General features: G+C 73.5%; 29 protein-coding genes and 2 pseudogenes. 28 read left to right on the forward strand and 3 right to left on the reverse strand.

Going from position 1 to position 43,426, the window contains the following annotated elements:
- The first annotated feature begins 93 nt into the window (after window positions 1-93).
- The 4 genes from ABT263_RS30575 to ABT263_RS30590 all read left to right on the forward strand — a co-directional run bounded on the left by ABT263_RS30575 (window position 94) and on the right by ABT263_RS30590 (window position 4,169).
- On the forward strand, window positions 94-1,104 hold the full coding sequence (locus tag ABT263_RS30575; protein WP_329489696.1) for an ABC transporter permease: 1,011 nt from the start codon (window positions 94-96) through the stop codon (window positions 1,102-1,104).
- Window positions 1,101-2,168: an ABC transporter ATP-binding protein gene (locus ABT263_RS30580; protein WP_352295271.1), complete on the forward strand. Its 1,068-nt coding sequence runs from the start codon at window positions 1,101-1,103 to the stop codon at window positions 2,166-2,168. The genes ABT263_RS30575 and ABT263_RS30580 overlap by 4 nt, the downstream gene beginning before the upstream one ends.
- Window positions 2,169-2,235: 67 nt before the next feature.
- Entirely contained in the window at window positions 2,236-3,261 is a 1,026-nt protein-coding gene (locus ABT263_RS30585; RefSeq protein WP_352295299.1) for an ABC transporter ATP-binding protein, read from the forward strand.
- Between the two features lie 248 nt (window positions 3,262-3,509).
- Window positions 3,510-4,169, forward strand: a complete 660-nt coding sequence (locus ABT263_RS30590; protein WP_329489698.1) for a trimeric intracellular cation channel family protein — start codon at window positions 3,510-3,512, stop codon at window positions 4,167-4,169.
- Here ABT263_RS30590 and ABT263_RS30595 read toward each other — a convergent pair.
- Window positions 4,105-4,863, reverse strand: coding sequence for an IclR family transcriptional regulator (locus ABT263_RS30595; protein ID WP_352295273.1), 759 nt, complete (start codon window positions 4,861-4,863; stop codon window positions 4,105-4,107). The two genes, ABT263_RS30590 and ABT263_RS30595, sit on opposite strands and share 65 nt — an antisense overlap.
- Window positions 4,864-5,138: 275 nt before the next feature.
- Here ABT263_RS30595 and ABT263_RS30600 point away from each other — a divergent pair, with 275 nt between their 5' ends.
- The 21 genes and pseudogenes from ABT263_RS30600 (at window position 5,139) to ABT263_RS30700 (ending at window position 35,976) form a co-directional block, all read left to right on the forward strand.
- Entirely contained in the window at window positions 5,139-6,326 is a 1,188-nt protein-coding gene (locus ABT263_RS30600; RefSeq protein ID WP_352295275.1) for a cysteine desulfurase family protein, read from the forward strand.
- Between the two features lie 44 nt (window positions 6,327-6,370).
- Window positions 6,371-7,507: a tRNA 2-thiouridine(34) synthase MnmA gene (gene mnmA, locus ABT263_RS30605; protein WP_352295277.1), complete on the forward strand. Its 1,137-nt coding sequence runs from the start codon at window positions 6,371-6,373 to the stop codon at window positions 7,505-7,507.
- Between the two features lie 454 nt (window positions 7,508-7,961).
- The gene (locus ABT263_RS30610) at window positions 7,962-8,519 is read left to right on the forward strand and encodes a Uma2 family endonuclease (protein ID WP_352295279.1); all 558 of its coding nucleotides are present in this window, start codon (window positions 7,962-7,964) and stop codon (window positions 8,517-8,519) included.
- A 39-nt stretch (window positions 8,520-8,558) separates the two neighbouring features.
- On the forward strand, window positions 8,559-9,083 hold the full coding sequence (locus tag ABT263_RS30615) for an LOG family protein (protein ID WP_352295281.1): 525 nt from the start codon (window positions 8,559-8,561) through the stop codon (window positions 9,081-9,083).
- Between the two features lie 13 nt (window positions 9,084-9,096).
- The gene (locus ABT263_RS30620; protein ID WP_329489704.1) at window positions 9,097-9,786 is read left to right on the forward strand and encodes an SDR family oxidoreductase; all 690 of its coding nucleotides are present in this window, start codon (window positions 9,097-9,099) and stop codon (window positions 9,784-9,786) included.
- A 118-nt stretch (window positions 9,787-9,904) separates the two neighbouring features.
- Window positions 9,905-10,933 (forward strand): methionine synthase, encoded by a 1,029-nt coding sequence (locus tag ABT263_RS30625; protein ID WP_352295283.1) that lies wholly within the window; start codon window positions 9,905-9,907, stop codon window positions 10,931-10,933.
- Window positions 10,934-10,955: 22 nt separating this feature from the next.
- A complete protein-coding gene (ligA, locus tag ABT263_RS30630) occupies window positions 10,956-13,241 on the forward strand; it encodes an NAD-dependent DNA ligase LigA (RefSeq protein ID WP_352295301.1) in 2,286 nt (761 codons plus the stop codon).
- A gap of 372 nt (window positions 13,242-13,613) precedes the next feature.
- A pseudogene (locus tag ABT263_RS30635) lies at window positions 13,614-15,167 on the forward strand (putative bifunctional diguanylate cyclase/phosphodiesterase); the annotation flags it as partial.
- 364 nt (window positions 15,168-15,531) lie between these two features.
- Window positions 15,532-15,828 (forward strand): Asp-tRNA(Asn)/Glu-tRNA(Gln) amidotransferase subunit GatC, encoded by a 297-nt coding sequence (gene gatC / locus ABT263_RS30640; RefSeq protein ID WP_280719380.1) that lies wholly within the window; start codon window positions 15,532-15,534, stop codon window positions 15,826-15,828.
- Window positions 15,829-15,831: 3 nt separating this feature from the next.
- Window positions 15,832-17,325 (forward strand): Asp-tRNA(Asn)/Glu-tRNA(Gln) amidotransferase subunit GatA, encoded by a 1,494-nt coding sequence (gene gatA / locus ABT263_RS30645; RefSeq protein ID WP_329489708.1) that lies wholly within the window; start codon window positions 15,832-15,834, stop codon window positions 17,323-17,325.
- Window positions 17,322-17,561 (forward strand): hypothetical protein, encoded by a 240-nt coding sequence (locus ABT263_RS30650; protein ID WP_329489709.1) that lies wholly within the window; start codon window positions 17,322-17,324, stop codon window positions 17,559-17,561. Before gatA ends, ABT263_RS30650 begins: the two co-directional genes overlap by 4 nt.
- Window positions 17,562-17,641: 80 nt before the next feature.
- The gene (gene gatB / locus ABT263_RS30655; RefSeq protein WP_329489710.1) at window positions 17,642-19,153 is read left to right on the forward strand and encodes an Asp-tRNA(Asn)/Glu-tRNA(Gln) amidotransferase subunit GatB; all 1,512 of its coding nucleotides are present in this window, start codon (window positions 17,642-17,644) and stop codon (window positions 19,151-19,153) included.
- Window positions 19,154-19,411: 258 nt separating this feature from the next.
- Complete coding sequence (locus tag ABT263_RS30660; RefSeq protein ID WP_329489711.1) at window positions 19,412-19,570, forward strand: hypothetical protein; 159 nt, start codon at window positions 19,412-19,414, stop codon at window positions 19,568-19,570.
- Between the two features lie 119 nt (window positions 19,571-19,689).
- The gene (locus tag ABT263_RS30665) at window positions 19,690-22,740 is read left to right on the forward strand and encodes a helix-turn-helix transcriptional regulator (protein ID WP_352295287.1); all 3,051 of its coding nucleotides are present in this window, start codon (window positions 19,690-19,692) and stop codon (window positions 22,738-22,740) included.
- 471 nt (window positions 22,741-23,211) lie between these two features.
- Window positions 23,212-26,139, forward strand: a complete 2,928-nt coding sequence (locus ABT263_RS30670) for a putative bifunctional diguanylate cyclase/phosphodiesterase (protein ID WP_352295303.1) — start codon at window positions 23,212-23,214, stop codon at window positions 26,137-26,139.
- A 331-nt stretch (window positions 26,140-26,470) separates the two neighbouring features.
- Window positions 26,471-28,324, forward strand: a complete 1,854-nt coding sequence (locus ABT263_RS30675) for an acetolactate synthase large subunit (protein WP_329489713.1) — start codon at window positions 26,471-26,473, stop codon at window positions 28,322-28,324.
- Between the two features lie 35 nt (window positions 28,325-28,359).
- Entirely contained in the window at window positions 28,360-28,884 is a 525-nt protein-coding gene (gene ilvN, locus ABT263_RS30680; RefSeq protein WP_329489714.1) for an acetolactate synthase small subunit, read from the forward strand.
- Window positions 28,885-28,985: 101 nt separating this feature from the next.
- Window positions 28,986-29,984, forward strand: a complete 999-nt coding sequence (gene ilvC / locus ABT263_RS30685; protein ID WP_329489715.1) for a ketol-acid reductoisomerase — start codon at window positions 28,986-28,988, stop codon at window positions 29,982-29,984.
- A gap of 250 nt (window positions 29,985-30,234) precedes the next feature.
- Window positions 30,235-31,821 (forward strand): phosphoglycerate dehydrogenase, encoded by a 1,587-nt coding sequence (gene serA / locus ABT263_RS30690; RefSeq protein ID WP_352295305.1) that lies wholly within the window; start codon window positions 30,235-30,237, stop codon window positions 31,819-31,821.
- 353 nt (window positions 31,822-32,174) lie between these two features.
- The gene (locus ABT263_RS30695; RefSeq protein WP_329489716.1) at window positions 32,175-32,333 is read left to right on the forward strand and encodes a hypothetical protein; all 159 of its coding nucleotides are present in this window, start codon (window positions 32,175-32,177) and stop codon (window positions 32,331-32,333) included.
- 277 nt (window positions 32,334-32,610) lie between these two features.
- Window positions 32,611-35,976, forward strand: a complete 3,366-nt coding sequence (locus ABT263_RS30700) for a S8 family serine peptidase (protein ID WP_352295289.1) — start codon at window positions 32,611-32,613, stop codon at window positions 35,974-35,976.
- Window positions 35,977-36,040: 64 nt separating this feature from the next.
- Here ABT263_RS30700 and ABT263_RS30705 read toward each other — a convergent pair whose 3' ends face one another.
- A complete protein-coding gene (locus ABT263_RS30705) occupies window positions 36,041-38,533 on the reverse strand; it encodes a YfhO family protein (protein WP_352295291.1) in 2,493 nt (830 codons plus the stop codon).
- Window positions 38,534-38,870: 337 nt separating this feature from the next.
- On the opposite strand from ABT263_RS30705, the gene ABT263_RS30710 reads away from it, so the two are divergent.
- The 3 genes from ABT263_RS30710 to cimA all read left to right on the forward strand — a co-directional run bounded on the left by ABT263_RS30710 (window position 38,871) and on the right by cimA (window position 43,260).
- On the forward strand, window positions 38,871-39,908 hold the full coding sequence (locus tag ABT263_RS30710; RefSeq protein WP_352295293.1) for a 3-isopropylmalate dehydrogenase: 1,038 nt from the start codon (window positions 38,871-38,873) through the stop codon (window positions 39,906-39,908).
- A gap of 247 nt (window positions 39,909-40,155) precedes the next feature.
- Window positions 40,156-41,268: a branched-chain amino acid aminotransferase gene (locus ABT263_RS30715; RefSeq protein WP_352295295.1), complete on the forward strand. Its 1,113-nt coding sequence runs from the start codon at window positions 40,156-40,158 to the stop codon at window positions 41,266-41,268.
- A 366-nt stretch (window positions 41,269-41,634) separates the two neighbouring features.
- Window positions 41,635-43,260 carry a citramalate synthase gene (cimA, locus tag ABT263_RS30720; RefSeq protein ID WP_352295297.1) on the forward strand — a complete coding sequence of 542 codons (1,626 nt, stop codon included), beginning with the start codon at window positions 41,635-41,637 and terminating at the stop codon, window positions 43,258-43,260.
- 67 nt (window positions 43,261-43,327) lie between these two features.
- Here cimA and ABT263_RS30725 read toward each other — a convergent pair.
- Window positions 43,328-43,426, reverse strand: a pseudogene (locus ABT263_RS30725) (ATP-binding protein); the annotation flags it as partial.

Here is a 43,426-nt window from a genome sequence, read left to right on the forward strand (position 1 = left end):
GGCACCCTTACCTGTTGGTGGTGTTCTGGAGGCGCGCCCCCGCCCCTGCCTTTAAGATCCCGGACGGCGGCGGGCCGCCGGAGCCGACCAACTGTGTTTGCCTACATCCTCCGCAGGACGCTCGCGGCCGTGGTGCTGCTGCTGGTGGTCAGCGCGGTCACCTTCGCGATCTTCTTCCTGCTGCCGCGCCTGGCCGGTGAGACGACCGACCAGCTGGCCACGCAGTACATCGGGAAGAACCCGTCCCCCGAGGCGGTCGCGGCGGTCAAGAAGAACCTCGGCTTCGACCAGCCGATCTACGTCCAGTACGGGCGCTTCCTGAAGGCGCTCGTCACCGGGGCCGAGTACAAGTTCGGCCCGGACGCCGCCACCTGCCACGTGCCCTGCTTCGGCTACTCCTTCAAGAACCACCTGGAGGTCTGGCCCGAGCTGACCAAGCGCATCCCGATCACGCTGTCGCTGGCCATCGGCGCCGCCGTGCTCTGGCTGGTCTCCGGCGTCACCACCGGTGTCATCTCCGCGCTCAAGCCGAAGTCGATCTTCGACCGGCTCTCCATGGGCGTCGCGCTGGCCGGTGTCTCGCTGCCGGTCTTCTTCACCGGTGCGCTGCTGCTCACGCTCTTCAGCTACGAGTGGCCGATCCTCGACAACCTCCAGTACGTCAACTTCACCGACGACCCGCTGATGTGGGCCCGCAACCTGATCCTCCCGTGGATCTCGCTGGCCTTCCTCTACTCCGCGCTCTACGCCCGGCTCACCCGCGCCGGCATGCTGGAGACGATGAGCGAGGACTACATCCGCACCGCCCGGGCCAAGGGCCTGGCCGAGCGCAAGGTGGTCGTGAAGCACGGGCTGCGCTCCGCGCTCACCCCGGTCGTCACCATCTTCGGCATGGACCTCGGTCTGCTGCTCGGCGGTGCGCTGATCACCGAACAGGTCTTCTCGCTCCAGGGCGTCGGCGCCTTCGCCGTCTCGGCGATCTCCGACAACGACCTGCCGAAGATCCTCGGCGTCACGCTGCTCGCCGCGTTCTTCATCGTCCTCTGCAACCTCGTGGTTGACCTCCTGTACGCCGCTGTCGACCCCCGGGTGAGGCTGTCGTGACCGAGCTCCAGAAGACCCCGGCGCCGGTGGCCGCCGCGACCGGGGACCCGTTCCTGTCGGTCCGGGACCTGCGGATCCACTTCGACACCGACGACGGCCTGGTCCGCTCGGTGGACGGGGTCAGCTTCGACCTGCACAAGGGGAAGACCCTCGGGATCGTCGGCGAGTCCGGCTCCGGCAAGTCGGTCACCTCGCTCGGCATCATGGGCCTGCACCGCTCCAAGCGGGCCCGGATCAGCGGCGAGATCCACCTGGACGGCGAGGAGCTGGTCGCGGCCGGCCCCGAGCGGGTCCGCCAGCTGCGCGGCCGCGAGATGGCGATGATCTTCCAGGACCCGCTGACCGCGATGCACCCCTACTACACCGTCGGGGCGCAGATCATCGAGGCCTACCGGGTGCACCACCCGCAGGCGACCAAGAAGCAGGCCCGGGCCCGCGCGGTCGAGATGCTCGACCGGGTCGGCATCCCGCAGCCCGACCGCCGGGTGGACGACTACCCGCACCAGTTCTCCGGCGGCATGCGCCAGCGCGCCATGATCGCGATGGCCCTGGTCAACGACCCGTCGCTGCTGATCGCCGACGAGCCCACCACCGCGCTGGACGTCACCGTCCAGGCGCAGATCCTGGACCTCATCCGGGACCTCCAGGAGGAGTTCGGCTCGGCCGTCATCGTCATCACCCACGACCTCGGGGTGGTCGCCGAACTCGCCGACGACATCCTGGTCATGTACGGCGGCAAGTGCGTCGAGCGCGGCCCCGCCGAGACCCTCTTCGACGCGCCCCAGCACCCCTACACCTGGGGCCTGCTGGGCTCGATGCCGCGTCTCGACCGTGAGCTCCAGGAGCGGCTCGTCCCGGTGAAGGGCACCCCGCCCAGCCTGATCAACGTGCCGTCCGGCTGCGCCTTCCACCCGCGCTGCCCGTACGCCGGGCTGACCGGCGGGCGCTCGGCCGACGAGGTCCCCGTCCTGACCGAGGCAGCGCCCGGGCACCACGCGGCCTGCCACCTCGCCGCCGCCGACCGGCGCCGCATCTTCACCGAAGAGATCGCGCCCCGGCTGTGAGCCCGGTTTCGTACCACCATTCTGGAGAGAACCGATGACGGACACTCAGGCGGCGGCCCCCGAGCCCATGAAGAAGGTGCCCGCGCCCGCGCCCGCCCCCGACCGCGAGCCGCTGCTCCGGGTGACCGGCCTGACCCGGCACTTCCCGATCAAGGGCGGCCTGCTGCGCCGCAACGCCGGGGCGGTCCGGGCCGTCGACGGCATCGACTTCACCGTCAACGCGGGGGAGACCCTGGGCGTCGTCGGCGAGTCCGGCTGCGGCAAGTCGACGATGGGCCGGCTGGTCACCCGTCTCGACGAGCCCACCGGCGGGAAGATCGAGTTCGAGGGCACCGACATCACCCACCTGGGCACCGGCGCGATGCGGCCGCTCCGGCGCGACATCCAGATGATCTTCCAGGACCCGTACTCCTCGCTGAACCCCCGGCACACCGTCGGCACCATCGTCGGCGCGCCGTTCCGGCTGCAGAAGGTGCAGACCGAGGGCGGCGTCAAGAAGGCCGTCCAGGAGCTGCTGGAGCTGTGCGGGCTCAGCCCCGAGCACTACAACCGCTACCCGCACGAGTTCTCCGGCGGCCAGCGCCAGCGCATCGGCATCGCCCGGGCGCTCGCCCTGCGGCCCAAGATGGTCATCGCGGACGAGCCCGTCTCCGCCCTCGACGTCTCCATCCAGGCGCAGGTGGTCAACCTGCTGGACGACCTCCAGCGCGAGCTGGGCCTGACCTACCTGATCATCGCGCACGACCTCTCGGTGGTCCGGCACGTCTCCGACCGGGTCGCGGTGATGTACCTCGGCAAGATCGTCGAGATCGCCGACCGGGACTCGCTCTACGCGTCCCCGATGCACCCGTACACCACCGCGCTGATGTCCGCGGTGCCGGTGCCGGACCCGCGCCGCCGGCAGCGCCGGGAGCGGATCCTGCTCAAGGGCGACGTGCCCTCGCCGATCAACCCGCCGTCCGGCTGCCGGTTCCGCACCCGCTGCTGGAAGGCGCAGGAGGTCTGCGCGACCCAGGAGCCGCCGCTGGCCGCGCTGAAGACCGGGCACCAGGTGGCGTGTCACTTCCCCGAGCGGAGCGAGGGGAACGACTAGCGGGGTCCCGAGCGGAGCGAGGGGAACGGTCCCGAGCGGAGCGAGGGGAACGACTAGCGGGGTCCCGAGAACAGTCCTGCCGGTGGCGAGAAGGTGCTCGCCACCGCGTGACGGTCCGGGGCGCGGTCGCCGGTTCGGACAGCGGCCGCGCCCCTCTGCGCGCCATCGGCCGTCACGTGCTGTGACGGCCGGTGGCGCGACCGTGACGGTCGGCCGGGCGCGGCGCCCGGGGGGTCCATAGTTGTCCGGTGACATCGCAGATCTTCCCCTCCGACGTGCAGCAGAGCCTGGACCTGGTCGGCATCTTCGTCTTCGCCCTCTCCGGAGGGCTGCTGGCCGTGCGCAAGAACATGGACATCTTCGGAATCTGTGTGCTGGCGGAGGTGACCGCGCTGGGTGGCGGGGTCATGCGCGACCTCGTCATCGGGGCCACCCCGGTGGCGGCCTTCTCCAACCTCGGCTACTTCAGCACGCCGCTGGCGGCCGGCCTGGTGGTCTTCTTCCTGCACCCGGAGGTCGAGCGGATCAACCGCGCGGTGCAGACCCTGGACGCGCTCGGCCTCGGGCTGTTCTGCGTCACCGGTACGGCCAAGGCGCACGACTACGGCCTCGGCGCGGTGGCCGCGATGGCGCTCGGCATGGTGACGGCCGCCGGCGGCGGCGTGATGCGCGACATGCTCGCCGGGGAGATCCCCTCGCTGCTGCGCTGGGACCGCGAGATCTACGCCGTCCCGGCCCTGGTCGGCTCGGCCCTCGTGGTGATCCTGATCGGCCTCGACCGGCTCACCGCGCTCACCGGGACGGCGGCCGCGCTGACCGCCTTCGGTCTGCGGATGCTCGCCCTCAAGTACGGCTGGCGCGCACCGCGGGCCTGGCACCGCAACGGTTCTCGCACCAGCGAGGAGTAGGCGAGCCCCCGTACGCCAGCGAGATCGCCTCGGCGGTGCAGAGCAGCTCGGGCAGCAGCCGGACCAGTTCGGCCGGCGGGACCCGGTCGGTCGGGGCGCTGACCGCGCAGGCGGCGACCGGCCGCCCGGCGCTGCCGGCCACCGGGGCCGCCACGCAGGCCACCGCCTCCCGGTGCTCGGCCGACTCGGCCGCCCAGCCCTGGCGGCGGACGGCGGCCAGCTCGGGAGGCAGCTCGTCCTCGCCGGCCCCGTCGTCGGGCAGACCGGCCAGCAGGACCCGGCCGATCGCGGTGCCGGCCGCCGGGGCGCGCCGCCCGATCCGGGTCGGCCGGGGGGTGTCGCTCCCCGGCCAGCGGCCGGCCAGCTCGTCCAGGTAGAGGACCTCGCCGTCCTGGAGCACGGCCAGCTGGACGGTCAGTCCGCAGCGCCGGTGGAGGGCGGCCAGGTAGGGCGCGGCGATCTGGCGGACGTCGATCTCCTCCAGCGCCCGGTGGGCGAGCGAGAGGACGCGGCCGCCGAGCCGGTAGCGCCGGTCGGACTGGCGGTGGACGAAGCCGTGCTCCTCCAGCGTGCGCAGCAGCCGCAGGGCCGTGGACTTGTGCACCCCGATGCTGGTGGCGGCCTGGTCGAGGGTGACCGGCCCGTCGCCGAGGGACCCGAGGAGGGTGAGGGCGCGGTCGACCGACTGCGACATGGCGCCCCCCAGTCCTGATCCGGTCCGGCCGATTTGCGGTGCCCGACAGGCTAACCGTTCGGTCCGGCGGGAGACCAACGAGCCCCCGGCCGTCCCGGCTTGGCCGTCGGGGGCCGGGCCGGTGCCCGGCGCCGCGGGTGGCGGGGGAGCGGCGGCCGGATGGCGGGCGGGTGGCGGGCGGTTGGCCGGATCGGGGCGTTTGCGCGCGCTGCGCGGCGGCCGGATCCGCCGGGTGGCCCGAGCGTCGCGCGGTGGCCCTCTACAATCGGATGGTTATGCCATACCTGGACCATGCGGCGACCACGCCGATGCTGCCCGAGGCGATCGCCGCGATGACCGCGCACCTGGGGGTCGTCGGCAACGCCTCCTCCCTGCACGCGTCCGGCCGCCGGGCCCGCCGCGTGGTCGAGGAGTCCCGCGAGTCGCTGGCGGAGTCGCTCGGCGCCCGCCCCAGCGAGATCGTCCTGACCGCCGGTGGCACCGAGTCCGACAACCTGGCCGTCAAGGGCCTGTACTGGGCCCGGCGGGGGGCCGACCCGGCCCGGACCCGGGTGCTGTGCAGCCCGGTCGAGCACCATGCGGTGCTCGACGCGGTGCACTGGCTCTCCGAGCACGAGGGCGCCCGGGTCGACTACCTCCCGGTGGACGGCTACGGCCGGGTCCACCCGGCGGCGTTGCGCGAGGCGATCGAGCGGGATCCGGCCTCCGTCGCGCTGGTCACCGTGATGTGGGCCAACAACGAGGTCGGCACCATCCAACCGGTCACCGAACTCGCCGCGGTGGCGGCCGAGTTCGGTATTCCGATGCACGCCGACGCGGTCCAGGCGCTCGGTCAGGTGCCGGTCTCCTTCGCGGAGTCCGGGCTGACCGCACTCACCGTCACCGGCCACAAGGTCGGCGGTCCGTACGGCGTCGGCGCCCTGCTGCTGTCGCGCGGGGCCACGCCCGTCCCGCTGCTGCACGGCGGCGGCCAGGAGCGGGACGTCCGCTCCGGCACGCTGGACGCGCCGGCCACCGCGGGCTTCGCGGCCGCCGCCGCGCTCGCCGTCCAGCGGCGGGACGAGCACGCGGCGGTGCTCGGCGCGCTGCGCGACGAACTGGTCGCCTCGGTCCTGGCCGGCGTCCCGGACGCGGTCCTCAACGGCGACCCGACGACGCAGGGGCGGCTGCCCGCCAACGCGCACTTCTCCTTCCCCGGCTGCGAGGGCGACGCGCTGCTGATGCTGCTCGACGCCCAGGGCATCGAGTGCTCGACCGGCTCGGCCTGCTCGGCGGGGGTGCCGCAGCCCAGCCACGTCCTGCTGGCGATGGGCGTCGACCCGCTGCTGGCCCGCGCCTCACTGCGGTTCTCGCTCGGCCACACCTCCACCCGGGAGGACGTCACCGCGCTCGCCGGAGCCATCGCCCCGGTCGTGCAGCGGGCCCGCAACGCGGGGCTGGCGGCGGCCGCGCGCGCCCGGTAAACCCGGCCGGGCCTCCGCCGCGACCACGTACTCTTGTGGGCATCATGACTGACTTCCCCGGTGCCCCGACCGCCCCGTCCACTGGCCGCCTGCGTGTGCTCGCGGCGATGTCCGGCGGGGTGGACTCCGCCGTCGCCGCCGCCCGCGCGGCCGAAGCGGGGCACGAGGTGACCGGCGTGCACCTGGCGCTCTCCGCCAACCCGCAGTCCTTCCGCACCGGCGCCCGCGGCTGCTGCACCATCGAGGACTCCCGCGACGCCCGCCGGGCGGCCGACGTGATCGGCATCCCGTTCTACGTCTGGGACCTCGCCGAGCGGTTCCGCGAGGACGTCATCGACGACTTCGTCGCCGAGTACGCGGCCGGCCGCACCCCCAACCCCTGCCTGCGCTGCAACGAGAAGATCAAGTTCGCCGCGCTGCTGGACAAGGCGATCGCGCTCGGCTTCGACGCCGTCTGCACCGGCCACTACGCCCGGATCGTCGACCTCCCGGACGGCCGCCGCGAGCTGCACCGCGCCGTCGACGCCGCGAAGGACCAGTCCTACGTGCTGGGCGTGCTCGACGCCGACCAGCTCGCCCACTCGCTCTTCCCGCTGGGCGACACCACCAAGGACGTCATCCGCGAGGAGGCCGAGCGCCGCGGCCTGGCCGTCGCGAAGAAGCCGGACAGCCACGACATCTGCTTCATCGCGGACGGCGACACCCAGGGCTTCCTGGCCAAGCACCTCGGCCGGGCCCCCGGCGACATCGTCGACGCGGACGGCACCAAGCTCGGCGAGCACGACGGCGCCTACGGCTTCACCATCGGCCAGCGCAAGGGCCTGCGGATCGGCCGCCCGGCCGCCGACGGCAAGCCCCGCTACGTGCTCGACATCTCCCCGGTGAACAACACCGTCACCGTCGGCCCCGTCGAGGGCCTGGACGTGACGGCCCTGACCGCGATCCGCCCGCGCTGGTGCGGGGCCGAGGCCGCGGCCGACGGCCGCTACACCGCCCAGCTCCGCGCCCACGGCGAGGAGGTCCCGGTCACGGCCGCCATGGTCGACGGCGAACTCCACGTCACCCTGGACACCCCCGCCCGCGGCATCGCCCCCGGCCAGGCCGTCGTCCTCTACGACGCCACCCGCGTCGTCGGCTCCGCCACCATCGCCACCACCCACCGCCGCCCGGTCACGGCCTGAAACAGGTCCTCCCGGTCGGAGCGTGCCGGGTGTGCCGCTGTACCAGCGGCACACCCGGAAGACCCGTACGAGCGCGGCTGTGACGAGGTGCACCAGGGCGCTCGCGGACACGGCGTAGGCGGTCCAGCGACGCAGTGACTCCGGCGCGGTGGCCCGGAGGCCGTCGCGGGGCCACGCCCCGGGAGGTGGGCCCACTGCGAGACGTCGGCGTGGACGACCTTGCCCGGGCGCGAGTGCACGACGGTCGGCGGCTGCTCGGCGGGTGAGGCGCTGACCGGAACCGGATACGACCAGCCCGGCGCCTTCCCGTTCCCGGTGGGAGCGTCGGCCGCGGGTCCCCGGGGTGCGTCATAGTGGACGGAGCCGCACGGGCGGTGCGGCCCGTCGGTGATTCGACGACCCGGGCTCCGGGGAGCGGCCGGCGATGCCCGTGGCGCCTTGCGGAGAGGACGGCATGACCTTCTACGAGCAGCACCGCGACTTCGTCGAGGAGCTGGAGCGGATCGCTCCCGAGGGCGTCCGGATCGAATGGTCCGGGGACACGCTGATCATGCAGGCGTCACCCTCGAACATCCACCAGCTCAACGTCGCGCGGGTGCGCAGGCAGTTCGAGCGGCACGCCCCCGACGGCTACCTCCCCAGTGAGCGGAGCGAGATCGTCAGCCCGGACGTCTCCAAGGGGCGCGAGCCGGACCTGACCTACCTGCCCGAGGAGGTTCTCTCCCAGCCGGGGAACAAGGCCCCCGCCGGGGAGGCCCTGATCGCCGTGGAGATCGTCGCGCCCTCCAACCCGGGCAACGACTGGATGGACAAGCTGCACGACTACGCCGTGATGCGCATCCCGCTGTACCTGATCGTGGACCCGCGGCAGCAGACGGTGACGCTGTTCTCCGAGCCGGACCACGACCGGTACCACACGCGCAGTGACCGGAAGTTCGGTGACGAGATCGGCATCCCGGAGCCCTTCGGCTTCACGCTGGGCCTGTCCGAGCTCGTCCCGTACAAGGACTGACCGTGCGCGTCGGCCGGGCGTGATAGACCAGTCAGCATTATGAACATCACTGTCTTCTGCTCCGCGTACTCGCTCGACGAGCGGTACTCCGCGCCTGCCGCCGAATTCGCCCGTCTGCTCGGGGAGGGCGGGCACACCCTGGTGTGGGGCGGCTCCAACGCCGGGCTGATGGGGCTGCTGGCCGACGGGGTGAAGGCGGCCGGCGGCAAGCTGGTCGGGGTGCTGGTCGAACTGCTCCGGCACAAGGGCTACGAGGGCGCCGACGAGCTGGTGATGACGCTGGACCTCGCCGAGCGCAAGGCGCAGCTGCTGATGCGCGCGGACGCCGTCGTCGTGCTGGTCGGCGGCCTCGGCACGCTGGACGAGGTGACCGAGGTGCTGGAGCTCAAGAAGCACGCGCTGCACGACAAGCCGGTGATCGTCCTGGACACCGAGGGCTTCTACGCGGGACTGCGCACCCAGCTGGAGCGGATGGACACGGAGGGCTTCCTGCCGCGGCCGCTCGGCGAGCTGATCACCTTCGCCGACACCCCCGCCCAGGTCTTCGAGCAGCTCAAGGCCTGAGAGGATCGGGACCATGGCTGCACATCTGATCACGGGCGCGGGCTCCGGCATCGGCGCCGTCCTCGCCGAGCGCCTCGCCGAACGCGGGGACGACCTCTGGCTGCTGGCCCGCGACGCCCGCCGGGCCGCGGAGCTGCGCGAGCGCTTCCCCGGGGCGCAGACCCTGGTCGGCGACCTCGGTACGCCGGCCAAGCTCTCCTGGGCCTTCGGCCACCAGGCGCTGCCGGCGGAGCTCGACTCGCTGCTGCACGTGGCGGGCGTCGTCGAGCTGGGCCAGGTCGGTGAACTGCCGGTCAAGGCCTGGCAGGACACCCTGAACGTGAACCTGGTCGCGCCCGCCGAGCTGACCCGCCTGATGCTGCCCTCGCTGCGGCTGGTCAAGGGCCACGTGGTGTTCGTGAACTCCGGCGCGGGGCTCACCGCGCACGCCGACTGGTCGGCGTACGCGGCGAGCAAGCACGGCCTGAAGGCGCTCGCGGACTCGCTGCGCCACGAGGAGCACGCCGCCGGGGTCCGGGTCACCTCGGTCTACCCGGGCCGCACCGCGACCGCGATGCAGGTCAAGGTGCACCAGCAGGAGGGCCGGGAGTACGACGCCGACCGCTTCATCGCGCCCGAGTCGGTGGCGAAGGCGGTCCTGGCCGCGCTCGACGCCTCCCGCGACGCGGAGATCACCGAGATCACCGTCCGCCCCGGGAAGTGAGCCCCGGCAAGTGAGCCCCGGGAAGTGAGCCCCGGGGACGTGGGTTCGCCGGCCCCAGCCCGGCCGTGGGAGGTCGGCCGGTCCGACTTCCCACGCCGGGCGCACTAGGCTCGGGCGGGTGAGCAACGGACACTCTTTCCCCGACCTGCACGGCGCCGCCACCGGCGTCGGATCGCTGCCCGGCACCGACGCGCGGGAGGCCGCCAGGACGGCCACCGGGGCGCTGGAGCAGCTGCCGTTCCTGCCCGAGCTGCCCGCCCGCGGGCCGGGCGCCGACATGATCGGGCGCAGCGCCGGCCTGCTGGTCGAGCTGTTCGCGCAGACCGAGCCCAGCGGCTGGCGCTTCACCGACCGCCCCGGCCGCGACACCCGGCGGGCCCGTGCCTGGCTGGGCGAGGACCTGGACGCCCTGGAGGAGTTCACCCAGGGCTACCAGGGTGCGCTCAAGGTGCAGGCCGTCGGCCCGTGGACGCTGGCCGCCTCGATCGAGCTGAAGCACGGCGAGAAGGCGCTCGCCGACCCCGGTGCCCGCCGGGACATCGCCGGTTCGCTCACCGAGGGGCTGCGCCGCCACCTGGACGAGGTCCGCCGCCGGATCCCCGGCGCGGCGGTGGTGCTCCAGCTCGACGAGCCCTCGCTGCCCGCGGTGCTGACCGGCGGGGTGAGGACCGCCAGCGGCTTCCAGCGGCTGCGCTCGGTGGACCGCCAGGTCGCCGAGGAGGCGCTGCGCGAGGTGATCCGCAGCGTCGACGTACCGGTGGTGGTGCACTGCTGCGCCCCGGACGTCCCGATCCCGCTGCTGCGCCGGGCCGGTGTGGCCGGAGTCTCCCTGGACTTCTCGCTGTTGACGGAACGTGAGGACGAGCAGCTCGGCGAGGCGATCGAGGCGGGCACCGTGATCCTCGCCGGCGTGGTGCCCGCCACCGACGGAGCCCCCGATCAATCAACGGCACTGTCCGACCCGGCCGGTAGTGTCCAGGGTGTCAGGACGTTGTGGCGCAGGCTCGGGTTCGCCCCGGAGCTGCTGGGCCGCCGTGTGCTGGTGACGCCCACCTGCGGGCTGGCCGGGGCCTCTCCGGCCCACGCGCGCAAGGCGCTGTCACTCAGTGTGAGGGCGGCCCAGAGCCTGGTGGACAACCCGGAATGAGAACGTAGGAGGGCTTGCGGTGGTGGCTGTCGAGGGCTGGGAGGAGATCCCGGCGGAGGTCCGCGGGCGGCACGCCGAGCTGGCGGCCGAGATCGAGGACCACCGCGCCCGCTACTACGAGCAGGACGCGCCGGTCGTCACCGATGCCGAGTTCGACGCGCTGATGCGCGAGCTGGAGGCGCTGGAGGCCGGGCACCCGGCCCTGCGCACCCCCGACTCGCCGACCCAGAAGGTCGGCGGCGCCGTCACCGAGCAGTTCGCGGCCGTCGAGCACCGCGAGCGGCTGCTCAGCCTGGACAACGCGATGGACGACGACGAGCTGGCCGCCTGGGCCGAGCGGGTCGCCACCGAGCTGGCCGGCATCGAGTACCACTACCTCTGCGAGCTCAAGGTGGACGGCCTGGCCGTCAACCTCACCTACGAGAACGGCCAGTTGGTGCAGGCCGCGACCCGCGGCGACGGCCGGGTCGGCGAGGACATCACCGCCAACGTCCGCACCATCAAGGAGATCCCGCACCGGCTCAAGGGCGACGACGTCCCCGCGCTGGTGGAGATCCGCGGCGAGGTCTACTTCCCCACCGACGCCTTCGAGGCGCTCAACGCCTCCTTCGCCGAGGAGAACGAGCGCCGCCGGCAGGAGAACGAGGAGCGCGCCAAGGAGGGCAAGCGGCCCCGGGCGATGATCCGGCTGTTCATGAACCCGCGCAACGCGGCCGCCGGTTCGCTGCGCCAGAAGGACCCGCACATCACCGCGTCCCGCCCGCTGCACATGGTGGTGCACGGCATCGGCGCCCGGGTCGGCTTCGACATCGACAACCAGTCGCACGCCTACCGGCTGCTGCACGACTGGGGCCTGCCCACGGCCCGGCACAACAAGGTGGTCGGCACGCTGGCCGAGGTCCGCGCCTTCATCGAGCACTTCGGCGCGCAGCGGCACTCGGTCGAGCACGAGATCGACGGCGTCGTGGTCAAGGTGGACGAGATCGCCCTCCAGGGCCGGCTCGGCGCGACCTCGAAGTCCCCGCGCTGGGCGATCGCCTGGAAGTACCCGCCGGAGGAGGTCACCGGCAAGCTCGCCGCGATCAAGGTCGGCATCGGCCGCACCGGCCGGGCCACCCCGTACGCGGTGCTGGCGGAGCCGGTGAAGGTGGCCGGCTCGATGGTGCAGTACGCGACGCTGCACAACCAGCAGATCGTCAAGGCCAAGGACGTCATGCTGGGCGACACCGTGGTGCTCCGCAAGGCCGGTGACGTCATCCCCGAGATCCTCGGCCCGGTGTACGACCTGCGGGACGGCACCGAGCAGGAGTTCGTGATGCCCTCGCACTGCCACGAGTGCGGCGCCGAGCTGCGCCCGATGGCGGAGGGCGACATCGACCTGCGCTGCCCCAACGCGCGGTTCTGCCCGGCCCAGATCCGCGAGCGGATCGCCTTCCTGGGCGGCCGGTCCGCGCTGGACATCGAGGGGCTGGGCTACGTCGCGGCGACGGCGCTGACCCAGCCGCTGGAGCCGGCCGAGGCGCCGGTCCGGGACGAGGGCGACATCTTCCGCCTCACCGCCGAGCAGCTGCTGCCGATCAAGGTGCTGGTCCGCGACCCGAAGACCGGCCTGCCGAAGCTCGACGACGAGACCGGCGAGGAGAAGGAGGTGTTCTTCTTCGCGACCACCACGGGCGCGGCCAAGAAGAACACCGGCCTGATGCTCGACAACATCGACCTGGCCAGGGAGCGCCCCCTCTGGCGCTTCCTCAACGGCCTGTCGATCCGGCACGTCGGCCCGGTCGCCGCGCAGGCGCTGGCCAGGGAGTTCCGCGACCTCGACCGGATCTTCGCGGCCAGCCAGGAGGAGCTGGCCGCCACCGAGGGGGTCGGTCCCGGTACGGCGCGCTCGATCGCCGAGTGGTACCAGGAGGAGTGGCACCGGGAGATCCTGGAGAAGTGGCGCGGTGCCGGCGTGCGCTTCACCGAGGAGGCCGGCGAGGAGCAGGGCGAGCGTCCGCTGGAGGGGCTGACGGTGGTGGTCACCGGCACGCTGGCGGGGCACACCCGGGACGGCGCCAAGGAGGCGCTGACCTCGCGCGGAGCGAAGGTGACCGGATCGGTGTCGAAGAAGACCGATTTCGTGGTCGCCGGTGACAATCCCGGTTCCAAGTTCGACAAGGCCGTTCAGCTCGGGCTGCCGGTCCTGGACGACGAGGGCTTCACGGTGCTGCTGGAGCAGGGGCCGGACGCGGCTCGCAGGCACCTGGGCCTGCCCGAACCGGAGGCCGTCGCCGGGGCCGCCGAGGAGCCCCCCGCCGAGGGGTGACCCGAACTCGGAGCCACCGAGTCCGTCTTGTTATCGTCCTGATGCGCCGTCACCGGGTGCCGCGCGGTGAAAGCGGGCATTGTGTCACTGTGCGGCACCGGAAAGCGGTGGCGCGCTCCCGGTTGTCCGAAAGTCTGCCCGCCGGGTGGACCCCGGAATACCCTGGAGCGCAACAGAGTGTCAGCAGGGGTGGGGGCACCGGCTGAGCCGGTCTCCGCGGGGTCGCTCATGCCCGGCAGCTGCCGGCACCGGTACGGTGCCTCACCGTAAGGCGGCCTGACGGGGCGGGCCCGACGGAGGACAGGGCTTATGGATCGTACGACCGGCGGTGCGCCCACACGCCCGCCGCAGGGGGTGGCGGGTGCGGTCCTGCTGCTCGGAGTCCTGCTGGCCGGCGCCGCACCGCTCATCCCGCTGGCCGTCCTGGTCTACCGCTACGAGCCCGAGCTGCTGCCGCTGTTCGCGGTGCCGCTGGCCGTGCTGGTCGCGGCCTGGCGGATCGCCCGGGACCGCGCCCGTGACCAGCTCACCGACCCGCTGACGGACCTGCCCAACCGCCAGGCCCTCTTACTGGCCGCCCAGGAGGCCATCGCCGAGCACGAGCAGGGCTACAGCGTCGGGCTGATCCTGCTCGACCTCGACCGGTTCAGGTCGCTCAACGACACGCTCGGCCACACCGCCGGCGACCGGCTGCTGGTGCACATCGCCCGCCGGCTGCACCGCGCCCTGCGCTCCGGCGCGTCCGGCGGAGCGGGACGGGAGACGATCGACGACGTCTTCGCCGGGATGCCCCGGGACTACCGGCGCGGCCGCCCGATGGTGGCCCGGATGGGCGGCGACGAGTTCGCCGTGCTGCTGCCCGGCGTCGGCTGCCCCAACACCCTGGAGCGGGTCGCCACGGCGCTGATCGCCGAGCTGGCCGCACCGATCCGGCTGGACGGGCTGCTGCTCGTCCTGGAGGCCAGCGCCGGCGTCTGCGTCTACCCGCAGCACGCCCAGGACGCCGAGTCGCTGCTGCGCCGCGCCGACGTGGCGATGGGCCACGCCCAGCGCGGCTGCACCTCCGTCGAACAGTACGACGAGGCCCAGGACGCCGACACGCCGTACCGGATCGGGCTGCTCGGTGATCTGCGGCGGGCGCTGGAGACCGGCGAGGTGCAGTTGCACTACCAGCCCAAGGTGGCCTTCGACGGCCGGGTGGTCGGGCTGGAGGCGCTGCTGCGCTGGGACCGGCCTGGCCAGGGCAAGGTCTCGCCGGACGAGTTCGTCGGGCTCGCGGAGTCCAGCGGCCTGATGCCCCGGCTGACCGACTACGTCCTGGAGGCGGCCGTCGGCCAGCTCGCCTCCTGGCGCGAGCAGGGCCTCCAGGTGCAGGTCGCGGTGAACGTCTCGCCGCGCGACGTGCTGAACCCGGGCTTCGCCCAGCGGGTCGCCGGGCACCTCGTCCGCCACCAGGTGCCGGCCCACGCGCTCCAGCTGGAGATCACCGAGCGGCTGCTGCTGGACGACTCCCGGCGGGCCGCCGACACCCTGGCCGAGCTGCGCGGCTACGGCGTCGGGATGTCCCTGGACGACTTCGGGACGGGCCACTCCTCGCTGGTGCGGCTGCGCAGCCTGCCGGTCGGCGAGTTGAAGATCGACCGCTCCTTCGTCTCCCGGATGGTCGCCGACGACCACGACGCGGCCGTGGTCCGCTGCTCGGTGGAGCTGGCCCACTCGCTGGGCCTGACCGTGGTGGCCGAGGGCGTGGAGGACGACGAGACCTGGGAGCGGCTGCACCGGATGGGCGTGGACGCCGTCCAGGGCTGGCTGGTCTCGGCGGCGCTGCCGGCCGAGCAGGCCACCGCCTGGCTCCGGGTGCACCGCACCGGCGCCCCGCCGGTCGAGCGGTTCGGCCCGGCGGGTCAACTGCCGCGGGTGATCCAGCCGGTGGTCAAGCCGGGGATCCAGCCGGTGCTGCCGCCGGTCATCCCGCCGGTGCTGCCGCCGGTGGTCCAGGCGGTGTCGGCGGCCCAGTTGGAGGTCCAGGCGCAGGGCACGCCGAGGTGGGTCCCGACGAGCCCGCAGTAGGGCGTCCGCGGCGGTCGCCGGCCCGGTCCCGGAGCGGGGCCGGGGCAGGGTGACCGCCCCGCGGGGTTACTCGTTGGCCGGTGGCCGGGCCGGGCCCCATAGGATGGGGTCCACAGACCAAGAGGACGGGAGCGCCGAGCCGGCTGCTCCTGCCCGGGCCCGGCACCGCCTGAGCGCGGCGCCGGGTCTCACCAGAACTCACACCCCTGAGGATCGCCGCATGCCTGGCATCACGCGCGAGGAGGTCGCCCACCTCGCTCGGCTGTCGCGTCTTGAGTTGCAGGCCGAAGAGCTGGACCACTTCGCCGAGCAGCTCGACGTGATCATCGGCGCGGTCGCGCGCGTTTCGGAGGTCGCCGGACAGGACGTCCCGCCGACCTCCCACCCCCTCCCGCTGACCAACGTCATGCGGGCGGACGTGGTGCGACCGTCGCTCACCCCGGAGCAGGCGCTGTCCGGCGCCCCCGCCGCCGAGGAGCAGCGTTTCCGTGTGCCGCAGATCCTCGGGGAGGACTGACCGATGACCGACCTGATCCGCTACACCGCGGCCGAGACCGCGAGCGCCATCGCCAAGGGCGAGGTCTCCGCCGTCGAGGTCGCCCAGGCGCACCTGGACCGCATCGGCGCCGTCGACAAGAAGGTCAACGCCTTCCTGCACGTCGACACCGAGGGCGCGCTGGACGCCGCCAGGGCCGTCGACGAGAAGCGCGCCAAGGGCGAGGAGCTGGGCCCGCTGGCCGGCGTCCCGCTCGCGCTGAAGGACGTCTTCACCACCAAGGGCGTGCCGACCACCTGCGGGTCCAAGATCCTCGAAGGCTGGATCCCGCCGTACGACGCCACCCTGACCTCGCGTCTCAAGGACGCGGGCGTGGTGATCCTCGGCAAGACCAACATGGACGAGTTCGCGATGGGCTCCTCCACCGAGAACTCGGCCTACGGCCCCACCGGCAACCCGTGGGACCTCAGCCGGATCCCCGGCGGCTCCGGCGGTGGCTCGGCCGCCGCGCTGGCCGCCTTCGAGGCCCCGCTGGCGATCGGCACCGACACCGGCGGCTCGATCCGCCAGCCCGGCGCCGTCACCGGCACCGTCGGCGTGAAGCCCACCTACGGGTCGGTCTCCCGCTACGGCCTGGTCGCGTTCTCCTCCTCGCTGGACCAGGGCGGTCCGTGCGCCCGCACCGTGCTCGACGCGGCGCTGCTGCACGAGGCGATCGCCGGCCACGACCCGCTGGACTCCACCTCGATCGACGCGCCCGTCCCGGCCGTGGTCGAGGCCGCCAAGCTGCGCGACGTGCGCGGCATGCGGATCGGCGTGGTCAAGGAGTTCGCCGGCGAGGGCTACCAGGCCGGCGTCATGCAGCGGTTCAACGAGTCCGTCGAGCTGCTGCGCGAGCTGGGCGCGGAGGTCGTCGAGGTCTCCTGCCCGTCGTTCACCCTGGCGCTGCCCGCGTACTACCTGATCGCGCCCAGCGAGGCCTCGTCCAACCTGGCCCGCTTCGACGCGATGCGCTACGGCCTGCGGGTCGGCGACGACGGCACCCGCTCGGCCGAGGACGTCACCGCCCTCACCCGCGAGGCCGGCTTCGGCCCCGAGGTGAAGCGCCGGATCATCCTCGGCACCTACGCCCTCTCCTCGGGCTACTACGACGCCTACTACGGCTCGGCCCAGAAGGTGCGCACGCTCATCTCGCGCGACTTCGACACCGCCTTCGCCGGCGTGGACGTGCTGGTCTCGCCGACCACGCCGACCACCGCCTTCCCGATCGGCGAGCGCGCCGACGACCCGATGGCGATGTACCTGGCCGACCTCTGCACGATTCCGTCGAACCTCGCGGGCAACGCGGCCATGTCGCTGCCCTGCGGGCTGGCGCCGGAGGACAATCTCCCGGTCGGCCTGCAGATCATCGCACCCGCGATGGCGGACGACCGCCTGTACCGCGTGGGCGGCGCCGTCGAGGCCGCACTCAACGACAAGTGGGGGCACACCCTGCTGGAGGAGGCACCGGCACTGTGAGCAAGCTCGAAAAGGCGAAGGGCTTCAAGCACTCCAAGCCCGGCCTGTGGCTGTCCATCGGCACCAGCACGTTCGGCGCGGTCTCGATCGTCAAGGACATCCGGAAGGCGCGCGGCGAGAGCGACACGCTCAAGCTGATCAACGCCCTGGTCGGTGCGGCGGCGCTGGTCACCGGCACCGCCCTGCTGGTGCGCGAGTTGCGCCGGCTCGGCGACGACGACGTGCTGCTGGGCTGAGAACGCCCTCGGCCCGGCCGCGCACCCGACCGTGCGCGGCCGGGCCCGTACCTCCACAGACTTTTAGCGAAGGGGACGCTGTGAGCGTCATGAACCTGGTCTCCTACGAGGACGCTCTCGCGTCGTACGACCCGGTGATGGGCCTTGAGGTCCACGTCGAGCTGGGTACCAAGACCAAGATGTTCTGCGGGTGCTCGACCGAACTGGGTGCCGAGCCGAACAGCCAGGTCTGCCCGACCTGTCTGGGCCTGCCCGGCTCGCTGCCGGTGGTCAACGCCATCGGCGTCGAGTCGGCGATCAAGATCGGCCTGGCGCTGAACTGCGAGATCGCCGAGTGGTGCCGGTTCGCCCGGAAGAACTACTTCTACCCGGACATGCCGAAGAACTTCCAGACCTCGCAGTACGACGAGCCGATCGCCTTCAACGGCTACCTCGACGTGCAGCTGGAGGACGGCTCGACCTTCCGGGTGGAGATCGAGCGCGCCCACATGGAGGAGGACACCGGCAAGTCCAGCCACGTCGGCGGCGCGACCGGCCGGATCCACGGCGCCACGCACTCGCTGCTCGACTACAACCGGGCCGGCATCCCGCTGATCGAGATCGTCACCAAGCCGATCGAGGGCGCCGGCGAGCGGGCCCCCGAGGTCGCCAAGGCGTACGTCGCCGAGCTGCGTGAGCTGATCAAGGCGCTGGGCGTCTCCGAGGCCCGGATGGACAAGGGCCAGATGCGCTGCGACGTCAACCTGTCGCTGCGCCCCAACGGCACCGAGAAGTTCGGCACCCGCTCCGAGACCAAGAACGTCAACTCGCTGCGCAGCGTCGAGCGGGCCGCCCGGTTCGAGATCCAGCGGCACGCCACGGTGCTGGGCGACGGCGGCACGATCGTCCAGGAGACCCGGCACTTCCACGAGGAGGACGGCAGCACCACCGCCGGCCGGATCAAGGACAACGCCGAGGACTACCGCTACTTCCCCGAGCCGGACCTGGTGCCGATCGCGCCGTCCCGCGCCTGGGTGGAGGAGCTGCGCGCCGGTCTGCCCGAGCTGCCGCGGGTGCGCCGGGCCCGGCTGCAGGCCGAGTGGGGCCTGACCGACAAGGACATGCAGTCGGTGCTGAACGCCGGCGCGGTCGAGCCGATCCTGGAGACCATCGCCGCCGGCGCCCCGGCCGACCAGGCCCGCAAGTGGTGGATGGGCGAGCTGGCCCGCCGGGCCAACGAGACCGGCACCGAGCTGAGCGAGCAGCCGATCACCCCGGCGCAGGTCGCCCGGGTGACCGCGCTGGTCGCCGAGGGCAAGCTGAACGACAAGCTGGCCCGCCAGGTCATCGAGGCCGTGCTGGCCGGTGAGGGCGAGCCGGACGAGGTCGTCGAGAAGCGCGGCCTGGCCGTCGTCTCGGACGACTCCGCGCTCGGCGCGGCCGTCGACGAGGCCATCGCCGGCAACGAGGCGATCGCCGCCAAGATCCGCGACGGCAAGGTCGCCGCGGTGGGCGCGCTCGTCGGCGCGGTCATGAAGGCCACCCGCGGGCAGGCCGACGCGGCCCGGGTGAAGGACCTCATCCTGGCGAAGCTCGGCGTGGAAGGGCAGTAGGCACGACCTGAAGAAGCTCGGTGCCGACCGGATCCGACCACGGTTTCTAAGGCATCTAAGGCTTTCTAAGGTGCCTTAGTGCGCTCAGGGCCCGGATCCACCCCCTAAGTGGGGTGGATCCGGGCCCTTGCCGTTCCCGGCCGCCCGACCTAAGGCGCAGGCCGCCCGGAACATCGGGCAAGGTGCCGATGTGGCGCACCCCCCTGGGGGAGGAGGCTTTACCTCAGAACGAGAGAGACCACCACGAGGGGAAACACCGTGTTCGAGTACGAGCTCATCCAGCACCAGGTGCGGGAACTCCACGCCCAGGCCGACCACCAGCGCCTGGTCCGCGAGGCCAAGGGCGACCGCCGCGGCCTGCGCCGGCTGCCCGCCGTCCGCTCCGAGCGGCGCGCCGCGCGTCTGCGCGAGTGCTGACGGGTCGACACCCGGCCGGGGTCGGGACGGAGATGGAAGGGGAGGTGCGATCCAGCGCCTCCCCTTCCGGGCGTCCGAGGGCCGGGATAACCGATCGGCCCGGCCCGGACGGTTATGGCATGCTCGCCTCCATGCAGCAGATATCGGTGAGTCCCGTCTTCGTCGGCCGCGGCACCGAGATCACCGGACTGGGCGAGGCGCTGCGGCGGGCCGGGGAGGGGAAGCCGCAGACCGTCCTGATCGGCGGCGAGGCGGGCGTCGGCAAGACCAGGCTGCTGGAGGAGTTCCTCGACCGGTGCTGCGCGGACGAGGGCGTGGTCACCACCGTCGGCGGCTGTCTGGAGGTCGGCGCCGAGGGGCTGCCGTACGCGCCGCTGGCCACCGCGCTGCGCCGGCTGCACCGGGGGCTGGGCGCCGAGCTGGAGGCCGCCGCGGCCGGCAGCGAGGGCCACCTCGCCCGGCTGCTGCCCGACTTCGGCGAGGCCGACGGCGAACCCAACGACGAGTACGGCCGGGCCCGGCTGTTCGAGCACACCGCGAGGCTGTTCGAGCGGCTCGGCACGGACCGTACCCTCGTGCTCGCGGTCGAGGACCTGCACTGGTCCGACCGTTCGACCCGGGAGCTCTTCACCTACCTGGTCCGCACCCTGCACCGGGCCCGCGTGCTGCTGGTGGCCACCTACCGCACCGACGACCTGCACCGCCGCCACCCGCTGCGGCCCTTCCTCGCCGAGCTGGAGCGGCTGCGCACCGTCCAGCGGATGGAGCTGGAGCGGTTCGGCCCGGGCGAGGTGGCCGAGCAGCTGGCCGGCATCCTCGGCACCGCCGACCCCGACCGGCAGCTGGTCGACCGGATCCACCGCCGCTCCGAGGGCAACCCGTTCTTCGTCGAGGAGCTCGCCACCTCCTTCCAGTCCGGCTGCTCGGCCGGGCTCACCGACTCGCTGCGGGACATCCTGCTGGTCCGGGTCGAGGCGCTGGACGAGGAGACCCAGCGGGTGCTGCGGATCGCCGCCGAGGGCGGCTCCTACGTCGAGCACGCGCTGCTGGCCGCGGTGCTGGACGACGAGGAGGAGCTGATCGAGTCGCTGCGCGCGGCCGTCGGCGCCAACATCCTGCGCCCGGACACCGACGGGGACGGCTACCGGTTCCGGCACGCCCTCGTCCGGGAGGCGGTCTCGGACGACCTGCTGCCCGGCGAGCGGCACCGGATCAACCGCCGCTTCGCCACCGCCCTGGAGCAGCAGCCGCACCTGGTCGGCTGCGACGTCCGGCCGGCCCGGCTGGCCAACTACTGGTACCACGCGCACGATCCGGTCCGGGCCCTGCCGAGCGCCCTGGACGCCGCCCGGGCCGCCCGCCGGCGCAACGCCTTCGCCGAGCAGCTGCGGATGCTGGAGCGGGCCCTGGAGCTGTGGGACGAGGTCTCCGAGGACGTCCTGGCGCACACCCTGCGCCCCTACGACTGGGCCGAGACCTACCCGCCCTGCTCCTGCGACGTGGACACCCACGACGGCGACTGCGAGCGGCTGCAACTGGTCGACGTCCTCGCCGAGGCGGTGGTCGCGGCCCGGCGCAGCGGGGACCGCGAGCGCGGGCTGAGCCTCTCCCGGCGGGCGCTGAAGCTGGTCGACGAGACCCGCGACCCGGCCCGGGCCGCCTGGTTCCGGATGAACCGGGCCCGGATGTTCGGCCACCTCAACCGCTCCAAGGACCAGGACGAGGCGGCCTACGCCCGGCGGCTGGTCGAGCACCTGCCGCCGTCCGCGGTGCAGGCCGAGGTGTTCGCGCTGAGCGCCGGCATCGCCATGCTCAACAACCCGACCGGCGAGAGCGTCGAACTCGCCGAGCGGGCCGCGGCGATCGCCCGCCAGGTCGGCGCGCACGCCGTCGAGCAGCACGCCCGGATGACGCTCGGCACGCTCCGCCACGACCTGGGCAACGACCCCGAGGCCGCCGTCACCGAGCTGACCGAGGCGCTCGCCGCCACCCGTGGGCTCGGCGTCCCCGACCTGATGCTCCGCGGCCTCAACAACCTGGCCAGCCTGCTGCAGTCGCTCGGCCGCGCGGAGGAGGCGGTGGCGCTCGCCCGCGAGGGGCTGGAGACGGCGGACGGCACCGGCCTGCTGCGCAACATCGGCACCCTGCTGCTCGGCAACCTCGCCGAGGCGCTGCTCGACCTGGGCCGGACCGGGGAGGCGGCCGAGCTGCTGGCCGGCGCCGAGCGGACCCAGTACCCGGGCAGCCACGCCGAGTTCCTCGACCGGCTGCGGGGCGAGCTGGCCCTGCTGCGCGGGGACCTCCCGGCGGCGGCCGGCATGCTGGCCCAGGCCCGGGCCTCGGACCGGGTCTGCCAGGTCCAGCACTCGGTGCCGATCTCCCGGCTCGCGGTGCTGATCGCCGCCCGCGGCAGGCGGCCGCTGGAGGCGCGGGCCGAACTGCTCGCGGTGATCGGGGGCCCCGTTCCGGCCGGGAACGAGGCCGCGCTCTACCCGCTGCTCATCGACGGGGCCGCGGCCGAGGCCGACGGCCGGGGCCTGCCGGAGGCCGATCCGGGCCGGCCCGCGGTGCTGGCCAGGATCGCCGAGGTGGCCGCCGGGCTGACTCCCAAGGCGCCGCTGCACCACGGCTGGGCGCGCCTGCTGGAGGCCGAACTGGCCCGGGCCGAGGGCCTGGACACCCCGGTGCAGTGGGCCGTCGCCGTCGAGGCGCTGCGGCCGGCCGGGCTGCCCGGCCCGCTGGCGGCGGCCCTGCTGCGGGCCGGCGAGGCCGGGGTGCTGGCCGGCGACCGGGAGGCCGGGGCGGCCCTGCTCCGCGAGGCCCGGACGCTGGCCCGGGCCCGGTCGGACAGCGCGCTGCTGGCCGAGATCAACGGCCTGGCCGAGCGGGCCGGTCTGGCGCTGACCGCCCGTGCGGCGAGGGCCACCGCGGTGCCCGCGGTCGGCGACTCCTTCGGGCTCACCCCCCGTGAGCGGGACGTGCTCCGGTTGCTCGCCCGGGGCCGTACCAACCGGCAGATCGCGGAGGAGCTGTACATCTCGCCGAAGACCGCGAGCGTGCACGTCTCCAACATCCTCGGCAAGCTCGCGGTGGCCGGCCGGGGCGAGGCCGCCGCACTGGCGCACCGCCTGCGGCTCTTCCCGGACGAGCCGGCGCTGGCCGGCCGCTGACCCGCACGCTCGCCGGTGACCACCGGCCGGACCTGCCCGGACCGGCCGGTGGTCACCGGACCCCGCCGCGTGCTCCCGTGCGCGCCGCGTGAGCCCCCGTCCGCACGCCCCCGCCAACCGGCCCGATCCGGCGGAATCGGGTGCATTTCACCACCCCTTCACCATTACTCTAAGTTGAGTGTGCGTGTCATTGAGTGACCGAAGTGGTGTAGGGTCCCGAGTGGGAACATCGGTGCGGTGCGTCGGCCGGCAGGCCGCCCACCCCCTGGGCCATCGCCCTGACGGGGCGCCTGGTCACCGCGTACGGCCATCAGGTGCGCGGCCGGTGGCCCGTGGCCGGGGCGCCAGGCTCCGGGTCGGAGGGGGAGAGGCCGAGTGAGCTCCACCGATGCGGTGCTGCCCGGAGCCGGACGGTCGGGCGTACCGGACGCCGACCTGTCCGCAGCCGTCCGGCGCGGCCCGGTCCGCCGACTGCTGTACAGCCGATCCCTGCCCGGCACCGTGCTCGGCGCCCTCTGCCTGGCGTACGCACTGGGCGCGTCCCTCGGCTGGGGGTCGCGCCAACTCTCCGTCTTCATGGGGGACTTCGGCCTGGCGGCGGCCGCGCTCGCGGCCGCGCTGTCCTGTCTGACGTACGCCTGTACGGTCGGCGGCCCGGCCCGCTCGGCCTGGCTGCTGTTCGGCCTCTCCTCGCTCATGGTCGCGTTCGGCAACGCCACCTGGGGCTGGTACGAGCTGGTCGAACCCGGCAAGCAGCCGCAGGACTCGCTCGCCGAGTTCGCCTTCCTGCTGTTCGCCCCGCTCGCCATCACCGGCGTGCTGGTGCTCTCCCAGCGCCCGCGCAGCGCCGCCGGCTGGCTCTGCCTGCTGCTGGACGGCTGGCTGGTGGCCGGCTCGCTGTTCACCCTGAGCTGGAGCCTGGCGCTCGGCCGGATCGCCGCCGGCGCGGACGGCTCCGTGGTGGCGCTGGCGACCAACCTGGCCTACCCGGTGCTGGACATCCTGCTGGTCAGCCTGGTGGTCGGGCTGCGCTTCGGCGGCCGCGACGGCAACCGGGCCGCGGTGCACACCGCGATGATCGCGCTCGCCGTGACGGTGCTCTGCGACGCCCTCTTCACCTCGCCGGAGCTGAAGAGCAACTACCACTCGGGGGAGCTGCTGGACGCCGGCTGGTTCGCCGGCAGCCTGCTGCTGGCCTGGGCCCCGTGGTCGCCGCGCTGGCGCCGTCCGCTGCGCGAGCACCCCTCGGTCGGCGGCCTGCCGCGCCGCCGGGTGGCCACCACCTTCAGCGCGCTCACCCCGTACGCGGCGGCCGCCGTCTGCACCGCCGGGATCCTCTACAACGCCCTCGGCGGGCGGCCCCTGGACCGGGTGGTGGCCGCGGCCGCCTGCACCGTCGGCCTGGCGCTGATCCTGCGCCAGGGCGTGATGCTGCTGGACAACCTCTCGCTGGCGCAGGAGCTGGCGCACAAGGAGGCGCACTTCCGCTCCCTGGTGCAGGGCTCCAGCGACGTCATCATGATCGCCGGCGCCAACGGCGTGCTCTCCTACGTGTCCCCGGCCGCGCTCGGCGTCTACGGGCGGGATCCGGAGGAGCTGGTCGGCGGCAACCTGCTGGACCTCGTCCACCCCGAGGACGTGGACCGGGTGCTCGCGGAGGTCCGCCGCTTCCTGGCCCGGGGCCGGCTCGCCGCGCTCCGCTCGCCCGCCGCCGCCGAGCCGTCCGCGGCCCGGGTGGAGTGCCGGATCAGCTCCGGCGCCGGCGAGTGGCTGCACGTCGAGTCCACCGTCAACCGGTACCGCGACGGCCTGATCCTGAACAGCCGGGACGTCACTGAACGCGTCATACTGCAGGCCCAGTTGCAGCACAACGCCTTCCACGACCCGCTCACCGACCTGCCCAACCGGGCGCTGTTCGCCCAACGGCTGCGCGCCGCCCTCGCCACCCGCGGCCAGCAGGGCGGCGCGGGCGCCGGGATCGCCGTGCTCTTCCTCGACCTGGACGGCTTCAAGGCGGTCAACGACAGCGCCGGCCACCAGGTCGGCGACGAACTGCTGGTGCAGGCCGCCCGCCGGCTGCAGGGCGCGGTGCGCAGCGGCGACACCGTCGCCCGGTTCGGCGGGGACGAGTTCGCGGCGCTGGTCTGCGGCCCGCTCGGCCGGCTGCAGGTCCAGGAACTCGCCGAGCGGCTGCGGATCGCCCTCTCCGAGCCGTACTGGATCGGCGGCGCCGAACTCAGCGTCGCGGCCAGCATCGGCATCTCCTTCGGCACCCCCGAGCGCGGCCCGGCCGCCGATCCCCGGGCCGCCACCGACGAGCTGATGCGCAACGCCGACCTCGCGATGTACCGGGCCAAGTCCGAGGGCAAAGGCCGGGTGGTGCTCTACACCCCGGCGATGCGGGCCGACCTGGAGCGCCGCACCGAGCTGGAGGAGCGGCTGCGGGTGGCCGTCCGCGAGGGCGGCTTCACACTGCTCCACCAGCCGGTGGTGGACCTCGGGACCGGCGCCGTCACCGGCGTCGAGGCCCAGGCCCGCTGGCGCTCCGCGCAGGGCCTGCTGCTCACCCCCGCCGAGTTCCTGCGCTCCGCCGAGCACGGCGACGCGGCCACCCGGTTCTCCCGCTGGCTGATCCACGAGGCGGTGACGGCTGCCGCGCTGCGCCGCGGGCTGCCGGCGAGGACCCGCTCGGCCGCGGCCCCGGTGCCGGTGTCGGTCCGGCTCTCGGCGCAGCGCCTCTGCTCGCCCGGCATGTACGAGGCGGTGGTCGCGGCGCTGCGCGACACCGGGCTGCCGGCCGGCCACCTGGTGGTCGAGGTGGCCCGGATGGGCCCGGACGCGCTGGCCGACGAACTCGGCCGCCGGCTGGCCGCGCTGCGCCGGCTCGGCGTCTCGACCGCGCTGGCCGGCTTCGGGGCGGGCAACGGCTCGCTGGGGGCGCTCGCCCGGCTGCCCTTCGACAGCCTCAAACTGGACCGCACGCTGGTCCAGGACCTCGGTGACTCGCCGCTCGGCCGGACGCTGGCCGGGCACGCGCTGCGGCTCGGCCGGGACCTCGGCCTGGTCACCGCGGCCGAGGGGGTGGACCTGCCGCGCCAGGTGGCCGTCCTCCAGGAGCTGGGCTGCCGGCAGGGCCAGGGGTCGGCCTTCGCCCCGCCGCTGGACGAGACCCGGCTGCGGCGGGCGCTGGTGCGCCGTTCCTACCCGCTGCCGCGCCCGCTCGGCTCGCTCTCGGCGCGGCGCGCGTACCTGGCCGCGGACACCCGGACGGGTGGCCGCGGCGAGCCCGGCGGGGGGCGGTCCGGGCCCCCTCACAGCCCCTCCGACCTGCCCGAACACCGGGCCGCCGCGGGCCCGGGGCACGGTCCGCATGGCGAGACTGTCGTCCCACCTGCTTGACAGTCGACCCCGCACGGGAGGAAGGTCGTTGCCATGCGCACCCGAATTCTCGTACTTGGCGGGCGCGTCGGCTGAGCGGGCGATGCCCCGCTCGTGACAGACCGACGCGCCACCCCTCGCATGCCCTTGGCACGAGGGGTTTTTTGTTGCACTGACGCTGTTCCACTCCGCAAGACCACTGGCCCCGGCCGCCCGATTCCCCCCGATTCCGGAGGGCGAGGAGGGACGATTGGGGCAGAGCCGGCGATCGGCCCGACACGCGGGACCCCACCCTCAGCCACTTGGGGCCCGCAACCACCCGGGCCGGCGAAACCCGAGAAGAGACAGGCAGATGACTGAGCACGCCGCATCCCCCCGCCGCGGGGACACCCCGGCCGCCCACGCTCCCGCTCCCCAGCACGTCGTCGAGACCATGACCGGAGCCCAGTCGCTCATCCGCTCGCTGGAGGCCGTGGGCGCGGACACCGTCTTCGGCATCCCGGGCGGGGCCATCCTTCCCGCGTACGACCCGCTGATGGACTCGACCAAGGTGCGCCACATCCTGGTCCGCCACGAGCAGGGCGCCGGCCACGCCGCCACCGGTTACGCCCAGGCCACCGGCAAGGTCGGGGTCTGCATGGCCACCTCGGGGCCGGGCGCGACCAACCTGGTGACCCCGATCGCCGACGCGTACATGGACTCCGTCCCGATGGTGGCGATCACCGGGCAGGTCGCCTCCAAGGCGATCGGCACCGACGCCTTCCAGGAGGCGGACATCTGCGGCATCACGATGCCGATCACCAAGCACAACTTCCTGGTGACCGACCCCGCCGAGATCCCCCGGGTGATCTCCGAGGCGTTCCACATCGCCGCCACCGGCCGACCCGGCCCGGTGCTGGTCGACATCGCCAAGGACGCGCTGCAGGCCACCACCACCTTCCGCTGGCCGGCCGAGACCTCGCTGCCCGGCTACCGCCCGGTCACCAAGCCGCACGCCAAGCAGATCCGCGAGGCCGCGAAGATGCTGGTGAGCGCCCGGCGCCCGGTGCTGTACGTCGGCGGCGGGGTGCTCAAGGCGCACGCCACGGCCGAACTGCGGATCCTCGCCGAGCTGACCGGCGCCCCCGTGGTCACCACGCTGATGGCGCTCGGCGCCTTCCCCGACAGCCACCCCCAGCACCTGGGCATGCCCGGCATGCACGGCACCGTCCCGGCCGTCACCGCGCTGCAGAAGTCGGACCTGCTCTTCACCCTGGGCGCCCGCTTCGACGACCGCGTCACCGGCAAGCTGGACAGCTTCGCGCCCTACGCCAAGGTCGTCCACGCCGACATCGACCCGGCCGAGATCGGCAAGAACCGCCCGGCCGACGTGCCGATCGTCGGCGACGCCCGCGAGGTGCTGGCCGACCTGATCGTCGCCGTCCAGGCCGAGTTCGACGCCGGCCACCGCAGCGACTACGCGGACTGGTGGGTCAAGCTCAACGAGTGGAAGAAGACCTACCCGCTGGGCTACGAGCCGGCCCCGGCCGGTCAGCTCTCCCCGCAGCAGGTCATCGAGCGGATCGGCCGGCTGGTCGGCCCGGAGGCGATCTACGCCGCGGGCGTCGGCCAGCACCAGATGTGGAGTTCGCAGTTCATCCAGTTCGAGAAGCCGGCCACCTGGCTGAACTCGGGCGGCGCGGGCACCATGGGCTACGCGGTGCCGGCCGCGATGGGGGCCAAGGCGGGCCGCCCGGAGACGGCGGTCTGGGCGATCGACGGCGACGGCTGCTTCCAGATGACCAATCAGGAACTCGTCACCTGCGCCCTGAACGACATCCCGATCAAGGTCGCGGTCATCAACAACGGTTCGCTGGGCATGGTCCGCCAGTGGCAGACCCTCTTCTACAACCAGCGCTACTCCAACACCGTGCTGCACGCCGGCCCGGACCACGACGGCATCGAGCCGCCGGCCCAGGGCACCCGGATCCCCGACTTCGTGCTGCTCTCCGAGGCGATGGGCTGCGTCGGCCTGCGCTGCGAGCGCCCGGAGGACCTGGACGCGGTGATCAAGCAGGCGATGGAGATCAACGACCGCCCGGTCGTCATCGACTTCATCGTCCACCAGGACGCCATGGTCTGGCCGATGGTCGCGGCCGGCACCAGCAACGACGAGATCCAGTTCGCCAAGGGCGTCCGGCCCGACTTCGGCGACGACCTCGACTGACGCCCGCTCCGGAACGCCAAGGGAACAGAGACCCCATGTCCAAGCACACCCTCTCCGTCCTGGTCGAGAACAAGCCCGGCGTGCTCGCCCGCATCGCCTCGCTGTTCTCCCGTCGGGGCTTCAACATCGACTCCCTCGCCGTCGGCCCGACGGAGCACCCGGACATCTCCCGGATGACGATCGTGGTCAACGTCGAGGACCTCCCGCTGGAACAGGTCACCAAGCAGCTCAACAAGCTCGTGAACGTGATAAAGATCGTCGAACTCGACCAGTCCGCTGCGATCCAGCGGGAACTGGTCCTGGTGAAGGTCCGCGCCGACAACGAGACGCGGTCGCAGATCGTCGAGATCGTCCAGCTCTTCCGCGCCAAGACGGTCGACGTGTCCCCCGACGCGGTGACCATCGAGGCCACCGGCAGTTCGGACAAGCTGGAGGCCATGCTCCGGATGCTGGAGCCGTACGGCGTCAAGGAGCTCGTCCAGTCCGGCCTGGTGGCCATCGGCCGCGGCGCCCGGTCGATCACCGACCGCTCGCTGCGCGCCCTCGACCGCAGCGCGTAGCGCGGTCGTCTCACCCCCTGAAGCACCGTCCCACACCCTGCCGGGTCCACGTACCGTGGGAACGTACCCGGCAAGACCATCACGCAAGGAGATGTGCCCCCGTGGCCGAGCTGTTCTACGAAGACGACGCCGACCTGTCCATCATCCAGGGCCGCAAGGTCGCGGTCATCGGCTACGGCAGCCAGGGCCACGCCCACGCGCTGTCCCTGCGCGACTCGGGTGCCGACGTCCGGGTCGGTCTGAAGGCCGACTCGAAGTCCCGCGCCAAGGCGGAGGAGGCCGGCCTGCGCGTCGTCACCCCGGCCGAGGCCGCCGCCGAGGCCGACGTCATCATGATCCTGGTGCCGGACCCGATCCAGTCCGACGTCTACGAGGAGTCCATCGCGCCGCACCTGAAGGCGGGCGACGCCCTGTTCTTCGGCCACGGCCTGAACATCCGCTTCGGCTTCATCAAGCCGCCGGCCGACGTCGACGTCTGCATGGTCGCCCCGAAGGGTCCGGGCCACCTGGTCCGCCGCCAGTACGAGGAGGGTCGCGGCGTCCCCGCGATCGTCGCCGTCGAGCAGGACGCCTCCGGCAAGGCCCTGGAGCTGGCGCTGTCCTACGCCAAGGGCATCGGCGCCACCAAGGCCGGCGTCATCAAGACGACCTTCACCGAGGAGACCGAGACCGACCTGTTCGGTGAGCAGGCCGTCCTCTGCGGTGGCACCGCCGCCCTGGTGAAGGCCGGGTTCGAGACCCTGGTCGAGGCCGGCTACCAGCCGGAGATCGCCTACTTCGAGTGCCTGCACGAGCTGAAGCTCATCGTCGACCTGATGTACGAGGGCGGCCTGGAGAAGATGCGCTGGTCGGTCTCCGAGACCGCCGAGTGGGGCGACTACGTCACCGGCCCCCGCATCATCACCGACGCCACCAAGGCCGAGATGAAGAAGGTCCTCGCCGAGATCCAGGACGGCACCTTCGCCAACACCTGGATCGCCGAGTACAAGGCCGGTCTGCCCAAGTACAACGAGTACAAGAAGGCCGACGAGGACCACCTGCTGGAGACCACCGGCAAGAAGCTCCGCAAGCTGATGAGCTGGGTCAAGGAAGAGGCCTGAGCCTTAAGGCTCCGCCCCCTTCGGGACCTGTCCGATTCCGTAGGGTCCTTGTACAACTAGGCTGCTCCCGTCCGGGTGATTTCGCCGGACGGGAGCAGCCTGGTACCCAGCCCGTCGATACACTTCCGAGTGCGCGTCAGGCCCACAGCGTCGTGCGTCTACCTACGCGGCATGCCACCTTCCCCCCGCCTTCCACGCCACCTACGTGCCGGGGGGAACCGGACAGTTAAGGACCACTGTCGTGAGCACTGTGACCAAGACCGCCGTTGTACTGATCGCCGAAGAGCTGTCCCCCGCCACCGTCGACGCCCTCGGGCCGGACTTCGAGATCCGCCACTGCAACGGTGCGGACCGCACCGAGCTGCTGACCGCGATCGCGGACGTGGACGCCATCCTGATCCGCTCCGCCACCAAGGTGGACGCCGAGGCGCTGGCCGCCGCCCACAAGCTCAAGGTGGTCGCCCGCGCCGGCGTCGGCCTCGACAACGTGGACGTCGCCGCGGCCACCAAGGCCGGCGTGATGGTCGTCAACGCGCCGACCTCCAACATCGTCACCGCCGCCGAACTCGCCTGCGGCCTGCTGATCTCGGTCGCCCGCAACATCGCGCCGGCCAACGCCGCCCTGAAGCAGGGCGAGTGGAAGCGCAACAAGTACACCGGCGTCGAGCTGAGCGAGAAGGTCCTCGGCGTCGTCGGCCTCGGCCGGATCGGTGTGCTGGTCGCGCAGCGGATGTCCGCGTTCGGCATGCAGATCGTCGCGTACGACCCCTACATCCAGGCCGCCCGCGCCGCGCAGATGGGCGTCAAGCTGGTCTCGCTGGAAGAGCTGCTGGAGATCTCGGACTTCATCACCGTCCACCTTCCGAAGACGCCGGAGACCATCGGTCTGATCGGCGACGAGGCGCTGCACAAGGTCAAGCCCAGCGTGCGCATCGTCAACGCCGCCCGCGGCGGCATCGTGGACGAGGCCGCGCTGGCGAGCGCCCTGCGCGACGGCCGGGTGGCCGGCGCCGGCCTGGACGTCTACGCCAAGGAGCCGTGCACCGACTCCCCGCTGTTCGGCTTCGACAACGTGGTGGCCACCCCGCACCTGGGCGCCTCCACCGACGAGGCCCAGGAGAAGGCCGGCATCGCGGTCGCCAAGTCCGTCCGCCTGGCGCTGGCCGGCGAGCTCGTCCCGGACGCCGTCAACGTCCAGGGCGGCGTGATCGCCGAGGACGTCCGCCCGGGCCTGCCGCTGGCCGAGCGGCTCGGCCGGATCTTCACCGCGCTGGCCGGCGAGGTGGCCGTCCGCCTGGACGTCGAGGTCCGCGGCGAGATCACCCAGCACGATGTGAAGGTGCTCGAACTGTCTGCCCTCAAGGGTGTGTTCGAGGACGTCGTGGCGGAGACGGTGTCCTACGTCAACGCCCCGCTGTTCGCCCAGGAGCGCGGTGTCGAGGTGCGCCTGACCACCTCCAGCGAGAGCCCCGAGCACCGCAACGTGATCACCGTCCGCGGCACCCTGGCGGACGGCGGCGAGATCGCCATCTCCGGCACCCTGGCCGGTCCGAAGCAGACCCAGAAGATCGTCGGCGTGGACGCCTTCGACGTGGACGTGGCGCTCACCGACCACATGGCGTTCTTCAAGTACGAGGACCGCCCGGGCGTGGTCGGCGTGCTCGGCCGCCACCTCGGCGACGCCGGCATCAACATCGCCGGCATGCAGGTGGCCCGCGACGGCAGCGGCGCGCTCGCCTCGATCACCGTGGACTCCCAGATCCCGCAGGAGGTGCTGTCGGCGATCGCGGCCGAGATCGGCGCCCGCTTCGCCCGCTCGGTCGACCTGGGCGCCTGAGCCCCGGCAGAGCCGTTCCGACAGGGCCCGGACCACCGCCGCGCGGTGGTCCGGGCCCTGTCGCGTCCGGGGCCGGACCGGCGCTCCGGGTGAGTCCCGTCTCAGATACTAGGAAATCCAAGTATTCGTGCAGACAGGCCAGGGTGCGGGTCGTACCGTGGAAGAGCCATACGGTGCGCCGCCCCTGCAGCCAGGGTGTGCGGCCCGTGTGCGCCCGTACGCCGTGGGCAGGCGATCCCCGCCCGGCGTGCTCCCGCTCCGCCGTGAGCCCCCCTGGCGACGCGCTTCGCCGGCACCCCCCTCTCCCCACCCTCTGCGCCACTGCCCGGCGCATTCGATCCAAGGAGCCCGGTATGCCTCCCACCGCAGACCGCCACGCCACCCCCGCCCCCGCCACCACCGCCCGTGCGCCGCGCCGCCGCCGCGCGACCGAGCGGCCCCCGTTCGCCGCCGCCGCGCTGCAGCGCGCGCTGGACCGCCGTGACAACGGTGGCGTGACCGGCCACCTCTGAGCGGGCCGCCTCCGGGCGTCCTGGGCCCAGGGCCGCTCGCCGCTGGGCCGGGCGGGCCTCGCCCTCCGGAGCCGGCGTTCATCTGCCGAATAGCCCGCACGGCCTGACGGTGAGTCACTCCCGAGAGTGCACGTGGCACCCGTTGGAGGGATGTTGCTCGCGCTGTCCGGCGCGATCATCCTAATTTGGGGCCCCGGAAGGGTGATCGGCGTCCGCGCGGGCGGGCGTCAGCGGCACGGCGTGCGGATCAGTTCCCCTTGCCGGGGGAGAAGGCCCAGTGCGTCAGCCACCCGTCCGTCGTCCGATCGCCCGGATCGGCCTCACCCTGGCCCTGCTGGCGGGGCCGTTCCTGCTCACCGCCGCCCCGGCGGCCGGCAGTCCACCGACGGCCGAGCCCCCCGGCGCCGGCCGCCCGGCCTCCGTCCTGCTGGAGCTCGGCACCGAGGCCGCAGGTCCGGCCTGGCGGCAGGCGGCCACCGAGGCCCGGCGGGCCCGGCGCTCCCCGGAGGCCGTCCGCCAGGAAGCCGCGCGGGCCGGAGCCGAGCAGGTGACCCGGGCGTCCGAAGCGCTCGACCGGCTGGCCCGGGCCGTCCGCGGCACGGCTCCCACCGTCCGCGAGCTGTACCGCACCCGAACCCTGCTCACCGGACTCGCCGTCACCGTGCCGGCCTCCCGGCTGCCCGCCCTGCGCGCGCTGCCGGGCGTCCGGGCCGTCCACCCCATCGTGCGCAAGCAGCGGGACAACGCGCACTCCGTGCCGCTGACCGGTGCGCCGTGGGTCTGGGACGCCGGATCCGGTGACGCCGGGGCCGGCAACACCGGTCAGGGGGTGCGGATCGGCATCATCGACAGCGGCATCGACTACACCCACGCGGACTTCGGCGGCCCCGGCACCGAGGACGCGTTCAAGGCCGTGGACGGCGCCAAGCCCGCACCCGCCGGCCTCTTCCCGAACGCCAAGGTGGTCGGCGGCCGCGACCTGGTCGGCGACGACTACAACCCGGACCCGGCCTCCCCGCACCACCAGCCCGACCCGCACCCGGACGACAACCCGATCGACTGCGCGCTCAACGGCCACGGCACGCACGTCGCCGGTACCGCCGCCGGCCTCGGCGTCACCACCGACGGCCGCCCCTACCCCGGCCCCTACCGGCCCGGCCTCGACCCGGCCGGCTTCGCGGTCGGCCCGGGCGCCGCGCCCGGCGCGCAGCTGTACGCGATCCGGGTGTTCGGCTGCGACGGCGCCACCGACCAGCTCGCCCAGGCCCTCGACGTGGCCGCCGACCCGAACGGCGACGGCGACCTCGGCGACCGGCTCGACGTCGTCAACCTCTCCCTCGGCAGCCGCTTCGGCGCCACCGACGACGCCGACGCGATCGCCGTCGACCACCTCTCCGAACTCGGCACCGTGGTGGTCGCGGCGGCCGGGAACGAGGGCGACGTCTACGGCATCGGCGGCAGCCCCGGCACCGCCGCCCGGGCCGTCGCCGTCGCCGCCTCGGTCGACCCGCACAGCGACGCCGACGGCCTGACGGTACTGGCCCCCGAGCCGCTCGCCGGGGTCGTCCCGAGCCACTGGAGCGCCCGCTACCAGGGCTGGTCGAGCGCCGACGTCAGCGGTGAACTCGCCCTGCCCGTCGACCAGTCCGACGGCTGCACGGCGTTCGGCGAGGCCGACCGGCAGCGGCTCGCCGGGCGGATCGCCGTCCTCGCCTGGAGCACCCGGGCGTCCGAGCGGGCCTGCGGCTCCGGGCCGCGCGCGGACCACGCCGCCGACGCGGGCGCGATCGGCGCGCTGCTCGCCGCCGACGACGACCACCTCGCCGAGGTCTCCGGCAACGACCGGATCCCGCTCGCGCTGCTCGCCCGGGCCGACGGCGAACGGCTGCGCCAGGGTGCGGCGAGCGGCCCGGTCACCGTCCGGCTGGCCGCCCCCGGCAACCCGCTGCACGGTGTCGTCTCCCAGGACCAGCCGCAACGCGCCGACACCCTCACCGACTTCACCTCGCGCGGGATCGGCGTCCCCGGCGTGGTCAAGCCCGACCTCGCCGCCCCCGGCGAGACCATCTGGTCCGCCAAGGCCGGCAGCGGCGTCGGCGGCCAGCGCGAGGACGGCACCTCGATGGCCACCCCGCACGTCGCCGGGCTGGCCGCGCTGGTCCGCGCGGCCCACCCGGAGTGGACGGTCGAGCAGCTCAAGGCCGCGCTGATGAACACCGCCGGGGACACCTGGCCCGGCGACGGGCACACCGGCCCGGTCTACGGCCCCGAGCGCACCGGCGCCGGCCGGGCCCAGGTGGACCGCGCCGTCCGGACCCCGGTGGTCGCCTACGCGGCGGGCGAGGGCGCGGCGCCGGGCAGCGTCGGCGTCTCCTTCGGCCCGGTGGCCGTCGGCGGCCCGCTCGGGCTCGTCCGCGAGGTCGAGGTCCGCAACCTGTCCGGCACGGCGGCGCTGTACCGCACCGGCTACGCGGCCGCCACCGAACTGCCCGGCGCCCGCTTCGAGATCGCGCCCGACCGGGTCGAGGTGCCGGCCGGCGGCACCGCCCGGGTCAGGGTCACGCTGACCGTCCCGGGACAGCTGGGCCGCGCGCCCGACCCGACCATCGACACCAGCCAGGGCGGCCGGGCCCGCAGCTACCGGGGCGAGCTCTCCGGGCGGCTGCTGCTCACGCCCGTCTCGGACGACGCGCTGCCCGAGCTGCGGGTCCCGCTGCTCGCCGCTCCCCGCCCGGCCTCGGACCTGAGCGCGGCGGCGCCGGCGCGCGGCACCGGGACCGGCGCCCTGGTCGTGCTCGGCGGCACCCGGGCGCCGGCCGAGCAGCCCGGACTGCTCAGCGCCTTCGCGCTGGGCGGGGAGGGCGCCCGCTGGCCCGACTGCCCGCCCGACAGCGGCGCCGCGGTCGGACCGGGGGCCGGCATCGTCCCGGAGGAGAGCACCGAACCGCAGGCCCCGCAGGACGTCTGCGTCGAGCGCCCCGGCGACCGGGCGGCCAACCTGCGCGCGGTCGGCGCGGCCTCCGACGCGCCCGCCGTCGGCGACGGGCAGGGCATGCTCTACCTCGCCGCGCAGTTCTGGACGCCCGCCGCCACCCCGGTCGGCGTCTTCGCCGTCCGGGCCTCGCTGGACACCGACGGGGACGGCGCCACCGACGTCTTCGTCAAGGCGGACCGGCAGCCCGGCAGCGACGTCCTGGTCGCCCGGTCGGTGGACGCCCGCAGCGGTGCCGAGCTGGACGTCCAGCCGCTGAACGCCCGCTGGGGGGACACCGACACCGCGCTGCTGGACAGCGACGTCCTGGTGCTGCCGGTGCGCCTCGCCGCCCTGCCGGGGGTGCGCGCCGGGCACAGCACCGTCCGCTACGGGCTCTGGACCGGTGTCGCCACCTCGGGCAAGCCCGACCCGGCCGAGGCGTTCTCCGCCGTCGGCCTGCGCGGCACCAGGCCCACCCTCGCGGTCGACGTGCTGCACCCGGCCGTGGACGTCCGGACCGGCCCCGGCGGCCCCGCCGCGGTGGCCGCCGCCCTCCCGCCGGGCACCGTCCTCGATGTCCGGCGCGCCGACGGTGACACCTCCCGGCTGCTCCTGCTCCACCACTTCAACCGGGACGGCCATCGGGGACAGGTCCTCGCCCTCCCCTGACCGATCCGTCCCGTCCCGCCCCGCCGGAGGCCGTCACCGCACGCGGTGACGGCCTCCGGCATCGCTACCCGTCGGCGCGCCCCCGGTGGGCGGCCCGGCGGATCCGGCGCGGTGTGCGGGTGGGCCGGTGGCGGAGCCGGCCGAAGACCCCGGTCAGGGTGGTGACGGCGGCCGCGGCCAGCGCGAGGAGCAGTCCCTCGGTCAGACCGGGCGGGCGGAACGAGCAGCTGATCCGGTCCGCGCCGGCGCCGAGCGGGACACCGATCATGCCGAGGACGGAGGTGGGCGCGGTGGGCCGGCCGCCGCCGGCCGCGCAGGTCCAGCCCGCGGCGGCCGGGACGGAGAGCAGCGCCGTCCCGGTGCTGCCGGGCGGGAGGGCGGCGGCCAGGGTGTGCCCGCCGGCCGTGACCGAGCGGGCGCCGGTCGCGGTGAGCCGCGCGACGGCCGCGTCCAGCGCGCCGGGCCGCAGACAGCCGACCGGCCGGGCCGGGACCTGGGTGAGGGTGTCCGCGCGCAGCACCACCCGCACCACGCCGTCGGCGGGCACCGTCCCCAGCTCGTGGATCGGCACCGCGGTGGTCGGCTGCTCGCCGTCGCTGCGGTAGCTCGCGGCGAGGCCGCTCACCGTGCCGTCGAACCAGACCCCGTGGAAGTACGCGGTGGCGCCCGGGGTGCAGGCCGCGGTGAACGCGGTGCCGTCCGAACCGGCGGGGGTGGCGGGGACGGACCAGCCGCTGCTGCCGTGCTGCGCCGGCTCCGGACCGCCGGCCGGGACCAGCCCGGGGACGTCGTAGACCGGGCCGCCGAGCAGCGACTCCTGGCGCGACCAGACCGAGGAGGTGTCCGGGGCGGAGCCCGCCGGGAGGACGGTGACCAGCGGGGGAGCGGCGGACCGGGCGACCGTGAAGCCGTTCGGCGGCGGCCCGTCGGCGAGCTGGGTCCGGACGGCGAACAGCGCCCGTCCGACCGGGTCCGTGACGCTCCGGGTGAGCCGCCCGCCGGCCGACCAGCCGGCGCCCAGGTCGTGCAGCAGCAGCGCGGTGACGGTGGGCAGGGACCCGCTGGAGTAGCCGCCGCCCTGGCCGTCGAGCAGCAGCGGGTCGTTCGGGGTGAAGGCGTGCGGTCCCGGGTCGCTCCGGGCCCGCGGCCAGTCGGCGGCCTGCCGCAGCGCCGCGTGCGCGGCCCGGACGGCGGCGCCCGAGGACGTCCCGCCGGCCGGCGTGCCCAGCGCGGCGTAGGCCGACCAGACCGCTCCGCCGAGCACCGCGGCGCCCAGGACGGCGGTCGCGGCGGCGCCCGCCCGGCGGTCGGTGTGCCGGTGCTCCAGGGTCCACAGCGCGGCGAGCAGCACCGCGCCGCCCAGCGCGAGCAGGGCCCAGGTCGACCCGCGCACCGGGCGGTGCGCCGCCGCGATCCCGGCCACCAGGGCGACCACGGCGGCGCCGCCGAGCAGCGTCGGGGTGTCGGGCCGGTGCACCAGCGAGACCCAGCCGGCCAGCACCAGCAGCCCGCTGAGCACGAAGGCCGCCCGGTAGGGGCCGCCGGCCGGGATGGCCAGACCGTGCCAGACCAGCACGGTCGGCGTCCAGACGAAGCTCAGCACCACCAGGGCCAGCAGGGCGCACCAGACGATCCGCTCCCGGGGCCGCACCCGCCGGTTGAACGGCAGCCCGGCCACCAGCAGCAGGCCGAGCAGGCCGATCGAGACGTCCGGCAGCGGCCGCCCGCTCTGGGTGCCGGGCAGCAACTGGGCTAGGTGCCCGCCGAGCCCGGAGGGGCCGAGCGGCTGGACGGGGGACTCGGGCTGCGCCTCCTGGGCGGCCCGGACGCCGACGAACAGCACCGGTGCGGCGAGCAGCACCCCGAGGCCGGCCGTGGTGACCGCCCGACCGGTCACCCGGACCACGGCCTTGAACGGCCGCCGGACGGCCGCCAGCCGCACCGCGAGCACCAGGCCGGCCGTGATGGTGGCCATCGCGGCGGTGTAGAGGTTGCCCGCCCAGGCGAGGGCGACGCAGAGGGTGCCGGCCACCCAGCGGCGCTCGTGCAGGCACCAGTCGCCGGCCAGGACGAGCAGCGGCAGCGAGACCAGGCCCCAGAGCCACATCGGGGCCGCCCCGCCCACGGTCGGCACCCAGGCGCAGAGCCCGTAGCCGAGGGCGGCGACCGCCCGCAGCCAGTGCGGGCCGGCGTGCAGGCGGCCCAGCGCGTGGGTCATCAGGCCGGTGCCCAGGCCGATGCTGCCCAGCGCCACCAGGAAGACCGCGAGCTGGGCCTGGTCGCGCGGCAGCAGCGCGGCCGGCCAGGAGAACGGGTTCATCAGGTAGGCGAAGAAGTCGGCCAGGAACGGCGCGCCGTACCCGCTGTTCCAGGTGAACAGCAGGTCCCCGGTGGTCTCGCCGTGGACGAGGTCCCACAGCTGGGCGTGGAACGGCACCGCCGTCTCCGCGGCCCCGGGCGGCCAGGCCCCGCGCAGGGCGGCGGCGAGCGCGTACCCGGCCATGCCCAGGCCCGCCGCGACCCCGCAGGCCAACGCCTCCCGCCGTCGCTCGGCCATGGTGATTCGCCCCGTTCCACGAGGAATGCCGGACCAGTTCGTCGCGAGCATAGACGCGCCCCGGGCGCGGTTTCCGCCTCCCGCGCTCCCTCGTGGGAGTGACGTCCGGCGGGATCCCGCCGAGTGGCCCGAGAGCGTCCGTCAGGATTCCCGGTGGGAGGAATCACCACACGTACGTGCTGGATCCGGCGACGTTGTCCTACGGGCTGACCGGGATCCATCACCAGCAGCTCAAGCTCGACCGGCCGTTCGCGGTCGATGTCGACCTCACCTGACCGGGCGTCCGGATAGTGGACGCGAAGTGTCAGCCCCTGGGACGGCGGAGTAGGGTCCGAGCATGTCTCGCACCATTCGTCTCGCAGTAGTTCCCGGTGACGGCATCGGCCAGGAAGTGGTGGCCGAAGGCCTCAAGGTCCTTGGCGCGGCGCTGCCCGCCGACGTGAAGCTGGAGACCACCGAGTACGACCTCGGCGCCCGGCGCTACCACCGCACCGGCGAGACGCTGCCGGACAGCGTGCTGGCGGAGCTGAAGACCCACGACGCGATCCTGCTCGGCGCCATCGGCGACCCGAGCGTGCCGTCCGGCGTGCTGGAGCGCGGGCTGCTGCTGAAGCTGCGGTTCGCCTTCGACCACCACATCAACCTGCGGCCGGGCCGGCTCTTCCCGGGCGTGGCGTCGCCGCTGGCCGGTGACCCCGCGATCGACTTCGTGGTCGTCCGCGAGGGCACCGAGGGCCCGTACGTCGGCAACGGCGGCTCGCTGCGCACCGGCACCGAGCACGAGGTGGCCACCGAGGTCAGCCTGAACACCGCCTACGGCATCGAGCGGGTCGTCCGCGACGCCTACCGCCGGGCCCAGGCGCGGCCGCGCAAGAAGCTGACCCTCGTCCACAAGAACAACGTGCTGGTGCACGCCGGTCACCTGTGGACGCGGATCTTCGAGCAGGTCGGCCGGGAGTTCCCCGACGTCACCACCGACTACCTGCACGTCGACGCGGCGACCATCTTCTTCGTCACCCAGCCCGAGCGGTTCGACGTGATCGTCACCGACAACCTGTTCGGCGACATCCTGACCGACCTGGCCGCCGCCGTCACCGGCGGGATCGGCCTGGCCGCCAGCGGCAACATCAACCCGAGCGGCGACTTCCCGTCGATGTTCGAGCCCGTGCACGGCTCCGCCCCGGACATCGCGGGCCAGGGCAAGGCCGACCCGACCGCCACCGTGCTCTCGGTCGCCATGCTGCTGGAGCACCTCGGCTTCGCCGCCGAGGCCGCCGCGGTCGAGGCCGCGGTCGCCGCGGACCTGACCGAGCGCACCGGCGCCCGCAGCACCTCCCAGGTCGGCGACGCGCTCGCCGCCCGAGTATCCGGCTGACAGGCCGGATCCGACACGCGGGATCAGGCCGGGAGGCCGGATCCGACAAGCGGTGTTCCGGCCGAAGGGGCCGGGGCGCACAAGCGCACAACCGCGGCCGCCGACTCCTCCTGGGGTCGACAGCTGTTCGGCACGGCCCTCTGGATGCGAGTATCGACAGTGGGCCGTGCCGTCGTGCGTTCGTTCGCCGAAACGTTCACCCGACGGAGGCGGCCCGGACCAACCCCACGGTGAAGGACACACAGCCATGAGCACGCCCACCCAGGCGCCCATCACGTTCGACCTCAAGCCCTCCGCGCACCCGCTGTCCGACGCGGAGCGCGAGGCCCGGCTGGCCAACCCCGGCTTCGGGAGGATCTTCACCGACCACATGGTCACCATCCGGTGGACCGAGGGCCTGGGCTGGCACGACGCCCAGCTGGCGCCGTACGCGCCGCTGGAGATCGACCCGGCGAACATGACGCTGCACTACGGTCAGTCGATCTTCGAGGGCCTGAAGGCCTACCGCCAGGCCGACGGCTCGATCGCGACCTTCCGCCCGGAGGCCAACGCCGCCCGTTTCCAGGCCTCCGCCCGCCGGCTGGCCATGCCGGAGCTGCCGATCGAGACCTTCGTCGAGGCCGTCGAGCACCTGGTCCAGCAGGAGCAGAACTGGGTGCCGAACGAGCAGGAGCAGAGCCTCTACCTGCGGCCCTTCATGTTCGCCACCGAGGTCGGCCTGGGTGTGCGCCCGGCCAACTCCTACCTCTTCATGATCATCGCCTCGCCGGCCGGCGCCTACTTCTCCGGTGGCGTCAAGCCGGTCTCGGTCTGGCTCTCCGAGGACTACGTCCGCGCCGCGCCGGGCGGCACCGGTGCCGCCAAGTGCGCCGGCAACTACGCCGCCTCGCTGGTCGCCCAGGCCGAGGCCGCCGCCAAGGGCTGCGACCAGGTGGTCTGGCTCGACGCCGCCGAGCACCGGTGGATCGAGGAGATGGGCGGGATGAACCTGTACTTCGTCTTCGGCGAGGGCAAGGACGCGAAGATCGTCACCCCCGAGCTCTCCGGCGCGCTGCTCCCCGGCATCACCCGCGACTCGCTGCTCCAGCTCGCCGCCGACCTCGGCTACGCCGTCGAGGAGCGGAAGATCTCCACGGACGAGTGGAAGCGGGGCAACGCCGACGGCACCCTCACCGAGGTCTTCGCGTGCGGCACCGCCGCCGTCATCACGCCGGTCGGCTCGGTCAAGTCCCGCGGCGGGGACTGGACCGTCGGCGCCGGCGAGCCCGGCCCGACCACCATGGAGCTGCGCCGGGCGCTGCTGGCCATCCAGGGCGGCCAGCGCCCCGACACCCACGGCTGGCTGCACAAGATCGTCTGATCCGGAGCCGCCCCGGCCCGTGCCGTTTCGGATCGCGAGACGGCCGGGCCGGACTCCGGAGGGTGTGCCACACTGCGAGCGTGTCCTCGCTTTCGCTGATCATTAGCAGCAGGCGCGCCGGTCCGCAGTGACCGCTCCGCAGTACCCGATGCGGAGCGACCACCAGCGTCCAGACCCGCGCGCAGACCTCTCGCACCCGCGAGGGGTCTTTTGCTTTTCGGGCCCAGCCCGAACGGCACACCCCCGGACCGGCCGGAGCCCCCACAAGGGGCCGAGCGACACCGGGCGCGCGCGGGATGCTGGACAGTGGAGCCGGATCAGAACCGGCAGAGCAGTACCAACCTCCCGGAACGGAGACCCAGGGCCATGACCCAGGCCAGCAACCGCACCGACGACAGCTTCCACGTCTTCGACACCACCCTGCGCGACGGCGCGCAGCGCGAGGGCATCAACCTCACGGTGGCCGACAAGCTGACCATTGCCCGGTATCTGGACGAGTTCGGGGTCGGGTTCATCGAGGGCGGCTGGCCCGGCGCCAATCCGCGGGACACCGAGTTCTTCGCCCGGGCCGCCGCCGAACTGGACCTCCGGCACGCCCAGCTGGTCGCCTTCGGCGCCACCCGGCGGGCCGGCGGCAAGGCGGCCGAGGACCCGCAGCTGGCCGCCCTGGTCACCTCCGGCGCCCCGGTGATCACCCTGGTCGCCAAGGCCCACGACCGGCACGTCGAACTGGCGCTGCGCACCACGCTGGACGAGAACCTGGAGATGATCCGGGACAGCGTGGCCTACCTGCGCTCCCAGGACCGCCGGGTGTTCATCGACTGCGAGCACTTCTTCGACGGCTACAAGGCCAACCGCGCCTACGCCCTGGCGGTGGTCCGCGCCGCGCACGAGGCCGGTGCCGACGTGGTGGTGCTCTGCGACACCAACGGCGGGATGCTGCCGGCCGGCGTCCGCGACATCGTCGCCGACGTCCTCGCCGACTCCGCGACCTACAAGCCCGGTGCCCGGATCGGCATCCACGCCCAGGACGACACCGGCTGCGCCGTCGCCAACACGCTGGCCGCGGTCGACTCGGGCGCCACCCACGTCCAGTGCACCGCCAACGGCTACGGCGAGCGGGTCGGCAACGCCAACCTGTTCCCGGTGGTCGGCGCGCTGGAGATCAAGTACGACCGCCGGGTGCTGCCGCCCGGCAGCCTGGCCGAGATGACCCGGATCTCGCACGCGGTCGCCGAGGTGGTCAACCTGACGCCCTCCACCCACCAGCCGTACGTCGGCCACTCCGCCTTCGCGCACAAGGCCGGTCTGCACGCCTCCGCGATCAAGGTCGACCCGGACCTCTACCAGCACATCGACCCGGAGACGGTCGGCAACACCATGCGGATGCTGGTCTCCGACATGGCCGGCCGCGCCTCGGTCGAGCTCAAGGGCAAGGAGCTCGGCTACGACCTGTCCAGCGACCGGGACCTGGCCGGCCGGGTGGTCGTCAGGGTCAAGGAGCAGGAGAACCTCGGCTACACCTACGAGTCCGCCGACGCCTCCTTCGAGCTGCTGCTCCGTGACGAGGTGCGCGGCAGCCGCGAGCGCTTCTACACCCTGGAGTCCTGGCGGACCATCAGCGAGCAGGGGCCGCAGGGCTTCGCGGGCAACGAGGCGACGGTCAAGGTCTGGGCCAAGGGCGAGCGCCGGATCGCCACCGGCGAGGGCAACGGCCCGGTCGACGCGCTGGACAAGGCGCTGCGCACCGCGCTGGAGCGGATCTACCCGCAGCTGGCCAAGCTGGAGCTGGTCGACTACAAGGTCCGCATCCTGGAGGGCCAGCACGGCACCGGTTCCAAGACCCGGGTACTGATCGAGTCCACCGACGGCACCACCAGCTGGTCCACCGTCGGGGTGGCCGACAACGTGATCGCCGCGTCCTGGCTGGCCCTGGACGACGCCTACACCTACGGCCTGCTGCGGGCCGGCCTGGAGCCGTCCGCCGGGTGAGCCCCCGGGCGGTGCGGCCCACGGACCCCCTGGTCCGTGGGCCGCACCGCCCCGGGGGACGCCCCGTTCACCGCAGGCGGGCGAGGAGGGCGTGTTCGACGAGGGTGATGAGGGCGCTCTTGGCGCTGTCGCGTCGTCGGGCGTCGAGGGTGATGACGGGGGTGTC

Origin of the sequence: Kitasatospora sp. NPDC001603 (assembly GCF_040298365.1) — a bacterium.
Classification (GTDB): Bacteria; Actinomycetota; Actinomycetes; order Streptomycetales; family Streptomycetaceae; genus Kitasatospora.

What these genes read in the sequence shown, in the direction of transcription:
- ABT263_RS30585 (WP_352295299.1), top strand. Translation starts at nt 2,236, where the DNA reads ATGAAGAAGGTGCCCGCGCCCGCGCCCGCCCCCGACCGCGAGCCGCTG.
- ABT263_RS30595 (WP_352295273.1), bottom strand. Translation starts at nt 4,863, where the DNA reads ATGTCGCAGTCGGTCGACCGCGCCCTCACCCTCCTCGGGTCCCTCGGC.
- ABT263_RS30600 (WP_352295275.1), top strand. Translation starts at nt 5,139, where the DNA reads ATGCCATACCTGGACCATGCGGCGACCACGCCGATGCTGCCCGAGGCG.
- mnmA (WP_352295277.1), top strand. Translation starts at nt 6,371, where the DNA reads ATGACTGACTTCCCCGGTGCCCCGACCGCCCCGTCCACTGGCCGCCTG.
- ABT263_RS30610 (WP_352295279.1), top strand. Translation starts at nt 7,962, where the DNA reads ATGACCTTCTACGAGCAGCACCGCGACTTCGTCGAGGAGCTGGAGCGG.
- ABT263_RS30615 (WP_352295281.1), top strand. Translation starts at nt 8,559, where the DNA reads ATGAACATCACTGTCTTCTGCTCCGCGTACTCGCTCGACGAGCGGTAC.
- ABT263_RS30620 (WP_329489704.1), top strand. Translation starts at nt 9,097, where the DNA reads ATGGCTGCACATCTGATCACGGGCGCGGGCTCCGGCATCGGCGCCGTC.
- gatC (WP_280719380.1), top strand. Translation starts at nt 15,532, where the DNA reads ATGCCTGGCATCACGCGCGAGGAGGTCGCCCACCTCGCTCGGCTGTCG.
- gatA (WP_329489708.1), top strand. Translation starts at nt 15,832, where the DNA reads ATGACCGACCTGATCCGCTACACCGCGGCCGAGACCGCGAGCGCCATC.
- ABT263_RS30665 (WP_352295287.1), top strand. Translation starts at nt 19,690, where the DNA reads ATGCTCGCCTCCATGCAGCAGATATCGGTGAGTCCCGTCTTCGTCGGC.
- ABT263_RS30675 (WP_329489713.1), top strand. Translation starts at nt 26,471, where the DNA reads ATGACTGAGCACGCCGCATCCCCCCGCCGCGGGGACACCCCGGCCGCC.
- ilvN (WP_329489714.1), top strand. Translation starts at nt 28,360, where the DNA reads ATGTCCAAGCACACCCTCTCCGTCCTGGTCGAGAACAAGCCCGGCGTG.
- ABT263_RS30695 (WP_329489716.1), top strand. Translation starts at nt 32,175, where the DNA reads ATGCCTCCCACCGCAGACCGCCACGCCACCCCCGCCCCCGCCACCACC.
- ABT263_RS30705 (WP_352295291.1), bottom strand. Translation starts at nt 38,533, where the DNA reads ATGGCCGAGCGACGGCGGGAGGCGTTGGCCTGCGGGGTCGCGGCGGGC.
- ABT263_RS30710 (WP_352295293.1), top strand. Translation starts at nt 38,871, where the DNA reads ATGTCTCGCACCATTCGTCTCGCAGTAGTTCCCGGTGACGGCATCGGC.
- ABT263_RS30715 (WP_352295295.1), top strand. Translation starts at nt 40,156, where the DNA reads ATGAGCACGCCCACCCAGGCGCCCATCACGTTCGACCTCAAGCCCTCC.
- cimA (WP_352295297.1), top strand. Translation starts at nt 41,635, where the DNA reads ATGACCCAGGCCAGCAACCGCACCGACGACAGCTTCCACGTCTTCGAC.